The 56,585-nt window shown below is 59.6% G+C and carries 54 protein-coding genes and 1 pseudogene (2 of these 55 running past the window's edge); 29 read left to right on the forward strand and 26 right to left on the reverse strand.

The window, feature by feature from the left end; all coding sequences use genetic code 11:
• The 5 genes from JNB85_RS08460 to JNB85_RS08480 all read left to right on the forward strand — a co-directional run.
• A protein-coding gene (locus tag JNB85_RS08460; protein WP_220333888.1) for an FGGY-family carbohydrate kinase crosses the window boundary here: on the forward strand, positions 1-494 show its 3' portion. It extends 910 nt beyond the left edge of the window; 494 of the gene's 1,404 nt are visible here — the last part of the coding sequence; its start codon lies off the left edge, out of view; it ends in the stop codon at positions 492-494.
• On the forward strand, positions 491-2,035 hold the full coding sequence (locus tag JNB85_RS08465) for a sugar ABC transporter ATP-binding protein (RefSeq protein ID WP_220333889.1): 1,545 nt from the start codon (positions 491-493) through the stop codon (positions 2,033-2,035). Before JNB85_RS08460 ends, JNB85_RS08465 begins: the two co-directional genes overlap by 4 nt.
• Before the next feature lie 30 nt (positions 2,036-2,065).
• A complete protein-coding gene (locus JNB85_RS08470; protein ID WP_183749984.1) occupies positions 2,066-3,049 on the forward strand; it encodes an ABC transporter permease subunit in 984 nt (327 codons plus the stop codon).
• A 65-nt stretch (positions 3,050-3,114) separates the two neighbouring features.
• Entirely contained in the window at positions 3,115-4,053 is a 939-nt protein-coding gene (locus JNB85_RS08475; protein ID WP_132655060.1) for an ABC transporter substrate-binding protein, read from the forward strand.
• Positions 4,054-4,131: 78 nt separating this feature from the next.
• Entirely contained in the window at positions 4,132-5,031 is a 900-nt protein-coding gene (locus tag JNB85_RS08480) for a sugar phosphate isomerase/epimerase family protein (RefSeq protein ID WP_220333890.1), read from the forward strand.
• Positions 5,032-5,381: 350 nt separating this feature from the next.
• On the opposite strand, the gene JNB85_RS08485 is transcribed toward JNB85_RS08480, so the two are convergent.
• Positions 5,382-8,999 carry an autotransporter domain-containing protein gene (locus JNB85_RS08485; protein WP_220333891.1) on the reverse strand — a complete coding sequence of 1,206 codons (3,618 nt, stop codon included), beginning with the start codon at positions 8,997-8,999 and terminating at the stop codon, positions 5,382-5,384.
• Positions 9,000-9,096: 97 nt separating this feature from the next.
• On the opposite strand from JNB85_RS08485, the gene JNB85_RS08490 reads away from it, so the two are divergent.
• Positions 9,097-10,035, forward strand: a complete 939-nt coding sequence (locus JNB85_RS08490) for a MarR family transcriptional regulator (protein ID WP_220333892.1) — start codon at positions 9,097-9,099, stop codon at positions 10,033-10,035.
• Positions 10,036-10,061: 26 nt separating this feature from the next.
• Here the strand turns inward: JNB85_RS08490 and JNB85_RS08495 are convergent, their stop codons facing one another.
• The 4 genes from JNB85_RS08495 to JNB85_RS08510 form a co-directional block, all read right to left on the reverse strand.
• Positions 10,062-10,259 (reverse strand): hypothetical protein, encoded by a 198-nt coding sequence (locus tag JNB85_RS08495; RefSeq protein ID WP_220333893.1) that lies wholly within the window; start codon positions 10,257-10,259, stop codon positions 10,062-10,064.
• Positions 10,260-10,265: 6 nt separating this feature from the next.
• Complete coding sequence (locus tag JNB85_RS08500) at positions 10,266-10,601, reverse strand: DUF982 domain-containing protein (RefSeq protein WP_338050314.1); 336 nt, start codon at positions 10,599-10,601, stop codon at positions 10,266-10,268.
• Positions 10,602-10,964: 363 nt separating this feature from the next.
• Positions 10,965-11,573, reverse strand: coding sequence for a L,D-transpeptidase (locus JNB85_RS08505; protein WP_220333895.1), 609 nt, complete (start codon positions 11,571-11,573; stop codon positions 10,965-10,967).
• A gap of 235 nt (positions 11,574-11,808) precedes the next feature.
• Entirely contained in the window at positions 11,809-12,768 is a 960-nt protein-coding gene (locus JNB85_RS08510; RefSeq protein WP_220333896.1) for an EamA family transporter, read from the reverse strand.
• On the opposite strand from JNB85_RS08510, the gene JNB85_RS08515 reads away from it, so the two are divergent.
• Entirely contained in the window at positions 12,756-13,460 is a 705-nt protein-coding gene (locus JNB85_RS08515; RefSeq protein ID WP_223216462.1) for a CGNR zinc finger domain-containing protein, read from the forward strand. The two genes, JNB85_RS08510 and JNB85_RS08515, sit on opposite strands and share 13 nt — an antisense overlap.
• A 420-nt stretch (positions 13,461-13,880) precedes the next feature.
• Here JNB85_RS08515 and treZ (JNB85_RS08520) read toward each other — a convergent pair whose 3' ends face one another.
• Together treZ (JNB85_RS08520) and JNB85_RS08525 are read right to left on the reverse strand one after the other, a co-directional pair.
• A complete protein-coding gene (treZ, locus tag JNB85_RS08520; RefSeq protein ID WP_220333897.1) occupies positions 13,881-15,788 on the reverse strand; it encodes a malto-oligosyltrehalose trehalohydrolase in 1,908 nt (635 codons plus the stop codon).
• A 142-nt stretch (positions 15,789-15,930) separates the two neighbouring features.
• Positions 15,931-16,422 (reverse strand): hypothetical protein, encoded by a 492-nt coding sequence (locus JNB85_RS08525; protein ID WP_220333898.1) that lies wholly within the window; start codon positions 16,420-16,422, stop codon positions 15,931-15,933.
• 429 nt (positions 16,423-16,851) lie between these two features.
• On the opposite strand from JNB85_RS08525, the gene JNB85_RS08530 reads away from it, so the two are divergent.
• Positions 16,852-17,823, forward strand: a complete 972-nt coding sequence (locus tag JNB85_RS08530; RefSeq protein WP_220333899.1) for a 3'-5' exonuclease — start codon at positions 16,852-16,854, stop codon at positions 17,821-17,823.
• 146 nt (positions 17,824-17,969) lie between these two features.
• Here JNB85_RS08530 and JNB85_RS08535 read toward each other — a convergent pair whose 3' ends face one another.
• Together JNB85_RS08535 and JNB85_RS08540 are read right to left on the reverse strand one after the other, a co-directional pair.
• Positions 17,970-18,224: a hypothetical protein gene (locus JNB85_RS08535; protein WP_220333900.1), complete on the reverse strand. Its 255-nt coding sequence runs from the start codon at positions 18,222-18,224 to the stop codon at positions 17,970-17,972.
• A gap of 326 nt (positions 18,225-18,550) precedes the next feature.
• On the reverse strand, positions 18,551-18,958 hold the full coding sequence (locus tag JNB85_RS08540) for a hypothetical protein (RefSeq protein ID WP_220333901.1): 408 nt from the start codon (positions 18,956-18,958) through the stop codon (positions 18,551-18,553).
• Positions 18,959-19,347: 389 nt separating this feature from the next.
• Between JNB85_RS08540 and JNB85_RS08545 the strand changes: the two genes are divergently transcribed.
• The 4 genes from JNB85_RS08545 (at position 19,348) to JNB85_RS08560 (ending at position 20,856) form a co-directional block, all read left to right on the forward strand.
• Complete coding sequence (locus tag JNB85_RS08545; RefSeq protein WP_220334377.1) at positions 19,348-19,548, forward strand: hypothetical protein; 201 nt, start codon at positions 19,348-19,350, stop codon at positions 19,546-19,548.
• On the forward strand, positions 19,545-20,027 hold the full coding sequence (locus JNB85_RS08550; RefSeq protein ID WP_338050315.1) for a DUF2243 domain-containing protein: 483 nt from the start codon (positions 19,545-19,547) through the stop codon (positions 20,025-20,027). Before JNB85_RS08545 ends, JNB85_RS08550 begins: the two co-directional genes overlap by 4 nt.
• The gene (locus tag JNB85_RS08555; RefSeq protein WP_220333902.1) at positions 20,020-20,205 is read left to right on the forward strand and encodes a hypothetical protein; all 186 of its coding nucleotides are present in this window, start codon (positions 20,020-20,022) and stop codon (positions 20,203-20,205) included. The genes JNB85_RS08550 and JNB85_RS08555 overlap by 8 nt, the downstream gene beginning before the upstream one ends.
• A gap of 474 nt (positions 20,206-20,679) precedes the next feature.
• Positions 20,680-20,856 (forward strand): DUF3606 domain-containing protein, encoded by a 177-nt coding sequence (locus tag JNB85_RS08560; protein WP_220333903.1) that lies wholly within the window; start codon positions 20,680-20,682, stop codon positions 20,854-20,856.
• Between the two features lie 313 nt (positions 20,857-21,169).
• On the opposite strand, the gene JNB85_RS08565 is transcribed toward JNB85_RS08560, so the two are convergent.
• Entirely contained in the window at positions 21,170-21,733 is a 564-nt protein-coding gene (locus tag JNB85_RS08565; protein WP_275957761.1) for a NuoB/complex I 20 kDa subunit family protein, read from the reverse strand.
• 131 nt (positions 21,734-21,864) lie between these two features.
• Between JNB85_RS08565 and JNB85_RS08570 the strand changes: the two genes are divergently transcribed.
• A complete protein-coding gene (locus JNB85_RS08570) occupies positions 21,865-22,215 on the forward strand; it encodes an SPW repeat domain-containing protein (RefSeq protein WP_220333904.1) in 351 nt (116 codons plus the stop codon).
• Between the two features lie 267 nt (positions 22,216-22,482).
• Here the strand turns inward: JNB85_RS08570 and JNB85_RS08575 are convergent, their stop codons facing one another.
• Complete coding sequence (locus JNB85_RS08575; protein ID WP_220333905.1) at positions 22,483-22,980, reverse strand: DUF4142 domain-containing protein; 498 nt, start codon at positions 22,978-22,980, stop codon at positions 22,483-22,485.
• Between the two features lie 290 nt (positions 22,981-23,270).
• Between JNB85_RS08575 and treZ (JNB85_RS08580) the strand changes: the two genes are divergently transcribed.
• Positions 23,271-25,067 carry a malto-oligosyltrehalose trehalohydrolase gene (treZ, locus tag JNB85_RS08580; protein WP_220333906.1) on the forward strand — a complete coding sequence of 599 codons (1,797 nt, stop codon included), beginning with the start codon at positions 23,271-23,273 and terminating at the stop codon, positions 25,065-25,067.
• Between the two features lie 117 nt (positions 25,068-25,184).
• Here the strand turns inward: treZ (JNB85_RS08580) and JNB85_RS08585 are convergent, their stop codons facing one another.
• Complete coding sequence (locus JNB85_RS08585) at positions 25,185-25,775, reverse strand: response regulator (RefSeq protein WP_220333907.1); 591 nt, start codon at positions 25,773-25,775, stop codon at positions 25,185-25,187.
• 156 nt (positions 25,776-25,931) lie between these two features.
• Entirely contained in the window at positions 25,932-26,519 is a 588-nt protein-coding gene (locus JNB85_RS08590) for an SOS response-associated peptidase (RefSeq protein WP_220333908.1), read from the reverse strand.
• 171 nt (positions 26,520-26,690) lie between these two features.
• Here JNB85_RS08590 and JNB85_RS08595 point away from each other — a divergent pair, with 171 nt between their 5' ends.
• Entirely contained in the window at positions 26,691-27,185 is a 495-nt protein-coding gene (locus JNB85_RS08595) for an SOS response-associated peptidase family protein (RefSeq protein WP_220334353.1), read from the forward strand.
• Here JNB85_RS08595 and dinB read toward each other — a convergent pair.
• Positions 27,182-28,270: a DNA polymerase IV gene (gene dinB / locus JNB85_RS08600; protein WP_220333909.1), complete on the reverse strand. Its 1,089-nt coding sequence runs from the start codon at positions 28,268-28,270 to the stop codon at positions 27,182-27,184. The genes JNB85_RS08595 and dinB overlap by 4 nt on opposite strands.
• A 269-nt stretch (positions 28,271-28,539) precedes the next feature.
• On the opposite strand from dinB, the gene JNB85_RS08605 reads away from it, so the two are divergent.
• Positions 28,540-28,716, forward strand: coding sequence for a hypothetical protein (locus JNB85_RS08605; protein WP_220333910.1), 177 nt, complete (start codon positions 28,540-28,542; stop codon positions 28,714-28,716).
• 176 nt (positions 28,717-28,892) lie between these two features.
• Here JNB85_RS08605 and JNB85_RS08610 read toward each other — a convergent pair whose 3' ends face one another.
• A complete protein-coding gene (locus JNB85_RS08610) occupies positions 28,893-29,150 on the reverse strand; it encodes a hypothetical protein (RefSeq protein ID WP_223216464.1) in 258 nt (85 codons plus the stop codon).
• Between the two features lie 405 nt (positions 29,151-29,555).
• On the opposite strand from JNB85_RS08610, the gene malQ reads away from it, so the two are divergent.
• The 4 genes from malQ to JNB85_RS08630 all read left to right on the forward strand — a co-directional run bounded on the left by malQ (position 29,556) and on the right by JNB85_RS08630 (position 35,683).
• Positions 29,556-31,397: a 4-alpha-glucanotransferase gene (malQ, locus tag JNB85_RS08615; RefSeq protein WP_220333911.1), complete on the forward strand. Its 1,842-nt coding sequence runs from the start codon at positions 29,556-29,558 to the stop codon at positions 31,395-31,397.
• Between the two features lie 393 nt (positions 31,398-31,790).
• Entirely contained in the window at positions 31,791-32,099 is a 309-nt protein-coding gene (locus tag JNB85_RS08620; protein ID WP_220333912.1) for a hypothetical protein, read from the forward strand.
• Positions 32,100-32,101: 2 nt separating this feature from the next.
• On the forward strand, positions 32,102-34,738 hold the full coding sequence (gene ligD, locus JNB85_RS08625) for a DNA ligase D (RefSeq protein ID WP_220333913.1): 2,637 nt from the start codon (positions 32,102-32,104) through the stop codon (positions 34,736-34,738).
• Positions 34,739-34,768: 30 nt separating this feature from the next.
• Positions 34,769-35,683, forward strand: coding sequence for a hypothetical protein (locus JNB85_RS08630; protein ID WP_220333914.1), 915 nt, complete (start codon positions 34,769-34,771; stop codon positions 35,681-35,683).
• 16 nt (positions 35,684-35,699) lie between these two features.
• On the opposite strand, the gene JNB85_RS08635 is transcribed toward JNB85_RS08630, so the two are convergent.
• From JNB85_RS08635 to JNB85_RS08660, 6 genes and pseudogenes are all read right to left on the reverse strand, one after another.
• On the reverse strand, positions 35,700-36,251 hold the full coding sequence (locus JNB85_RS08635) for a YidB family protein (protein WP_220333915.1): 552 nt from the start codon (positions 36,249-36,251) through the stop codon (positions 35,700-35,702).
• A gap of 47 nt (positions 36,252-36,298) precedes the next feature.
• The gene (gene ligD, locus JNB85_RS08640) at positions 36,299-37,348 is read right to left on the reverse strand and encodes a non-homologous end-joining DNA ligase (RefSeq protein WP_220333916.1); all 1,050 of its coding nucleotides are present in this window, start codon (positions 37,346-37,348) and stop codon (positions 36,299-36,301) included.
• Positions 37,345-38,154: a non-homologous end joining protein Ku gene (gene ku / locus JNB85_RS08645; RefSeq protein ID WP_220333917.1), complete on the reverse strand. Its 810-nt coding sequence runs from the start codon at positions 38,152-38,154 to the stop codon at positions 37,345-37,347. The genes ligD (JNB85_RS08640) and ku (JNB85_RS08645) overlap by 4 nt, the downstream gene beginning before the upstream one ends.
• Positions 38,155-38,165: 11 nt before the next feature.
• Positions 38,166-39,077 carry a non-homologous end joining protein Ku gene (ku, locus tag JNB85_RS08650; RefSeq protein WP_220333918.1) on the reverse strand — a complete coding sequence of 304 codons (912 nt, stop codon included), beginning with the start codon at positions 39,075-39,077 and terminating at the stop codon, positions 38,166-38,168.
• Between the two features lie 429 nt (positions 39,078-39,506).
• Positions 39,507-40,047: pseudogene (locus JNB85_RS08655) on the reverse strand (ABC transporter substrate-binding protein); the annotation flags it as partial.
• A complete protein-coding gene (locus tag JNB85_RS08660; RefSeq protein WP_220333919.1) occupies positions 40,023-41,081 on the reverse strand; it encodes a LacI family DNA-binding transcriptional regulator in 1,059 nt (352 codons plus the stop codon). The gene JNB85_RS08660 and the pseudogene JNB85_RS08655, both read right to left, overlap by 25 nt.
• Positions 41,082-41,245: 164 nt before the next feature.
• Between JNB85_RS08660 and JNB85_RS08665 the strand changes: the two genes are divergently transcribed.
• A complete protein-coding gene (locus JNB85_RS08665; RefSeq protein WP_220333920.1) occupies positions 41,246-42,193 on the forward strand; it encodes a dihydrodipicolinate synthase family protein in 948 nt (315 codons plus the stop codon).
• Between the two features lie 237 nt (positions 42,194-42,430).
• Positions 42,431-43,813 (forward strand): MFS transporter, encoded by a 1,383-nt coding sequence (locus JNB85_RS08670; protein WP_220333921.1) that lies wholly within the window; start codon positions 42,431-42,433, stop codon positions 43,811-43,813.
• A 244-nt stretch (positions 43,814-44,057) separates the two neighbouring features.
• Here JNB85_RS08670 and JNB85_RS08675 read toward each other — a convergent pair whose 3' ends face one another.
• A complete protein-coding gene (locus tag JNB85_RS08675) occupies positions 44,058-45,041 on the reverse strand; it encodes a zinc-dependent alcohol dehydrogenase family protein (RefSeq protein WP_220333922.1) in 984 nt (327 codons plus the stop codon).
• A gap of 188 nt (positions 45,042-45,229) precedes the next feature.
• Between JNB85_RS08675 and JNB85_RS08680 the strand changes: the two genes are divergently transcribed.
• The 5 genes from JNB85_RS08680 to JNB85_RS08700 all read left to right on the forward strand — a co-directional run bounded on the left by JNB85_RS08680 (position 45,230) and on the right by JNB85_RS08700 (position 49,917).
• The gene (locus JNB85_RS08680) at positions 45,230-45,562 is read left to right on the forward strand and encodes an SPW repeat protein (RefSeq protein ID WP_220333923.1); all 333 of its coding nucleotides are present in this window, start codon (positions 45,230-45,232) and stop codon (positions 45,560-45,562) included.
• 16 nt (positions 45,563-45,578) lie between these two features.
• Positions 45,579-46,841, forward strand: a complete 1,263-nt coding sequence (locus JNB85_RS08685; RefSeq protein WP_220333924.1) for an MgtC/SapB family protein — start codon at positions 45,579-45,581, stop codon at positions 46,839-46,841.
• A 166-nt stretch (positions 46,842-47,007) separates the two neighbouring features.
• Entirely contained in the window at positions 47,008-47,412 is a 405-nt protein-coding gene (locus tag JNB85_RS08690; RefSeq protein ID WP_220333925.1) for a baeRF12 domain-containing protein, read from the forward strand.
• Positions 47,413-47,570: 158 nt separating this feature from the next.
• A complete protein-coding gene (locus JNB85_RS08695; RefSeq protein ID WP_220333926.1) occupies positions 47,571-48,395 on the forward strand; it encodes a universal stress protein in 825 nt (274 codons plus the stop codon).
• 13 nt (positions 48,396-48,408) lie between these two features.
• Positions 48,409-49,917 (forward strand): acetyl-CoA hydrolase/transferase family protein, encoded by a 1,509-nt coding sequence (locus tag JNB85_RS08700; RefSeq protein ID WP_220333927.1) that lies wholly within the window; start codon positions 48,409-48,411, stop codon positions 49,915-49,917.
• A 33-nt stretch (positions 49,918-49,950) separates the two neighbouring features.
• Here JNB85_RS08700 and JNB85_RS08705 read toward each other — a convergent pair whose 3' ends face one another.
• The 4 genes from JNB85_RS08705 to adhP all read right to left on the reverse strand — a co-directional run bounded on the left by JNB85_RS08705 (position 49,951) and on the right by adhP (position 53,863).
• Positions 49,951-50,922, reverse strand: coding sequence for an ABC transporter ATP-binding protein (locus JNB85_RS08705; RefSeq protein WP_220333928.1), 972 nt, complete (start codon positions 50,920-50,922; stop codon positions 49,951-49,953).
• A 355-nt stretch (positions 50,923-51,277) separates the two neighbouring features.
• Complete coding sequence (locus JNB85_RS08710) at positions 51,278-51,607, reverse strand: chaperone modulator CbpM (protein ID WP_220333929.1); 330 nt, start codon at positions 51,605-51,607, stop codon at positions 51,278-51,280.
• Positions 51,608-51,609: 2 nt separating this feature from the next.
• Complete coding sequence (locus tag JNB85_RS08715; RefSeq protein ID WP_220333930.1) at positions 51,610-52,536, reverse strand: DnaJ C-terminal domain-containing protein; 927 nt, start codon at positions 52,534-52,536, stop codon at positions 51,610-51,612.
• Between the two features lie 280 nt (positions 52,537-52,816).
• Entirely contained in the window at positions 52,817-53,863 is a 1,047-nt protein-coding gene (gene adhP, locus JNB85_RS08720) for an alcohol dehydrogenase AdhP (RefSeq protein ID WP_220333931.1), read from the reverse strand.
• 310 nt (positions 53,864-54,173) lie between these two features.
• Here adhP and JNB85_RS08725 point away from each other — a divergent pair, with 310 nt between their 5' ends.
• Together JNB85_RS08725 and rbbA are read left to right on the forward strand one after the other, a co-directional pair.
• The gene (locus tag JNB85_RS08725) at positions 54,174-55,202 is read left to right on the forward strand and encodes an HlyD family secretion protein (RefSeq protein WP_220333932.1); all 1,029 of its coding nucleotides are present in this window, start codon (positions 54,174-54,176) and stop codon (positions 55,200-55,202) included.
• Positions 55,199-56,585, forward strand: partial view of a ribosome-associated ATPase/putative transporter RbbA gene (rbbA, locus tag JNB85_RS08730; protein WP_220333933.1) — the 5' portion only. It continues 1,334 nt past the right edge of the window; the window shows 1,387 of its 2,721 coding nt (coding positions 1-1,387); its start codon is at positions 55,199-55,201; its stop codon lies off the right edge, out of view. Before JNB85_RS08725 ends, rbbA begins: the two co-directional genes overlap by 4 nt.

The raw sequence follows: 56,585 nt of genomic DNA on the forward strand, positions 1-56,585 counted from the left end.
GGAACAAGCCGATCAGCCATGGAGCGCTGTCACGCGTGATTGCAAAAGGCGTATTCGCATTGCCATCGTTTGCGCCCGGCGGACCAATGCAGGGCTTCGAAGGCCGTTTCGTAGGCCCCGAGGTCGAAGGCGAAGAGAGGGCGGCAGCAGCGCTTCTCTACGTGGTTCTCATGACCAGTCTGTCTCTCGATCTCATCCGATCGGCGAACCCGGTCGTCATTGACGGTGGCCTGGTCAAGACGGGTTTGTTCGCCGAGATACTCGCACAGCTGCGTCCTGCGCAGCCGATATTTACCAGCCCGACCGCTGAAGGAAGCGCGTCTGGGGCTGCGGCACTTGTTTTCGACACGTTAGGTCTGAAGCCGTTTGCAAATGAGACACGTCAGGTAGAACCGGCGCAGCTTTTCGGTCTCGAAGCCTACCGGGATACGTGGAAAGCACTGGCTGAGATCGACGAACCGGAGGCGGCGCAAAGGAAGGAGTTCCACGCATGAGCGCGGCAACCATGGAATCACGCGCGCCCGTCCTGGAGATGCGCAATATCAGCAAGACGTTCGCCAGCACCAAGGCGCTGACCAATGTCTCGCTGACAGTCTATCCGGGTGAAGTCCATGCTTTGATGGGTGAGAACGGGGCTGGCAAGTCTACGCTGATGAAGGTCTTGTCCGGCGCCTATGTCGCGGACCCTGGCGGCGCTGTCCTCGTCGAGGGAAAACCGATCGTGGCGGGCGATCCGATCAAGGCCAAGGCAAACGGCATATCGGTCATATACCAGGAACTGTCGCTCGCACCTAACCTGACGGTTGCCCAAAACATGTTCCTGGGTGCCGAGCCGTCGCATTATGGCATCGTCGACAAGGCCGCAGCACGTGCCCGCGCCGAGCCTATCCTCAAGCAACTGGGCATCACATTCGCACCGTCACAGCTTGTGGCAACGCTGTCTTTGGGTGAACGCCAGATGGTGGAAATCGCCCGGGCTCTGACCACGAATGCGAAGATCATCGTCATGGACGAGCCGACCACCTCGCTAACTTCCAGGGAGACGGAACGGCTGTTCGACGTCATTGCGGGCCTCAAGAGACGTGGCATCGCGGTCATCTACATCAGTCACAGGATGGAAGAGATCTACGCACTCGCGGATCGTGTCAGCGTCCTGCGCGACAGCGCTTACGTCGGCACGCTCGAGCGCGAAGACCTGTCGGCCGAAAGATTGGTTTCGATGATGGTCGGTCGCGATCTCTCGACCTTCTACAAGAAAGAGCACCGCCCACCCATCCAGGCGTCCGGAACGGTTCTGTCCGTAAAAGACGTCGGTGATGGCCGCCGGGTTCTCGGATGTTCGTTCGACGCAAGGGCAGGTGAGGTTCTCGGTATCGCCGGCTTGGTGGGATCTGGCCGGACGGAACTGGCGCGCCTTATTTTCGGTGCGGACCCGAAAACGACTGGCACGGTGTCTCTGGAAGGCAGAGAGCTGGCTATTGCCGGACCTCGCGATGCAATGGATGCAGGGATCGCCTATCTTACCGAGGACAGGAAGGGTCTCGGACTTTTCCTCGATATGACGATCAACGAGAACATCAATATCGGCGTTATCAGCAGAGACGCCGGCCCCGGTGGCATCCTGAATTTTGCCGCCGCAAAGGAGCGTGCGGCCCGCGCCATCAAATCACTCTCCATTCGGACGCTGAGCGCAAGCGTCAATGTCGGCGCTCTATCAGGCGGCAACCAGCAGAAGGCACTGATCGCCCGTCTCCTCGAAACGAAGCCCAAAGTCATCATTTTCGACGAGCCGACACGCGGCGTCGATGTAGGTGCCAAATCCGAGATTTACCGGATTATCGACGAGCTCGCTCAGGCGGGTATCGCGATCGTCGTGATTTCAAGTGATTTGCCGGAGATCATCGGCATTGCCGATCGCGTCCTCGTCATCCGCGAAGGCCGCATTGCCGGCGAAGTTCTGGCGACGCCGGATCAGCCAATCAGCCAGGAAGCCATCATGGCGTTTTCCACCGGATCGGCATCGAAAGTCGCCTGAGCCGGACAACAAAGACGACGGGATAAAGATATGACCTCGACATCAACCGACCAGCCGAACGCCGGCAAGGCAAAATTCAGATCGACGCTGACCGCGCTCGGTATGTTGCCGGTGCTCGTCATACTGGCCATCGGATTCCATTTGTTGAGCGGTCGCTTTCTAAGCGTCAACAACCTGTCGATCGTCATGCAGCAGGCATCGATCAATACCGTTCTGGCGGCCGGAATGACGTTCGTCATCCTGACGGGCGGCATCGATCTCTCGGTAGGCTCCATCCTTGCTGCCTCGGCAATGGTCGGCGTGATCGTCTCTCTCTGGCCGGACGTCGGCATGCTGGGCATCCCGGCGGCGATCGGCGTCGGTCTCGCTTGCGGTGTTGTCAACGGAACCATCATCTCGGCGCTCAAGCTTCCGCCCTTCATCGTCACGCTCGGCTCGCTGACCGCCATGCGCGGCATCGCCCGACTGCTTGGCAATGACACCACGGTTTTCAATCCCGACCTGCCGTTCGACTTCATCGGAAACGGCAGTTTCTTCGGCGTGCCATGGCTCGCGATCATCGCACTGGCGACAATCCTGATCTCGTGGTTCATCCTGAAGCGCACAGTATTGGGGACTTGGATCTATGCCGTCGGCGGAAACGTGGAGGCAGCGCGCCTCACCGGGATCAAGGTGCCGCTGGTGCTGCTCTTTGTCTACTCGATGTCGGGCCTGCTTTCGGGACTGGGCGGGGTGATGTCTGCGGCTCGTCTATATGCCGCAAACGGCCTGCAGCTTGGCCAATCGTACGAGCTCGACGCGATCGCAGCCGTCATTCTCGGCGGAACCAGCTTCGTCGGCGGTGTCGGTTCGATTTGGGGTACGCTGATCGGAGCCCTCATCATCGCGGTGCTGTCCAACGGCCTCATCCTCGTCGGCGTTTCCGACATCTGGCAGTACATCATCAAGGGGCTTGTCATCATCGTTGCCGTAGCGCTCGACCGTTACAGGCTGAAAGGACTTAGCCGCACCTGACGTGTGGCTGGAGGAACCGGGGTTACCGGATAACGGGGCGCAGGAAGCGCCATAAGGAGGAAAATATGCGCATGATTTCGAAACTGCTCGCAGCGACCGCTTTGGCCGCAGCCATCGCAATGCCGGCAGCCGCCAAAGACCTTCAGAAGATCGGCATTTCCGTCGGCCTGCTTGGCAACCCGTTCTTCGTTGCGACCATCAAGGGCATCGAGGACCGTGCCAAGGAAATCAATCCGAACGTTCAGGTGACATCGGTTTCAGCCGACTACGACCTCAATAAGCAGGTTTCGCAAATCGACAGCTTCATCGCCGCTGGCGTTGATATCATCATGTTGAACGCCGTCGATGCCAAGGCAATCGCCCCTGCCGTCAAGAAGGCCCAGGCTGCCGGAGTGATCGTCGCCGCCTTCGACGTTTCGGCCCCGGGCGCTGACGTCACCGTGATGACGAATAACATCAAGGCTGGTGAAGAGGCGTGCCAGTACATCGTCGATCAGCTCAAGGGTAAGGGGAACGTCGTCATCATCAACGGCCCCGCGTCCTCTTCGATTCTCGATCGCGTCCAAGGTTGCAAGAACGTGCTGGCCAAGAGCCCCGACATCAAGATCCTGTCCGACGACCAGAACGGCCAGGGTTCACGTGATGGCGGTCTTGCCGTCATGCAGGGCCTGCTGACGCGTTTCGACAAGATCGACGCGGTCTTCGCCATTAACGACCCGACGGGCATTGGTGCGGAACTTGCCGCCAAGCAGCTGAACCGCAACGAGTTCTTCATCACCGCCGTCGACGGTGCCCCGGATATCGAAAAGTCGCTCGCAAGCGGCAATTCCATGATCAAGGCATCCGCTTCCCAGGATCCCTATGTCATGGCCGGCGACGCGCTCAAGATGGCGGTCGACGTTCTGAACGGCAAGAAGCCGGCGGAAAACACCGTCCTTCTCGATCCCAAGCTGATCACCGCTGACAACGTCAAGGACTACAAGGGCTGGACCGCCGCTCGCTAAGGTCTCCTCCCAGGAGCTCGCCGGTGCCGAAAGGCCCGGCGAGTTCTCTCCTTCAATGAAATTCAGGAATTCGGTGTCATGTCCAAAATCGGCGTCCACTCTTTTGTCTGGAGCGCTGGCTCGTCTCGTGATGAGCTTGAGCGCACGCTTACGAGATCGCACGAACTCGGCTACAAGCTCGTGGAATTTTCCTATCTCGATCCAAAGCTGGTGGACGTGAAATGGCTCGCGTCCCGCATCCGGGACCTGGGCCTGGACGTCGCCGTGAGCATGGGTCTCCCGAGCGAAGGCGACATCTCCAGCGATGATCAATCGGTTGTCGCTAACGGTGAGGCAATATTGGACAGAGCCGTCGCGCTCGTTCGCGATCTCGGTGGTACGAAGCTCGCCGGCATCCTGAGTTCCTCGCATGGAAAGCAGGAGCATGCGTTGTCTCGCAAGGGTTGGGATACCAGTGTCAGCACGCTGTCACGCGTCGCCGATCGCGCAAAGGAAGCCGGCGTCACACTCAATCTCGAAATCGTCAATCGGTTCGAGAGCAATATGCTCAATACGGCTGCTCAAGGCTTGGCCTACATCAAGGACACGGGTGCCTCGAACGTCTTCCTGCATCTCGACACCTTCCACATGAATATCGAAGAAGCTGACGTTGGACTGGCAATACGGAATGCTGCCGACAAGATCGGCTACGTCCACATTGGCGAAAGCCACCGTGGATACCTTGGAACCGGCAACATCGATTTTGCCGGCATCTTCGACGCGTTGGTCGCTATTGGATGGGATGACTATGTGACCTTCGAATCCTTCTCAACCGCTATCGTGGATAAGGATCTGTCGTTGAAGACAGCGATCTGGAGAAATCTCTGGGATGACAATGTTGCGCTCGCGCGCCACGCCCGCCAATTCATTGAGCTCGGTTTGGAGACCGCGCGCCTCAAAGCCCAACTTGTAAAGAATGCTCACGCACCATCGGCTTAGAGTTTCCGAATATCTAAGTCAGGGGCAAAGATGGCGGAGCCTATGCCCGCATCAAATACGGCGCGCAGCTTCTTAGGCACATCGAGAACGAAAAAAGAGCAAGGACTGGCGCGGCAAAATTGAAAGGGCTCCGAAAAGATTGGCGAATGCGTCTCGGGCTGTACGCGCGTAATCGGAGCCGAACCTGAACAGGACCGGCAACCGCCTCGGCGCGGATCTCGCGGTTGCGCAGGTCTTCTGGTAGTCGATCAGAGTCGGGCGTGGTGGAATAACCAAGCGCGATTGTCAGCACTGGTCAGGAAAGCGGCCCTCCGTTCCGATCGTCCTTGCGGTCGAGCATGTTGGACAGTTTAGAATTGCAGCTTCAGCGCCGCGCTGGCGCTGTGGCGGTTGAGACCATCGCCGAATTCTCCACGGTAGGACACAGACAGGGTTGCCTGATCTGCGAGTTGAAGCGCCACTGACCCGCCGGCCAAGACCGTGTTTTCAATGTCAGGCAGTCCTTTTACCGTAAAGGTGCCGCCGTTTTCGAACGTCAGATCGGAGCGCGGCATGTCCTGGTCGATGATCGTTCTCCAGGCGACGCCAAGACCGGCGGTCAGAGGCTTGCCAGCGATCATTGCCTGTCGCTCAGCCCTTAGGCCGATTGTGGCTGCAAAGATATCTTCCAGTGCGTCGTCACCGTAAAGCGACGCCGCCCCGCCTGTTTCCCGGAAGCTGTCGCGTCGGCCGATCGCGAGATCGAGTCTCCCAAAAGGCGAAAGCGTCAGATCGTGGGGGACTGCGAAATCATAGGATGCCTCCGAGAAGACCTGCGCCGTATTGCCGCGGTAGCTCGCCTCCTGCGTATCGGAAAAGCCGTCAAAGGCAATATCCCGGCGCGTTTCGATATCATGCCAGCTGTTGGATGCACCAAGCTTCACCTGGAGATTGCCCATTTTATGGACGGCGTAGACGCCAAGGTGGACGCTATCGATGTTCGCGGTCGAGCCGAGGTCGGATATGCGGAAAGAGGATTGTCCGAAACCGGCAAAGATTCCTGCCGACATATCGTCGATCATCCAATCTGCGCCATAAAGCATCCCGCCCCGCGCGCTCGTTGTGCTGGAGGCGTTTCCATCCGATCCCATCTCGGAAAAATTGCCATAGGCCGTTGTCCACACTCTGGTACTGCTTCCAAACACCTCGTCCAGCCGATCGTAAACGGCATTGCGAACGTCGTCCGCCTCACCAAAAAGGCTGCTTTGAAGCGAGGCGTGGATTTCACCCGAAAGCTGGTCGAAAGCGTATCGTGCTTCGGCCCTGTCAGTGTAGAGAATGGCGTTATAGAGCGCGAGGCTGCTTGAGCCGCTCGTCTGATCGAGAAAGTCGAGACCTAAAGCGGATTGCTGCTGATTTTCGGTCAGCGCCGCACTCGGAAACAGGGAGCCAGGGCTAAGAGCAGTGCGAAGGGTCAATGTGACGTCAGTGAGCGAATAGCTGAGGAAAGACTTCAGAAATGCCGAATCGATCTCCAAATTCCCGAACGCGCCTGAGACGGTACCGGCCGACAGAATCTTGTAGGACTGGCCATTGACGTAGCTGACTGCCGGATCCCACAGGATCGTCTGCACGCTGGCACCGTTCAGGAACGCGGTGCCGCTGACGACGACGCTGTCGCTGAGACCGGTGTTACCGATTTCGATTTCGAAGAGGCTACTCGGATCGAAGGTCAGATCGCCTGCGACGGTCAAAGTTCCGATCGAATTCCCGGGAGCAAGAACGCTGTCTGCAGCAAGCGACGTAGTCCCGACAGTTCCCGTCCCTTGAAGCCTTGCGCCGGACGCGATGTTGACGGCGCCACTCAGGCTGCCGTTAACGGAAAGCGTTCCGCCGAGCACGTCGGTGTCCCCGGCGTAGCTGCTGCTGCCGTTCAGCCGAAATAGGCCCGTCCCCGTCTTGACGAGACCACCGTCTCCGGTGATAGAGCCGCCAAAAATGGAAGAGCTGTCGTCGCCGCCGACGGTCAAGATCGCGCCATTGGAAAAGTTGACGTTTCCTCCGGAAGAGCCTGCGCCGGAAAGAGAGCCGATTGTTTCTGAGGCGGCGACATCGAGCCCGGTGCCGGCACGATCTGCAAGGTTCACGTTGGCGTCGTCAGCCAAGGCATTGCCATTTTGCACCGCCAGCCGCCCCTGCGCGATTTCGATGTCGCCGGAACGCGTGTTGTTGCCCGAAAGCGTCAGCGTGCCTACCCCGGTCTTCGTCAGACGGCCTGTCCCGGAGACTGTCCCGGCAAATGTCACCGTATTACCGCTCGTATCAATCGTTGCACCGGCGCTTCCGATGACAACGCCTCTGGCTGCGGGAGAGGCCACGGCACCGAACGTTTGCAGAGTCGCGCCATCGAGGGTCAGGATGTTGGTGGCGCTCCCGTCGCCGAGGGAGGCGGAGGACCAGATGGAAAGCGTTCCTCCGAGCACGTTCATTGCGCCCGAGAAACTGTTGTTGCCAAAAAGCCCGAGAGTGCCCGTACCCAGTTTGGTGATCGACCCGCTCCCGGACAGGACGCCGCTGAATGATCCGCTTGCGCCGGAACTGCCAACCGATAGGTTCGCGCTGCCGAGCAGAACGTTGCCGCTACCCGAGAGGCTGGCGAAAGCCTGGTTGAAACCGGCCATGTTCAATTGCGCGCCGGTGCGTATCTCAAGCTGAGACGAGGTGGAAAGCGCGTTGGCGGCCATCAATTGCAATTCACCTGCCGCTACGGTCGTCGCGCCGGTGTAGGACTGGCGGTTGGTGAGAGTGAAGGTGCCGGTGCCGGCTTTGGTCAGACCGCCACCACCCGATATTTCGCCGTTAAAGGCCGTGGTACTGTCACCGGCGCCGACTGACAGAACAGCATTGCTGGCGACCTCGACGGTGCCGCTGCCGGTCAACGCGTCCACAGCTTCGCTGGCATTGATGCCGAGCGCGCCGTCGAGGCGGATGTCGGCCGAACCCGCGAACACGTTACCGCCGTCGGCAGTCAGGGTCGCGCCCGAGAGGATGTCGATTGACAAAGTCCCCTGTGACCGTCCCGACCACCGAAAATCGCCGGCGATGGTCAGCCCGCCACTCGCAACGATCGCGCCGGAATAGGTGCCCGATCCGATCGAAAGGGCTCCCGCAGTGCCGATCAATCCGGCGCCGTAGAGGCTGTTGAGCGACGCGTCATAGGTAGTCAGGTCGAGGACCGAGCCAGATAGGAGCTGAATCGAATCCAGCGCGGAGAGATTTGCAGCGGTACCTGCGTCGAGAATGCTGAGCCTCCGATTGGCCGAGAGCACGACGCCGCCGACATCGATAAACCTTCCCTGCCAATCTCCGCCCCGGCTGAAGGTTACGCGGTTTGCGCCGTCGATCGTGCCATTGAAAGTGAAGTCCCGAATCTCCAGGTCAGCGTTGCTGAGACGGATGGTGCCATTGCCCGCAAGGGAGGCGATCCAATCGCTGTGTGTTCCGAGATCGATTGTTGCGCCGGATGCGACGGTTGTCGTGCTGGACCGTAAAATCGCGCCTTGGCCCTGGCCTGGAACCACCAGTGTACCGGAATCGACAAAAACGTCTTTGTGCCCGTCGGAAAAGAAGGTATCTGCAAGCGTGACGGTGCCGCTGTCGGCGCCGCCGCCGAAATGAACTTCCGCGTCCCCGCGGAGCCAAAACAGGTCTAGATTGAGGTTGCTTCCGGGGATGGCGGAGAAACGCACCGTGGCGCCGGTCAGGATATCGATTTCTGGGACGAGATCGACGGTTCCGACCGCCACGGATCTAATCCATCCCCCCGTCGACATGTGGACCTGATCCGTTCCCAGCTCGGAGCCATCGCTGATCTCGACGTAAGAATTGAGCGAGGAATCGGCCCGGGCAGCAACCACTGAGAGAAAGAAGGTCATAACGGCCGTACCGGCAGTGACGGAATGGAATGAAAAACGGCCCTGTGTTTTCATCAGAATCAGCTTTACGGAAAATTTGATCGCGGAAGCTGTATAAAGGGTCTCGTCGTATGGCAGAGTCAAAACATTGCATTGGTTATTGAGCAGACGAATGAACTTGAACGAGACGAGCCTTTTTGCCGGAGTGGACGAGTTCGCAGGCGATAGTCTCTGGGTCCAGGCGGCCGCCTTGATGCAGCAGCCATCCTATCCGGGCGCGCTCGTGTCCTATTGCGAGGCAGTGACGGCGCGAGTGCCGAGACTATTGCCAGCCAACAAGCTGTTTGCTCAAAAGCAACGCTATCTCGTCTGCTTCATACTTATCTGCCTTTATGTCCAATGGCTGCACGGACGCGGCCCGGCACCAGCGCTTGCCCTTCTCCAGCGGTCAGCTCCGGGCAGCCCGCGCCAGATTTCCGACTTCATTAGCGGGTTGCGTGACCGCGGCCTTATTACTACGACGTCGCTAGAAACGGACCGTCGCACCCAGATCCTCAAGCCCAGCCTGATATTGATGCGCGAAATCGCCCACTCACCGCTTTCCATTCTGACGGCTTCCGAATTATGCGCGCCCCAGGTTCCGATCCGGCCGCAAGACCTCGGCATGGATGAAAATCTGCTTGCGTCCTGGCTAGCTCTCTCTGCCGAACGTTATGCGCGAAAGGACGATCTGTTTGGCCCTTTTCCGATCATCGTGCGACATAGCGAGAGAGATGCCGGGCATCTCGTCTTTTGTGCCGTCATGGCGGAGGCCTTGCGCGAGCCGACCGTTGCTGGGAAGGTCTCCGCAGGCCTATCCTATCGGGGGCTTGCCGCGCGCTTCGACGTATCGCGCCAGCATATCAGCAACATCCTCGACGAGGCGGCTGAGAAAGGCTGGTACTACGTTTCTGCGGGTGGCGAACTGGCGCTCATGCCCGACGATACCCTCCTTCAGTTCGCGACCTGGGTGGCCGGGCAGATGGCGCACTATCGTCGCCTCACCTTGCAAATTGCCGCCAAGAAAACCGAAGCTCTCATGTCGGCCGACGCGATCGGCTCAGAGGTCTGAGCGTCCATATCTGGTTTTCCTAAACATTATGCGCCACCACCATCTTTGACGGCATCGCTGGCGATCACGGCCGCGACCCTGACGAGTTCAATGCGCTTTGCGATCGAGTCATGCCACACGCGCGCCGGGCTGACGTTTTCGCTCGCGAAAACGAGCCGGCTGGCACTCGGCAATGGGGCGACGAAGTTCGACGACGTGGCAGCATGGTGTTTATCGATGCTCAACCTCAATCAAGGTCTCAGGATTCCAGCTTCCATGGCCGCGCGAATGAACGCCCGCTTTGCTGTCGCGCTGTCAACCTTCCCGTCGATTGCGCCGAGACAGGCTCGTCGAGCAGCGGAAAAGGACTTACCTCCTTTTGTGGGCCACGAGCTCATAAGGTAGGCTATAGCATCGCGCGAGTTGGCGACGCTTCGGAAATGATCGGAATCAATCATCAACTCGATTGGCTTGTCCCATAGATCGCTACTCATTTTGTCTCCTCCGGCGTGCTGACCGCAGAAGAAATACGCAGCAGAGCCACTCGTTCCGCAGATTTCAGCTATCGGACTAAGATCGACCTTCATATTCGAGCCGGCGGCGGAAGCCCGTTCAAACGCCCGAGTTGGCTAGGGTGGAAGCGGCCCAACATTAAGTCTGTCGAAGTGATCGCCAACGCACCTCATGCGCCAGTTCGGCGATATCGCCCGACAGGAGTGTCACGCCGTCGGCATCCCAGGAGGCGTAGTCTCGAGGTCGACTTGCAGGTGATCCTCGCTGGCCGCGCATCAACGGCACCTTCGGCGAGATACGCAACTTTCCAAATCCGTGACAGAAGCCTATGTCGCCGGTTTTCAGGTCGGTGAGCGGTATCAACAAGGAAGGCTGACCAGACGGTAGCCTTGACCGGCCTTGGAGCAACCCGTGCTGCCGAGAGTTCAGCTATCTAATTACCACTGGACGATCACCCGTGTCCCCGGCTGGACCATATCGTAAAGTTCCTCGACATCCTCGCGGTACATCCGAAAGCATCCGCTCGACGCATTGGTGCCGATGGAGGAGGGGTCGTTGGTCCCGTGGATGCGGAGCAATCCGTCGGCTAGGTAGATTGCGCGGGTTCCCAGCGGATTTGCGGGGCCAGGTTTCACGACTTCCGGAAGCCTTGGGTTCTTCTGGCGCATGCTTGCCGTCGGCCGCCATTCGGGGTGCATCCGTTTGGATACGACCCGGGTTGTTCCGTACCACTGTTTGCCTTCACGGCCGACGGCAATCGGGTAAGCGAACTGCTCTCCGCTTGCGGTCGTGTAAACAAGTGTGTGCTCGCGCGTGGCGATTACGATCGTTCCCCGTGCGCCTCGTGTTGAGGGTTGCCTGCGGTCATACAGCGGCTCCCGATATCGTGGCGCAGGCTCGTAATAAGGCGGAGGTGGATACGGGCTGTACGGGTCTTCGTAATAGTAGCCACCATATCCGTCGTATTCTTCATACGGGGCGTAAACTTGCGCTTGGGCCTCGACGGTCAGCAAAAGGGCTGTAGCAAGGAGAACCAACAATCTCATTCAATGCACCCGCTTGTTATACAAGCGGTATTGGTCCGAACTCTGTGGCGGGACTATGACAGATGATTGATCCGCGCATTGCGTCTGTCAGAATTGAATCTCCGATGATCTCGGGAGGCTCCTTGTTGTAATCGGAATATCGATCCCACCGCGGCGTTGCTTCGAACACCACAGCTCCTCTCTCGATGAACTTCCTTTCGGCCGGAACGCTGTTGAGATGGGCGCGGGACCGCTCTCAGGAACGCTGTCGCAGTAGTTGAGGCTCGCAAGAACAGGGTGTTTTGTCCCTGCCGACTGATTTGTATTGGGTCAGCAACAGCCCAGCAACCGAGACAATGATCATGGCTGCGCCGATGAGGATGGGCGCCGCTATGCGTTCCCCGAGAAATATCGAGCCTAGGGCCACTGCAATGATCGGGTTTACGAAGGTGTAGGTGGCGACCAACGAAGGGGATATTCGCTTCAGAAGCCAGGTATATGCGGCGAAGGCGATCACTGTGCCGAAGAGAATCAAGTAGGCCAAGCCACCGAGTGAAACGGCAGAGATCTTGGTCGGCTGTAGTGCGTCCAGTTCGCCCGATAGCCCGCTAATAACGACCAGCGCGACTCCGCCAGCGAGCAGTTCGATACCGGCAAGTCCGGTTGATGCAAACTTGGCGGAATGGCGCTCCGATATGACTGTTCCGATCGCCCAAGATAAGGAGGCGCCCAGCAGTGAAATCAAATCCATGAGGGGCATCGCGCCCGCGTGCGAGGATATTTCCCGCCAGGCGATCAAAGCGACACCTGCGATGCCGGGAACGAGGAGCGCCGCTCTCATTGCGGTCGGTCGCTCACCTCCGGGAATGAAAGCCTGCACGAGGACGATCCAGAACGGGGTCGTTGCCAGCAGCAAAGCGGCCACGCCGGATGGAACGCGTTGCTGCGCATATGCCAGAACGCCGTGGCACCCGACGAAGAAGAGTAGGCCACAGACTGCCGCGATTGCCCACATCGTGATGGAAGGAGCTGCGGCACCCCTTAGTCTCGCGAAGCCATAGAGAATGGTGCCTCCCACCAAACAGCGTATCCCCATCAGAAGAAACGGTGGCAGCGTTTGAAGACCCAACGCTAAGGCAAGATAGGTCGATCCCCAAATGACATAGATCGCGGCAAAGGCTGCGACAATCGTGATTTGCGTCCTTGAAAGCATCATGGCTGATCCTAACCTTTTATAGGGTTAGGAACCAAACGAAGATCAAGATCATGAGTTCCAAAGAATACCGACATTCAAGCGCCGTCGGCGACCCTAAAGAGGAATTGGCGATCCGGTTTGTGAACACTGCGGCTTGGCGGTTGCGCTCAGCCCGCGAGGAGCGGCTTCCCGATGCGCCGGCATTTTTGCACTGGCTGACGGCCAACCTGCCTGGGAGTGAACAGCAGTTGGCACCGATCAACGTGCGCTGGCGCGCGCATCAACTTGACGGGGCCAAACTCTACGAGGCGGCGATTGCGCTGCGCGAGGCGATCTATGAGCTCCTCGTCGCTCGCATCGCAGATGCCGCCCCGCCGATTGCGGCTCTCGAGCATTTCAACGCTCATTTGGTTCGGCCCCGGAGTGGAATAAGGCTTGGGGCGATGGCGAGCGAACTTGTCTGGGACCTCGGAGAAGCCAGCGATCTGGATCTGCTCAAACCCATCGTCATGTCTGCGGCAAGCCTCGTGACCGGTCCGAAAGCCCATCGTATCCGCCAGTGCCAGGATGATCGAGGCTGCGGGTGGCTGTTCGTCGACGAGAGCAGGGCGATGAACAGGCGCTGGTGTTCGATGGGAGATTGCGGGAACCGTGCAAAGGCTAAGCGGCATTACCAACGTTCGCGCGGTCAAAGCGACAGCTCCTCGGGCTAGCACCGTACTCTTCGACTTGACAGGGAGCGAAAGCGCACGCGGCTTGTCCGCTCATCGACTGCAAAATGTCTCTGCGGGTTGCCCCGGCCTGCAGAACGATTGCACGTGATTGGACGCCTCGACGAAGACACGCCGTTCGCTCGGTACAACGCCAGCACCCTGTCTGGGCTTCGGCCCGCTCGAATGGAAACATTCCGCCCCACCGGTCGTCGAGCTTCGCTATCGACTACATCCCGAGAAAAAGGCGAAGGCGTCACGAATTAAGAATAGATACGATGTGGCCTTTTCAGAAGGCGCCGGGCGGTGATCGATGGGACCTGTTGCCTTTGCATTTGGCTATCGGCTGACACAGCAACTGGAGTTTCAGACGTTCGATATCGCTTTCTGCCATTGCGGAAGGAATTTACCATCATGGGCTTGTTATCGGTGAGCACGCCGCGGGGCAAAGACAAGCGCGGAATTGGCATCGAGCACCCACCGCCGCTGAACGTCGATGGATCGTTTGCCGCATCCTCCGTAGGCAAAATCTTCACTCGACCATTCGACGTTCCATTGGCAGTCCTCAGGAGGTGCGAAGAGCGGGTCTGCCAGGCTGGAGACCGGAAGATGCTCGCCGAAATTGACGATCAGCAAACGTTCGTCTGTCGCGTTTGCTGCGAAATAGCGCAGCAGGAAGGCCGAACGGCTGAGCACGTTCCCATCTATCGATGCCCTGAGTTCGTCTCTCCCTGGCGCGAACACTTCGCTCTCGCGTCGTACGCGCAGCAGATCGCGGTGCAACGCAACAATATGGCTGTTGCCGTCGAACGCGCTCCAGTCCAGCTTTGAGCGATCGAATGTGGAACGGTCGTCTGGCTTCGGCATGACGAAGCTGAAAGCTTCATCTTCGAGGTTCGGAAATTGCCTGAGGAAGTCGAGCCGCCCGTTTCGGACGATCGCTTCGAACTCGCCAATTTGATCCGCGAAATAAAAGAAGGGACTCGAGGCACCAAATTCCTGCCCTTGGAACAGCATCGGCGTCTGCGGTCCGAGCAGGAGGAGCGCAGTCATTGCCCGCATGCGCGCAGGCGACGCGAGCTTTGCGATCCGCTCGCCTGTGCCCGAATTGGCAATCTGATCGTGGTTCTGCAGGAAATGAACGAAATTTGCCGCCTTCAAATCCAGGCCCGGTCGTCCACGGCTCGTGTTTTGCCAGTCATACCTTTGCCCCTGAAAAAGGTAGCCATACTTTGCTGCCGAGACGAACTCCTGTGCCGTTCCGCGGTGGTCGTGGTAATAGGCGTCATTCCTTCCTGTCAGGGCAACGACGGCGGAATGGTGGAAATCGTCGTTCCATACTGTATCAAGCCCAAACCCACCGCGGCTTGGCGGTCTGAGCAGGCGCGTGTCCTGAGGCTCATTCTCGCCGACGAGGTAGATGGGTTTGCCTTTGGCTGCCGCGCGCGCCTCGTGTGCTATGACCGCAAGGATGTGCTCGTCGCTGCTGTCGAAGAGCGCCTGCGTGGCATCGATCCTCAACCCATCGAAGTGAAACTCGTCGATCCAGTAGGCCGCGTTCCCGGCAATGAAGGTGCGCACACCGTGGCAGTTCTTGCCATCATAGTTGATCGACCTGCCCCACTCATTGGTGTAGCGATCGGTAAAATAGTCGGGCGTGAAGTCGGCATATCGCTCGCCTGCGCCGAAATGATTGTAGACGACGTCGAGTATCACGCCCAGTCCCACAGTGTGGGCCTCGTCTACGAAAGATCTCAGATCATCGGGCGTACCATAAAGGTGGGTCGGCGCGTAAGGCAGCACGCCGTCGTAGCCCCAGCCGAAGTTCCCGCAAAACTCGTTGACAGGCATCATCTCCAAGCAGGTGATGCCGATCTCCTTCAGCAGCGGAAGTTTCTTGGCCGCAGCGGCATATGTGCCCTCCTCCGTGAAGGTGCCGATATGCATCTCGTAGAGAACCTGCCTGTCCGCCTCGACGCCTCGCCAGTCCCGGTCGCTCCAGTCATAGCGCGAATGATCGACCACCATCGAGAAACCGGAAGGGCCCTCCGGTTGGAAACGCGATGCCGGGTCTGCATATAGCTCTCTCCCGTCGCCCAGACGAAGGCGATAGAGCAGTCCAGGCTGTCCATCTGCAAGGTCGAACCGGAAATAGCCGTCCCCCTCGGCTTGCATCGGGTACTCGGCGCTATCATCAAGCACGAGGTAAACCTGATCATGCGACGGTGCCCAGGTACGGAATGAAACTGTGCCCGAAATGATTTCGGCTCCGACCTGGTAGCGTCGTATGCCAGATTTTATTGGAGAACCGGTCGGGGCTTTGCCTGTCATCGTCACTGAACCTCGGCACACGGGACGGCAAAGCGTGCGTGGCTTCTGTCAGAACCTCAGCCTCGAATTTTGGTTCCAAATCCTAAGACAGCATCTGCTGAAATCGCGATCGTTTCATAGGGGCGTTTGGATACGGCTCCTCCTATTTCCACTCCCAGAGCCTCTTGGAATGGTGCGGTCGCACAGTGACGATGGCAGCCGGTTCTCCCGTCATTTGAACGTAGCGGCGGGCATCGTCGGGATCATTCACGCCAACGAAGATCATCTTCATCGAGCTCTTGAGCGGCGCGCCCCTGGCGCGATGTTCGAAGCTGATCACAGCATGCGGATATTCCTGATTGAGGCCGATCATTGGCTCGCCGGTTAAAGCGATATGGCCCTGCATCGTCAGGAAAGACGAGATCCGCTGTTGAGCGAGCTCGGGCGACACCTGAACGTTGCCTTTCGGCGTCCGGGCGTAGGCGATCCTGTCCGTTTGCCCTTTTTGCCTCTTTGTTTCGTGGACGAGGAGAGCCGCACCCATCGCAAGCTCAACGTGGAGGTCGAAGGTTTGATAGCGAGCAGGCCGTTCGAACAGATCGTCCAGCCTTGCCTTCAGGTCTTGAACATAATCCGCATAAAGAGAGGCAATCATAGTCGGTCCATAACAGGGGCACGAGCCCACGCGCTTTCGTCGCTGCAACGGCTGTCTCTCAGCTTGGGCATGAGAAGACTGCTTTCGAGCCATCGATGTGTGACTGGTACTGCCATAACGGGGCAGGGCAACGCAATCTGTGAGATCGCGGCAATGAAGCTCGGAGCGGCTCCGCAGTCGTATCATGGCCGATTTCTCTTAAAGCCAGCTCAGCACAAGTTCGCTCGACTAACAGAGCTACATACTGCCTCCCAAGATTTGATCACGCATGCCTCGCCCATCGGGCGAGGCTTTTTCACGGCGGCTACCTGATTGCCCTCGTCTTAACAGCCTGCGCGGCGAATGCGACGACCCCTCGACATTGGCTTGCTGATTTCATCGGACAAGGGGTTTATAGGGATGTGTTTGAAAGCGCATCCGAGAGACAGCATGGGCCAGCAGTTCGATTTTTTTCCGCCGGATGAGAACAAGCCCCACAAGGCGTCCGCGTCAATTATTCCGAAGGCGGACGGGCCAAACGTTGCAAATGAAGAAGCGATGATCCGGCATCTGCAGGCGACCGGCCGCTATCGCATCCTGACGAGGATCGAGCCCCGGCCAATTGTGCTTAATCCGCGCCCTGGGTTTCTGATGCGCGGCGTCATCGTCGACGTCGAGACCACCGGTCTTAATCATCGCACCGACGAAATCATCGAGATCGGTGCAATTGCCTTTACCTTTGATCCGTCCGGGAGGATCGGTGATGTCACCGGGATTTATGCTGGACTGCAGCAGCCGATGAAACCGATACCGGCCGACATTACCAGGCTGACCGGCATTACCGAGGAGATGGTCGCCGGTCAGCTGATCGATACAGGATCTCTTCGCGCGCTGGTCGATCCGGCCGATCTCGTCATTGCTCACAAGGCCAGCTTCGATCGGCCCTTCTGCGAAGCCTTCTCGCCGATTCTTTCCAGAAAGGCCTGGGCCTGTTCGGCCTCCGAGATCGATTGGTCGGCGCGCGGCATCGAGGGGACGAAACTTCCCTACCTCTTGGCCCAGCACGGTTTGTTCCATGAAGGTCATCGCGCGCTGGATGATTGTTTTGCGCTGCTTGAAGTTCTCGCGACGGATAACCCAGGGACGCAAGCATCGGCATTTTCCGAACTCTATGCGGCGAGCCAGCGTTCGCTCATGCGCGTCTTTGCCGAACATAGTCCGTTCGACATGAAGGATCACCTCAGGGCGCGCGGCTACCGCTGGACGGACGGAAGCGACGGAGAGCCGAAATCCTGGTGGATCGACGTTTCGGAAGAGATGCTGGAGGATGAGCTCAAATATCTTCGCGCCGAGGTCTATTGCTGGGAGGAGGCCGAGCCACTCGTGCGCAGACTGACGGCATTCGAGCGGTTCCGATCCTGACGGCCGCCTCGGGCGAGTTTCCGATAGGGAGGAGTGGACAAAGCTCCACCGAGAGGCCGGTGCTCGCAGCAGCGATCCTGTGTGCCCCTGTTCCTTCGAGAGCCGCTGAGATCGCCGATCGAAGAAATCGAAACCGGCAACGCTCGTTAATGAGATGTAATGTCCGAGGAGGTAATCCACACCCGCCCGTCAAAGGCCAGTTCGCCGTCTGAGAATTTGCGATCGGCGATACCCTCATAAACCGGAAGACACTGAAGAAGACCTTGCATAACATCACCTTCACCGGCAGGCATCGCATCATCGGTGATGCAGACCGCCTGATGAAGGTTTCCCTCCGTCATGATCAGGATGGCATGGCCGCCATAGAGGCGAATTTTACCGGGCACGGTTACGAGCGACATGGCGTCCTCCTCGAAATTGCCGGAGCGTTGCTTCTCTTTTCGCAAGCTAAGAGCCGATGGTTAATTAAAGGTTAATACTTAACCATCCCGCAATCAGGGGAGGCTGCCACGGTAAAAGGTCGTATCTCAAATTCGCCCACTCGCTTTTTAGCTCAGGGTTGACGGACGCTTGAATGCGGCGGCCGTGGCCAGCTGCTTAGCCTTTGGGCGAGGAGTCGCGACTTCCACGCATCCTCCAGGGACCAGCTCGCGAGCTTCTTCTTTGGATTCATTTCGGGCTGGCAAGGTCGCCGATCTGCATTCTCAGGCAACGCTGTCCCCCGCCATCAAGACACGTAGCCTTCATCTCTGGCGAGACAATAGAAGTCCGCAAAAGCGAGATCGATGTCACCCCTGAAGGCGAACTTCGTCGGTGTAGTCAGTCCGAGTTCCCCGTCACAATAGCAGACACCGCAAGCGCGGTTGTTCTCGTTGTCAATTGCGATAGTGAAGCCTCCGACGGGGATGCAAGACGCCATGTCGACGGTTCCCGCGGCATAAAATTCGATTTTATCATATCCTTCTTTTGTCACCAGCAATGCGGAACCGCGTCGTCCCAAAGCCTCCATCAGCACCGCGCGAATGTCGGGATGGATCCGGTCGATGTGCAAAGCTTCCGGTGGTGTCCAATACGTACCAGTCAGATCATCATATGGCTCGTCTTCGCACGATTTGTCGTTCGGCAAGTTGCTCATCGCCGTTATCCTCAGTTTTGGTTGATGATGCTCTCAGGAGAGGAGTCGAGGGCCGCGCGGCATTCTTTGGCGTAAAGGAAGGAGGTTTCCACGCGGCCCGTTCATCCCGGGGAATGTTCTCATTATGTTCTCATTCTTAATCGAGTCAAGGATGAAGATTCGGAACTGCTACAGTAGGCGGGCGCATCGAGCACTGCGATGGCTGGTCTAGCCGTCGGATTGGGAAGTCGCTGGCGCGGCCGACAGTGCAGATATCATTGATGGTCATTGCCTTTCATCGGTTGCACGCCAGCATCTGCCAATCGATTTGTAGGCTTGCGGACTCTACCCAATCGTCGGGAACCATATTCGGCACTGCTGGTTCAGTGGTCGCAGAGAGGAAAGCGACGATGGATGCAGTGAATTGGCGGACGGTCCTTTCCGCCGTCGCATTGGCAAGTTGGATGGTTGCCGGGACGATTGCGATCTTCGACATCCATCAACAGTTGAGACACCCGACCGCTTCGCATGTTGCGGAATGGCTGACGGGGGGCTTCATCCTTGTCGGCACCTCAATCACCTTTATCATCCTTGCATCGGCATTGACGTGACAGTCGTGGGCCCGTCCATAAGTCGGCATTTTCCCTTTTCCGCCGGCTTCTGCCTTGGCGTCGGCCTCGGTGGATACTTGGACGGTGTGGTTTTCCATCAGCTCTTGCAGTGGCACCACCTCTTCAGTTCGTGGTATCCGATCATCTCCGTCGAGAACCTGCAGTTCAACACGTTCTGGGACGGCGTCTTTCATTCTGCCGCCTACCTGTTCATAATCGCCGGCATTTTCATCCTTTGGCGCGCAGCACGTCTCATTCACTTCAAATGGTCCACGCGGTGTCTTGCCGCGTCCATGTTGACTGGCTTCGGAGTCTTCAACCTGATCGAAGGACTGGTCGACCATCAGTTGCTCGGCATCCATCATGTCAACGAGACCGTCAATCGATCGCAGTGGCTCTATTGGGATTTGGCATTCCTTGCCTCGGGGCTCGCCATGTTGGTGATCGGTTTATTGTTGTGGAGACGCGCGCATGCGTGAGACGAAAGCGGCTTTCACGAGGGAGTTGCTGACGGCGTCGATCTGGGCGGCGTTTGGTCTTGGCATTTTTGTCGCGACGCAGCCGGTCTGGTCACATCTTCTTCCCAACACTTTGTTGTCGATCGACGATCAGCTTTCCATCCGTTGTTTAGGATCGTCCCGACGCGGTCCCGTCTGAGAGTCGCTGAGTATCCTGGATGAGGCACTACACCCGGCACCCAGGGATGACAAAGCAGGCATACGCCGCACCACGACAGCCGATTCTCGACTATTTTCGTGATGCCCTCGGTCCGGATCGCGTGTCAGAGGCGTGGCGGCCCGACTGGAACTATCTGCGGATCGCCTTCCCTCGTTCCTAGGGTTGGCGGCGATTGTCTACTTAAGGCATCACCATCTTCAAATCCGCCGCGACCGTTGAGCCTCGAGATGAAAAATGAGCTGGCCGTAATGAGAGCGCCAAATCGAAATCGTTCCGCCGGTATATGATGCCGGTTTCGCGGACGGCAGCGTGTGCCTCGATTGCGCGAAGCCGCGCCATTATGGGGTGTGAACGGCTGCGGCACATACAAGGAATGCCTAGGTCCGTTGTTTCCTGGAACTTGTGGAATCGACGTACGTTTCCCCTTGATTGAAATCATCAGGAGGAACGCAAGTGGCAAGCGGGTCGCGAGGTAGAGCACAGGATCGAGCCAAGGTCGCCGCCGGACAGGATCACGAAGTCCGTTACGAGGCGAAGAAGGAAGGCGTGCCGAAGGACAAGGTCAGGAAAGCGGTGAAGACTGCCGGGAATTCCCGCAAGAAGGTCGAGGCGGAAATCGGCCGACACTAGGTCGTGAAGCTCGACTACAACGTCAACGCGTCGACGGTCGGCTCGAAGTCTTGAGGAGGTCCAGCCATGGAACATGGCCGCGATACTCGGGGAAGGGGTCGGTTGATCTGCCAAAAAAGGCTTCCAGTCGAACCGGATGGGAGCGTACCGCTCCATTGAGGCCATCGTTGATAGGATCCTCAGCGGAGGCCTCTACCTCTCGAGCGGCAACCATCGTCGACTGAAATCTGGCTACAAGCTCCGTTGTCAGTACCCGACAAAAGTTTCGAACAAAAGATTGCGAGGCGCCGACCGTTGTGTCACGCCCTCAATATTATCTTTCGATCGTGCCGTTGCGCCGGATTTTTCTCTGCAGGAGGAGAATACCGTAAAGCAACGCCTCGGCGGTCGGTGGACAGCCGGGGACATAGATGTCGACGGGGACCACCCGGTCGCAGCCCCGCACCACCGAATAGGAATAGTGGTAGTAGCCGCCGCCATTGGCGCATGAGCCCATGGAAATGACATAGCGCGGCTCCGGCATCTGGTCGTAGACTTTGCGCAGCGCCGGCGCCATCTTGTTGCAAAGCGTGCCGGCGACGATCATTAGGTCGGATTGCCTGGGGCTGCCACGCGGTGCCACGCCGAACCGCTCGACGTCGTAGCGTGGCATGGACATCTGCATCATCTCGATGGCGCAGCAGGCGAGCCCGAAGGTCATCCACATCAAAGAGCCGGTGCGCGCCCAGGTGATGAGTTCGTCTGTGCTTGAGACGAGAAAACCTTTGTCGGCGAGTTCGGCATTGATCATCCCCATCGTCGGATCATCCCGGCGGCTCTCGCCAGGGAATTGGTATTGCGCAGGCGCTGCTCGGGATTGCTTTCCTTCATCTGGCATGGCGGCCTCCTTGATCAACGGACCAGACAAGCCTGGCGGGCAACGGTTCCCAAGTTAGGCAGAAATCAGCATGCCTCCGGGGAACACCGGGGACCATCTCCGGTTGGATCGGACCAACCTCAGAGGTTCCGATGCGTTTTGTTCCCTCGTTCGTTCATGGTCTTGCCGATTATGTTTGTGGCGCATTTTTATTGGCAGGGCCTATTCTGCTCCAGGAGCCGGAGCCAGCGCGGCACCTGATGATGATCATAGGTTCCCTTGTCCTTCTCAACTCTGTCCTGACAGATCACGAGGCCGGTATTCATCGGTTGCTGCCGCTTCGCATCCATCTTTGCTTCGACGCCATGCTAGGCGCAGCCGTCCTCGCTTTGCCCCTTATCCTCACGCTGTCTCCCGTGATGGCTGCCATCGCCTGGCTCTTTGGTCTCCTTACCGTGGCGCTGGCGACCACCACGATATTCCCACACCGACGCTTCGACTAGGCTGGACGTGCTGCCCCTCGGCGCTGTGCGACTGTGACGCACCGGTGATTTCGAATGCAAGAGTGGCAATTGCCTGCTGTCCTGGATTCTAACTTGGAAGAGGCGCGGCGGAGGCCGCGCCTGGGAGAGGCGATTACCTGATGATTTGAACGATCTTCCGGGACGACGGATCGATGGCAGTGCCAACGATTGCCGCCACAACCCGCCACGGCAGACGTCGTTCTCCGTCCTCTCCTGTTCGAGTCGGCCTAGTTGGGACCGATCGTTCTATTTGCCGGCGATGGCTTGGACGCGTGTCAGATGCATGTGCAGATCAGGCAGGATCTTAGCCGCAGTCTTCTTGAGCTGGCCGTCCGGACCTTCTTTCACGAATTGATCAAAAAGCGCAACCGCCTCTTGATGGGCCGTCACCTGCGTCGAAAGGTAGGCCTGGTCCAGATTTTCAGGATCGGCGGTCTGCAAGGCTTCGACCTTCCGACGGCGTTGGGAATCAAGTTCGGCGGGCGTCGGAATTCCGTCCTGTTTTGCGGCCTCAGCAAGCAGCGGACCGGCTCTCTCATGATCTCTCAGCATGTCGCGTGCGAACTCTTTGGCATCCACCGCTTTGCCTTTGGAAAGCTCGATCTTGGCCACCTCGATCTCAAACATGTTCGAGAGAGCCGCCTTCGTGGCGAAATCGGTGGCATGCTGCGTCGCCGCGTCATCGGCAGCAATGGCAGGCATGCAGGTCATCAGGAACAGGGCGGAAGCGAGGAAGATCTTCATGGAACTCTCAGTCGTTGCAAACTCGCGCCTAACCTTCTTTCGGGCCAGAAGTTCCCTGTCTTGTTGGGTTGCGGCGAATGTGCCGCGCTGTCCCGATGCGCGCTGGCCGAGAGCTTCGGGTCATGGATCGGGGAGACGCTAGTCGTTCGTTAAAGGAGGCAAGGCGTCCGCTCTCTTGCTCTCTGATTGTGCCGCTGTCAGGGAGGAAACGCGACATCGCGGGAACTATTGCGCCGAACCGAGATTAAGAGCGCGCATCACTACAAGGCGTACGACAAGGCGAGCCGCTCATGACTGAATACGATTTCGGCCCCCGTATTTCCGCAAGTGCCACGCAATTCCGCTTGTGGGCGCCCCTTCAAGACGAGATCGCCTTGGCATTCGAGGAAGGCGAAACACTCAAGATGGAGCGATCTGATGATGGCTGGCACCGATGCGAAGTCGGTAGTGCGCGAGCAGGGACCACCTATTCCTTCATCCTCGCGGATGGCCTTCCAGTTCCCGATCCGGCCTCCCGATACCAGCCGCGCGATGTTCATGGACCAAGTGAAGTCGTCGACCCGCATGCCTACCGCTGGAGAACAAATGACTGGGGCGGCCACAGCTTCGATGATCTTGTTCTTTACGAACTGCATGTCGGAGCATTTACGCAGGAGGGGACATTTGCGGCGGCCATCGACCGTCTCGACCACTTGAAGTCGCTTGGAGTGACGGGAATCCAGATCATGCCCGTGGCCGATTTTCCTGGCCGTCGCGGCTGGGGCTACGACGGCGTGCTTCCCTATGCGCCCGACAGCAGCTACGGCCGCCCTGAAGAGTTGAAGCGGCTTGTCGACGAAGCGCATGCGCGTGGTATCTGTGCGTTCCTGGATGTGGTCTATAACCATTTCGGTCCCGATGGGAATTATCTCCCACTCTACGCGCCGCTCTTCACCGATCGTCATAAAACGCCATGGGGAAACGCGATCAACTATGATGGGAACGGATCTCGACCGATCCGGGAATTCGTTATTCAAAACGCCATCTACTGGATCACCGACTTCAGGTTTGACGGTCTGCGCCTGGATGCGGTGCATGCTATCAAAGACCGCTCACAGGAGCACCTCCTGCACGAGCTCGCGCGGCGCGTAAGGGAGGCAGCCGGCGAGCGACATATCCATCTCATCATCGAGAATGAAGACAATGATGGCAGCCTTCTCGAGCGTGATGAGGGCGGGCGGCCTCAGTTCTTCTCTGCACAGTGGAACGACGATATTCACCATGTCCTGCATGTTGCGGCGACCGGCGAAACCTTCGGCTACTACGCCGACTACGGTGACGAGATCGCAAAGCTCGGGCGGGCGCTGGCGGAAGGTTTCGTGTTCCAGGGTGAGCATATGCCCTACCGTGGTCAAAAGCGGGGTACGAGAAGCGGTCATCTGCCCCCGTCGGCATTCGTTTCCTTCATCCAGAACCATGACCAGATCGGCAATCGAGCTCTCGGCGACCGCATGACCGCCAGCCGGCCGGGTGCGGTGCTTCGAGCCCTTGCCGGCGTCTACCTGCTGAGCCCGCAGGTGCCGATGATCTTCATGGGAGAAGAATGGGGCGCTGAGGAGCCTTTTCCCTATTTCTGTGATTTCGATGAAGAGCTGAACGAGAAAGTCAAGTTGGGTCGGCGCAACGAACTGTCCCGACTTCCCGGATTTGATGCCGACGATCTACCGGATCCGACGGCGGAGGCAACCTTCCTCTCCGCAAAGCTCGATTGGACGAAGCTTGAATCGGATAATTGCGGGCAATGGCTGGATTTCTATCGGGAGCTTCTTGCCCTAAGGCGTCAGCGGATCACCCCTTTGGTGACCGGCATCATCCGCGAGGGTGGGCGCTATCATGTATCGGCCGGCGGCGGCCTGAGCGTTGAATGGACCCTTTCGGGCGGCGGCAGGCTGCGGCTTATGGCAAACCTCAGCGATCGGACTGTCGAGTTTGATGAAGAGGTCGTCGACGAAAACCCGATTCTCCTGGTCGGCGCCTTTGCGGCGGGGCGGATGGCGCCTTGGTCGGTGCTGTGGTCGATCGTAGCTTTTAGGCCAAGCTCGCGCTAACGGCGCCACAAGCTTGGATTTCATGCCATCGTTCCGTGTCAGGGAACGATATTATCGAGAGACTGGCGGCACCATTCGGCCTGCATAGAGGTTTGCGATGCGTCGTTCTTTAGACGTTCACGCTGCCAGAAGCGGCGAGCGACGCGCGACATGTTTCGCCGCGATGGCCCAGTCGGCGGGCTTCGTAAAGACTTGGTCGTTGCGGTAGAATGGCGGCAGCAGCCTATCATCGTATCCGGTGACGAAGGCGAAAGGGATCTGGCGCATCTTTAAGACCGCTGCGACTGGATAGACCATTTCACCTGACAGATTGACATCGAGCAGTGCGCCATCGAGCCCATGTTCGTGTTCGGCGATGTCGAGTGCTGCAGGAACGGAGGATACTGACAGAACTTCCGCTCCGAGCGAATTGAGTCGCTGTCTGGCATCCGCCGCAATGTAATAATCATCTTCCACGAGCAGCAGCCGATAGCCTTCAAGACCCGAGCGGAGCGAGAACTTCTCGCGTGCAGCGGCGCGACAAAGCGCTTCCAGACGCTCCGGGCATACCAGCCCTCGCCGATACATCCGAATGACATAGCGGGCAAGTCCGGCCTTATTCGCCGAACCGGGCGAGAACCAAGGTTCCGAGCTGACCCTGGTGAAGACAAGCCGCATAACATGCAAGTCATGGGGAGAATAAATGCCATGTGTCAGATTATGCGTCATGGCGACCCTCGTCTCGTTTCGGAACGCGACCGGATGTTTTCATCTTGAAAGCCGCGAATCAAGCTCGATTCCGCAAGAGCGTACGTTTGGACTCTTACCGTACCAAACTATCCCCGAGAGAGATCGAGGGGGCGGGTTATGATCCCGCCGCGCAAACTACCCGACCTGCTCCACCGACAGCGTCCCTGCTTGAAGCGGCTTGATCAACGATTTCGCTGACACAGTCGGATCGAGCCAGTCTGCCCAGAGATTTCGCTCGAGGATGACGATCTGGCGATCGTGGTAGGGCAAGATGTCCGGTCCGGGCTCCATCGTCAGCATTGTGAAGGCCTGACCCACATCCGGCGTGTCGCGCCAGATGCCGGCGATGCAGAAGATCGGCTCGTCCTTCTTCGTGAACAGCCATTTGTCCTTGCGTTTCTTTTTCGGATCGTTCGGGCCCGTGAATTCGTAGAAGCCGTCAGCGACGATCAGGCAGCGATTGGACGTGAACTCGCGCCCCTCGGAGCGGAAATTATAGACAGGCCGCTTGTTGGGCCCCGGCCAACTCCATCGTCGCTGCACGAGCTCTGCCTCATCGCCTTCGTTGATCGTGCGGACGATTGGGCCGACGTCCGTGATCTTGATATCCTCGCGGGCCTGCAGGTTCGGTATGCCTTCATCGAACCGGATCTTGATCTTGAGATCGGCGAAGTCTTTTGCGATCGATGCAGCATCCACCATCAATCGGTAATCATTGCACATTGCTCGTCCTTCAAGTTTCTCGATCGCTCACGGCTGTCGCTAGAGGTTCAATATAGATCACGCGCGCTCCAGCAGAACGAGGGGATCTTGGTCATCGGTGGTCGGTGGCTGGAGAGCATACGTGAGCGTTCGATCTTGTCCAATGCGTTCGTTCCTGATATGTTCTCAGTCATGAAAGCGACGATCTTTCGATCCGAGGCCCCCGTCGATGAGCGCCGGATCATCGTCAGGCGCCATGACGGCGAGGTGGAGATGGTGGAACTGCCTTGGGGGCTGCTTGCCCGAGATGGCAGTGCGCGCGCCGTCAATGTCGTCCGATCGGAAGGCCGAAGATTTCCAACCCACCGCTGTCTGGTGCCGGCTTCTGAGTTTCGCCACAAGAACTTCAGCTTTTGGCTCGCCGATAGGGACTGGTTCTATTTCGCGGGGATCTGGCGGCCGGCGACCGATAATTGGCCGGAGGCCTTTGCAATCCTAACCATCGAGGCGAATGCGGATATTGCGTCCCACCACGATCGGCAGATGGCGGTACTCACACGCGATCAACGCATGGCCTGGCTCGATGGCCTTGTCCCGGAAGATGAAATCCTGCGGCCGCTGCCGGCCGGGACCTTTCGGGTCAAGCGCCCCGCAGGCTCTTCCGCCCAGCCGATGCTGGCAGTCTAAAGCGCCAACCGCAACTGCGGCTCCGTCCCGCAAGATTGTCGTTCCAGAGAGGACAAGGTGACGCCAACCAGGCGGATGCCCTTGCGCGGCGGAAAGATCGGCGCGAGCAGCAGGCCGACGATTTCTTCAAGATCGGCGATCGTCGGTAGGGGTGCACAAACCGTCTTGCTACGGGTGATCTGGTTGAAGTCCGCATATTTGACCTTCAGCGTCACCGTCTTGGCGCCGATCCCGTTTGCTTCGCAGTAACCCCACACTTTTTCGATCAGCGGCCGGAGCCCTTCGCGGGCCGCTTCATAGGCATGGAGGTCTTTTGAAAACGTATCCTCTGCGCCGATGGATTTGCGCACCCGGTTCGGCTTGACCTGGCGCTCGTCGATGCCGCGGGCAATGCCGTAGAAATATGGTCCCGATTTGCCGAAATGCTCTATCAGGAATTCGAGCGTCTGTTGCTTGAGGTCAGCGCCGGTCTCAATGCCGAGCCGATGCATCTTCTCGGCCGTCGCCGGGCCGACACCATGGAATTTCTTGATGGAGAGGGCTTCGACGAAAACCGGCCCGTTTTTCGGCGTGATCACCGCCTGGCCGTTTGGTTTGTTGAGGTCGCTTGCCATTTTGGCGAGGAACTTGTTGTAGGATATTCCGGCTGAGGCATTGAGGCCGGTCACCTGCTTGATCCTGGCGCGGATTTCCGACGCGATCTCGGTGGCGACCTCCATGCCTTTGAGATTTTCGGTGACGTCAAGATAGGCCTCATCGAGCGACAGCGGCTCGATAAGAGGGGTGTATTCGGCAAAGATCTCACGGATCTGCTGGGACACGGCCTTGTAGACGTCGAAGCGCGGCGGCACGAAAATCAGCTCCGGACATCTCCGCTTCGCGGTAACCGATGGCATCGCCGAGTGGACACCGAACTTGCGCGCCTCATAACTCGCTGCCGCCACCACGCCGCGGGCTGCCGATCCGCCGACGGCGATCGGCTTGGCGCGCAGTTCCGGATGATCGCGCTGCTCGACCGATGCATAAAATGCATCCATGTCGACATGGACGATTTTTCGGATGGGGAAGGAGCCTAAGTCTTTCATTCCAGCTTTAAGGAGCCCAGTGGTTCGGCTGCAAAAATCGCGTCGAAACAAAGAGAGAACATAACAGCGTTCGGGCCGATATCAACCTTTCAATGAGTGCGTCGTCTGAGGGAGCGAACCTCAAGCATCCGAGGTGCGATCGCGCCCTAGAGCACATGATCAAGGAGCCGTTGGTGACGAGGAAAATCCACGTTAGCGGCCGAGCGTCCGCTAACGTACTGCATCTATTCGACGGCAAGGTCGTTATCCTCTCTTGAGGAGATGACACCATGACATACGATATCGAGCGGAAAAGAGTGAGCGCCACAGCCAAAGAAAAGATCGAACGCTTGGAGAAAACGAACGAAGCGGCGCGCGAGGCCGTCGAACTGGAGCGGCGGTTGCGCGAGGCTAAAACCACAAGGCTGCGCCTTGCTCGCTTGCAAGCTGAAGAACAAGGCCGGTAGCGCGAGGTGCAATCTGACACGGCAGCCCCGCCGCGAGCCGAGGATAAGATGAACACATAATATAGTTCGTGCTGTTCGGCAGGCGCGCTGGCGCCAGTGCGAGGTATGGTAGTCTTCCGACGCTGCTCACGGCCGGGAGCATCAAGATGGCGGGTGCCTGGCGGCCTAGCAGGAGCTCAGTCCCACAAAAAATCTGGCCCCGTTGCCTGATAGGTCAGCCGCAACGTTCCGTCCGGCTGAACGACGTACCGCTCGAAGACACGGTACCCGAACTGACCAAGAAAGGTGTTTTTGACGATCGTCCCAGGCCTGTAGCGCGAGTGAACGACTTTGCCGCCGTAAGTCAGGCTACCTGGCAAGGGAGTAGGACCCACTCGCGTTGTAGCCTCCTGCGTGCTGCAGCCTATGACGAATGTCGCGACAATGAGGATCATCGGACTTATTGTTGAATGCTTCACCGTCGAGGTCCTTAAGGTATCAGAGATGGGGCTGGTGATCAGGAAACATCAGACCATTCCTGCTCCTCGCATGGTCACACGCGTGTCCCTCAAGAAACTGCGGGTATGGTCGCTGCGGGGTACCATCGCCAAACGCCCTTCCGTCCGAGGATCGGCTCTTCAATCGATCGTTCCACCAACTTCGCCAGATGATGAAAGTTCCCGAGCGGACATAAGGGAGGGGGATCTCCGCTCGCTGGGAACGATCGGCTTCCTTTGGAGTTCGGCCTGCACGGAAAAACCCACCAAAGAGGCTGACGTGACACCTTCACCACCTTCGGCTCGGGCTCTCGAAGGGTCTGGCATCAAATCAGAAGCGCCCGCTCCGACTGGAGGTCAAGAATGAAGGAAGCGTTCCGGTCGCTCCGGCGCCTGGCAAGGCAGAAGGGGATTGAATTGGTTCGTCCATCCCCCGAGGGTCGCCTGGTTCGTGTCTCCGACCGTAATCTCGCCAGGATGCTCACTGCGCTGGGTGAAGATGTTGCCGGCATATCATCAGATGGTGAGCCTCGCTGTCATGTACCAGCCGACCTCATAGGTCGGCCGGCCTGGGGCTTAAGTCTGCAACTCTATGAATTGCGGTCCGACCGCAATTGGGGAATCGGTGACTTCAAAGACCTTTGGGGGATCTGCTCTCTGGCCGGCGCTCTCGGAGCCGATTTCATCGGCCTCAATCCGCTCCACGCCGGTTTCCTCTACGAGCCGAACCGGTGCAGCCCGTATGAACCTTCCAACCGCAAATTTTTAAACCCTCTCTACATCGCTGTCGACGAGGTGGAGGGTTTTGTCACCTCGCCTGACATCGAGGCGGAGCTTTCGAGGTTGCGAGAGCTTTCCCTGGTCGACTACGAGGCTGTTGCAGCAATCAAGCTCCGCGTTCTACGCACAATATGGAAGTCGGTTGAACAGGTACAAAATCCAGCATTGGAGGAGTTCATCCGCACTGGCGGGCCGGATCTGCGTCTTCATGCTCTGTTCGAGACGCTATCCTGTGCGCAGTCGACCGGGGGTACAGGTGCCGGTTGGCTGAGCTGGCCGCGAGAATTTCAGTCGCCGCAGAACACGGTTGTACATGAGTTCGCGCGAGCACATGACGATGAGATCGAATTCCATCAATGGCTGCAATGGATTGCGCATATTCAGCTTTCAAAGGCAAAGTCGTGCTGCCGCAGGGCCAAGATGCGTGTCGGGCTTTATCTCGATCTTGCCGTCGGTGAAGCGCTCGACGGATCCGCCACCTGGAGCGACAGAACTTCGTACGTTCGCGCTGCTGCCATCGGCAATCCGCCCGAACCCTTCGCGGCCGAGGGCCAGGACTGGAGGCTGGCGGCGCTGCGGCCTGAGAGGATCACCCACGGTGATCCGTCGCCGTTTGCCCGTTTGATGACCGCCTCCATGCAATATGCCGGCGCAGTCAGGATCGATCATGCCGCCGCTTTCGCCAGATTATTTCTTGTACCGACGGATGCCACCCCGGCCGACGGGGCCTATGTCCGTTATCCGATCGACGACATGCTGGAGGAGCTGGCCAACATGTCCGTCAGACACCAATCTATCGTCATTGGCGAAGACCTTGGCGACGTCGCGGCGGGGCTGCGCGAAGATCTGGCCACTGTCGGTGCGCTGTCTTATCGCATCCTGTCCTATGAACAGTCAGAAGAAGGTTTCGTGCGACCCCAGGACTATCCGAAGCTCGCGCTTGCCTGTGTCTCAACGCACGACCATCAGACCTTTTCCGGATGGTGGAAAGGCTCTGATATCGATCTTCGTCTGAAACATGGGCTCGTTTCGAGGGCAATGACGTTGCAGCATCGGAAGACACGCAAGAGCGAACGCAAAAACCTTCTTGCAGCTTTTGCCGCCGCCGGAGTGATTGGGTCAGACGAGCAGTCAGGTGCGGAAAACCTGGAACAGCTTGTCGCAGCGGCGCACGAATACATTGCTTCAACCCCGTGCATGCTCGTCAGCGTTCGCCTTGCAGACCTGACGGACGAAGAGGCGCCGACCAACATCCCCGGCACCGACAAAACCTATTCAAACTGGAGGCCCAAGCTGTCAGTCGATTTGGCCGCGCTCGAACATCTTCCGATGGTGCGGCGCATTGCAAATGTCATGAACCGTTATCGCGGCAATCCGGCCGCTCACGGCAAAGTCGACAGCATCTTATCCGCCAGAGGCCTCTGATGTAGGAGCTCCAGCAATCAATTTGGGAACACAGGGCGCTTTTGCACTCAGAGCCTTAAGCACTCGCTGGTGTATCGACTAGCGCGAGCTCTTTTTACCGCTCCCATTGCCACCCTCTTCCTGCCTTGCGGGCCGTTGAAATCGCGCCGGATCCTTTGGAGTGGGAGCGGTACGTACCGTCCAAAAAAGTTGGCCCCGGAAGCTTGTGCCGATGAGGACGCTGCTTATTGGCCCTGACCACCCTTTAGAGGGCCGGAAAAATGATCAAACAGAGGGGAAAGTTACGGGCTTTTAGCCGCATCAGCGATTTCCAGGGAATTGGGGCTAAAAAGCGAAACCACCAGGCGCCCGGAGGCGTTGTCGTAATTTAGAGAGCTTTATCAGGAGAGAGCTATGGGCGACGACAGCACCACCACGATCCGGGCCACATTCGAGACACGGGAAGCAGCCGATATCGCGGTCGAGCATCTGGTTCAGCAGCATGGCGTCTCGCGGCCAGACATCTTCATCCAGTCGGCGGGTGATCGCAACACCGCCGGCGCAGTTGCGTCCGGCGGGGATGCCTCGCACGAGGAGGGTGCTCGCCGCGATGCGCCGCTCGGCGGCGAGATTGAGGTCTCGGCCGACGTCACACTCAGCCAGGTCGGCGCCGTCCGGCGCTGTCTCGGCGAGGCTGGTGCGTTGCGAGTATCGAGCCGCTGAGCATGGCCGACACTCTCTCGAAATACCGCGCAAAGCGCGATTTTAAAAAGACCAGCGAACCGAGCGGCGAGACGCAGGTCAAGCCTTCGAACCGTTTGCGGTTCGTGATCCAGAAGCATGATGCCACCCGCCTGCACTATGACCTGAGGCTCGAGCTCGACGGGGCATTCAAATCCTGGGCGGTGACCAAAGGACCTTCGCTCGATCCGCATGACAAGCGGCTCGCCGTCGAGGTCGAGGATCACCCCCTCGACTATGGTGACTTCGAAGGCACGATCCCCAAGGGCCAGTATGGCGGTGGCACGGTCATGCTCTGGGATCGCGGCTATTGGGAGCCAGAAGGCCGAAAGTCCCCGGAAGAGGCGTTGAGAAAGGGCGACTTCAAGTTCACGCTGGAAGGGAAGCGGCTGCATGGAAGCTTCGTCCTCGTCCGCATGCGCAACGACCGCGATGGCGGCAAGCGGACCAACTGGCTGCTGATCAAACACCACGACGAACATTCAGTGGAGGAAAACGGCGAGGCGATCTTAAAGGAGAATTTGACCTCGGTCGCCTCCGGCCGCAGCATGGAGCAAATCGCCGCGGGCAAAGGCCGCAAACCGCGGCCCTTCATGACGGCGAATGGGGAGATCGAGGCCGACGCGGTCTGGGACAGCAAGCATGGGTTGGCGGCTGACGAGCGTAAGAAGAAGTCTCGCAAGGAGATCGCGACCTCTACCGCTGCAGATCTGCCGGATTTCATAGAGCCACAGCTTTGCGAAAGGCTTGATCGCCCGCCGGCCGGCGACGATTGGCTGCACGAGATCAAGTTCGACGGTTACCGCATCCAGATGCGGGTCGCCGATGGAGCTGCGACGCTCAAGACGCGCAAGGGGCTCGACTGGACCGGAAAATATCCTGAAATTGCCGATGCGGCTGCCGATCTTCCCGACTGCATCATCGATGGCGAGATCTGCGCGCTCGACGAAAACGGCGCACCGGATTTCGCAGCACTCCAGGCGGCTCTGTCTGAAGGCAAAACCGCCGATCTTGTCTATTTCGCCTTCGACCTGCTGTTCGACGGCGGCGAGGACTTGCGGTTTATGCGGCTGATCGAAAGGAAGGAGCGGCTGCAAAACCTTCTCGCCAGTGCGGACGGCGATCCGCGCATCCGATATGTCGAACATTTCGAATCCGGCGGCGATGCCGTCCTCCGCTCGGCCTGCAAGCTGCATCTTGAGGGTGTCATCTCCAAGCAGATGGATGCGCCCTATCAATCCGGCCGCGCCGACACTTGGGCAAAATCCAAATGCCGGGCCGGCCATGAGGTGGTGATCGGCGGTTACGCCAAGACCAATGGAAAGTTTCGGTCTCTGCTTGTCGGCGTTCATCGCGGCGATCACTTCGTCTATGTCGGCCGCGTTGGGACTGGCTATGGCGCCAAAAAGGTCGAGACGCTGCTTCCGAAGCTGAAGGCGCGGGAGACGGCGAGATCGCCGTTCACCGGGATCGGAGCGCCAAAGAAGCAGGCCGAAGTCGTCTGGTTGAAACCAGAGCTGGTCGCCGAGATCGAATTTGAAGGCTGGACCGCAGACGGGCTCGTGCGTCAGGCTGCCTTCAAGGGCCTGCGCGAGGATAAGCCGGCGAAAGAGGTCGAGGCCGAAAAGCCTGCATCGCCTGCCGAGACCGATACGGCTGAACCTGCGGCAACGTCCAAGATCAAGTCTGCCCGCCGTAAAGGCGCAAAAGCTGAAGTCATGGGCGTTCTCATCTCCAATCCCGACAAGCCGCTCTGGCCGGACGCCGGCGATGGTGAGCCGGTCACCAAGGAGGACCTTGCCCGCTATCATGAGGCCGTCGGCGCTTGGCTGATCGAGCACATCAAGGGCCGGCCGTGTTCGATCATTCGGGCGCCCGATGGCATCGGTGGAGAGCAGTTCTTTCAACGCCATGCGATGCTTGGCACCTCCAACCTTCTGGAATTGGTGAAGGTCTTCGGCGACAAGAAGCCTTACCTGCAGATCGATCGGATCGAAGGACTTGCAGCCATCGCCCAGATAGGCGGGATCGAACTGCATCCTTGGAATTGCGAGCCGGGCAAGCCGGAAGTGCCCGGCAGGCTGGTATTCGACCTCGATCCTGGACCTGATGTTGCGTTTTCGACCGTGGTAGCGGCCGCTCGCGAAATGCGCGATCGGCTCGACGAGTTGGGCCTCGTCAGCTTCTGCAAGACGACGGGCGGCAAGGGACTGCATGTTGTAACTCCGCTCGCAGTCAACAAGCGCAAACCCTTGTCATGGGCGGAAGCCAAGGGCTTTGCACATGACGTCTGCCAGGAGATGGCGCGTGATAATCCCGAGCTCTATTTGATCAAGATGACCAAGAGCCTTCGAGGCGGCAGGATCTTCCTCGATTATCTCCGCAACGATCGTATGGCGACCGCCGTCGCGCCGCTTTCGCCGCGCGCTCGTCCAGGGGCCACCGTTTCGATGCCGCTCACCTGGACGCAGGTGAAGGCCGATCTCGACCCGAAGCGATTTACCCTGCGTACAGTGCCGGCGCTGCTTGCGAAAACGTCGGCCTGGCAGGACTATCGTGACGGCGAGCGGCCGCTGGAGCAGGCGATCAAGCGGCTTGGAAAATCAGGACGGGCAGCATGATCTTTCGAGGGCAGCTGCAGGCGATGTCATATGGACGACGCAACAAAAAAGACATCCGAACCACAGCCGCCCGAGGGGGCGACCACCGACCTGCCGCATGATCGGATAACGGTGGCCCGTTTTCGAGAAGCATTTCCGCGAGCCCGGTGGAGCGACCGCTTGAATGCCTGGTTCGTGCCCGGCCGCACCGCCGAAAAGCGCATCGGTCGGTGGCTCGCCGAAATGGAGGCCGAAGCAGACCGGTTCGCCGACGAGAAGGGCAGGGATGCCTTTGCCTTCGAGCCGATCGAAAGCCGCTACCTCGACGCTGCGCCTGCGAGCTTGCAGATCCGCACGCCCTACTCACGCACCGTTGTCGAAGAAATCCGCGAAATTCCGCAGGCACGCTGGGACGCTGCTCGCCGCCTCTGGATCGTACCCTACCGCTCGTTCGAGCAACTGCGCCTGCGCTGGCCGGCGATCGAGGCGGCCGCCGAACGGAACGAACCGGAGGCGCGGCGGGCGCGGCGCGAGGCGATGAGAGGGACCGAGAAGGAGGAGGCATCCAAGGCAAGGTTGAAGGAGCGCCGGCGGCATCGATATCCGGTCCCTGCCGACGATGCCCCGCCGCTCGATCGTGCAATCGGCACGCATGTCGGGATCGTCTTTTTCACCGGGACCGACGGTGAAATCGCGGATCGGGCGACAGTCAGCGCGTTCTACTTTGGGGCCGCCGACGGTGAGGAATATGTCTGGGCATCGTGGCGGCGCGGCACGCTGGAGGAATTGGTGACGACCTGGCCGGCGCGAATACCGCCGGAGCCTGCAGAGCTCGCGCGAGGCTGGTGGGTGCCGACGCTCGACGAGCTTCGGACCGCGCGACGCGAAGCCAAATCCAGGCGGCGGGCAAAAGAGCGCAGCCACGAAGCAGCGGGCAAACTCTTGCGATCAGATGCAGGCGGCTGACGCTCTATGACGGATGTCAGGCGAATGTGCCACCCGGCGTGGGCGTCGAGGAAGATTGCGCCGAAGTCCAGGCATCGGCCTGCGCTTTCGTTGGCACGCTTCCGTCAGGGGTCAATTCGTTCACGGCCGTCGGCAGATCGCGAGACAGACGGCTCAAGATTTCTTCCTTCGAGAGACCGGTTTTGGCAGCAAGCTCGTTTAGCGTCTCGTCCCCAAGCGCCTGGCCCAATTCCTGATCATTTATAGGCTTGTTTTCGCCCGTTCCGACCCAGGATTCAGCCTTATCGCCCAGTCCATTGCGTTGGAACTGCTCGATGAGGCTTCCAAGACCGCCGCTCAGAATGCCCCCGGCTGAATTGCCCCCGAAAATATCGCCGAAACCGCCCCCGCGCGTGAGGTTGCCGAGAAGGTCGCCAATGCCGCCTGCGCTTGGAGCGCTGCCGGCACCGGTCTGGCCGCTTTGGGCGCGCTGGCCAATTCCCTTCAAGACTTCCGCGATCTTATCGCGGTTCTGGTAGCCGGCGACTGCCAGCACGGCCAGCAGTGCAGTCAATGGTCCACGGGACATAGTCGATCCTCCGTTGAAAGTTTGTCCTTCAGGAAACTGGCCGACGATTACATTGTTCCGGCCGGTTTCTCGTTGATATCGAAGACGGCGGCGTTGTCCTGGACCTCGCGCAGACCCTTGAAAGATGCGTGTCGTAAGTTGCCGTCATCGGTCCAGCCCCGGAACTCGATCTCGGCGATCAAGGTCGGCTCCGCAAAGACGAGATTCTTGCCCTTGAGCGCGACTGCCGGCCGGCCGGTCTTGAGCTTGTCGAGCAGCGCGCGCAGCTCCGCCGCATCCTTGGCATCGAACCCGGTTCCGACGGAGCCGACATAGACCCAGTCGTGGCCGCTGCGGGCGGCAAGAAGCAGGCTGCCGATGCCGCCGCGCGCGACTTTTGACTGTTCGTAGCCGACGATCATGAAGCTTTCGCTCTGGACACATTTGATCTTTATCCAATCGCCGGTTCTGCCGGAGCGATAGGGCCGATCCCGGTGCTTGGCGATGATTCCCTCGAGCCCCATCGAGCAGGCGTTCGCCAGAAGTTCGGCGCCGTCGCCGTCGACTTCCTCTGACAACTGGATCGCGCCGGTGGCGTCGTCCAGAAAGTCCTCGAGCAGGTGGCGTCGGACGGTAAGCTCCGTTTTCGTCAGATCGTGACCGTCGAAATAAAGAAGATCAAAGGCGAAGAATACCGATTCCGTCGATGCACGCCTGCCGCCACGTCCGCCGAGCGAGCGCTGCAGCGCCCCGAAATTCGAGTGCCCCTTTTTGTCGAGTACGACGGCCTCGCCGTCCAGGATCGCGGTTGCGACGCCAAGCTTCCGCGCTGCCTCGGCGATTGTTGGAAACCGGTGCGTCCAATCATGTCCGCCGCGGGTGATGATCCGCACACCCTTCGGCTCGACATGGATCGCGAGGCGGTAACCATCCCACTTCAACTCGAACGCCCAATCAGGTCCTTGCGGGGGGATTTGCTTCAAAAGCGCCAGACATGGCTCGATGCGCTCCGGCATCGGGTCGAAGGGAAGATTGGGCTGCGTGGGGTCGCGGGGACGGGCCGGTTTCGACTTGAGAACCTGGTCGTCCTGAAGAAGCGGTTTGGCGCGGCGGCTCATCTGCCGGCCCGCTTCTCGGCTGCGACCGACTTTTTAAGGGCGTCCATGATGTTGACGACGTTGGAGGCGGGGGCGGCCTCGGGCTTGTTGCTCTTGCCGGCTTTCCTCGGCCTCAGCGTCTTCTTCTTCTTCTTCTCGATGAGCGCCAGCAGCGCCTGCTGGATCGGATCGGTAACCATGGCCGGCGACCAATGTTTCGTGCGCTGCTTGATCAGCTTCTCGACCAGGGGAAGGGCATCTTTCTCGCAATCGGGGTCGATCCCTTCGAAGTAGGCACCTTCCGGCCGGACTTCGTCGCCGAAACGAAGGGTCCAGAGCACGATGCCTTCATCGCGGGGTTCGAGGATGACGGCGCGTTCACGCCGACCGACCACGAGTTTGGATACGCCAACGACCTTCGAGGCTTTCATGGCGTCGCGGATCACGGAAAAGGCCTCCAGACCGACCGGGTCGTCGGGTGTCAGGTAGTGAGGCTTTTCCAGATAGGTCCAGCCAATGGAATCGGCGGGAACGAATTTCTGGATGTCGATCGTTCGGACGGTGTCGAGCGCCACCGAATTCAGGTCTTCGTCCGTCAGGATCACATAGTCGTTCTCGCCGCGCGCGTAGCCCTTGGCCTCGTTCTCGTCTTTCACAGGCTTTCCGGTAACCGAGTCGACATATTGCGAGACGACGCGGTTGCCGGTGGCGCGATTGAGCGTATGAAAGCGCACCTTCTCCGTTTCTGACGTCGCCGGAGACATTGCCACAGGGCAGGTGACCAGCGACAGCTTCAGATAACCTTTCCAATAGGAGCGTGGTGCCATCGTCGTATCTCCTATCCGGCCTTACGCCGCGTTGCGGCTGGTGCGGCGGTTCTAGCCGCCCCGCGGGCGGCACGTTGCCTGCCAGTGCCCTTGTTAGCATTGGCGGCGGTGCGTTTGGTTTGTCCGGTAGATTTGCCTGCGAGGCCTGCGCTTTCACGAAGGGCTGCCAAGAGATCGTTGGGTTTGGAGACCTGTACCTTCTTCGGTTTCGGCAGGGACCTGCCTTCGAGTTTGGCGCGGACCAGTTCGGCGACCGCCTGCTCATAGCGGTCATCGAAGGTCGCCGGGTCGAACTCGCCGATCTTCGTCGAAATGATATGCTTGGCAAGATCGAGCATCTCGCCCTCGATCTTCAGCTTGGGTATCTCTTCGAACGCGGCCTTCGAAGATCGTATCTCGTAATCGTATTGGAGGGTGGTTGCGATCATCCCGGCGCCGTGCGGGCGGATGAGAACGGTGCGCATGCGACGGAAGAGGACCGTCTTTGCGATCGCCGCGACATTTGCCCTCTTCATTCCGTCCCGCAGTAGCGTAAACGCATCCGATCCTACCCGGTCGCTGGGCGTCAGGTAGTAAGGCTTGTCGAAATAGATGTCGTCGATCTCGGAGCAGGGGACAAAGGCCTCGACTTCCAGGGTCTTGTTGCTCTCGGGAACAGTCGCGGCGATCTCCTCCGGATCGATCATGATGTAGCGACCGTCGTCTATCTCGAAACCCTTCGTCTGTTCCTCTTTCGGTACCGGCTCCTCGGTGTCGCTGTCGACGAAGATGCGGTTCACCCGGTTGCCCGTCGCCTTGTTGACGGTGTTGAAGGTGATGCGCTCAGCAGTGGACGCGGCGGTATAGAGCGCAACGCCGCAGCTCACCTCTCCAACTTTGAGAAAGCCTTTCCACTGGGCGCGATGTCCATGTCCTGACGCCATGACCGGCACTCCTGCTCGACGATTGTCGACTCAAGTCCGGCGCAGGTGATTCGTTCCGACGCGAAACGAATTAATTTCAATGACTTACCACTTGATGTTGAGAAAGAGATTCCAACACGCCTGCGTCGAAAATTGCGCGGCCACCGGCAACTACAGGCGCATGGCAAAGCGCAGCCTCATTCAACGTCGTCCCCGTTGCCCGTCTCCAGCGACATTCGAGCGGCGATCACACCTGGAAACTGGTCTAGCATCGGTCGATCCCGTCGTCGGAAACCATTCTCGGACAACCCATGGAGATGCGTCTTCGAAGCTGCTCGAAGCTGAGGCTCGCTCCGTATTGCTTGACCAATGCTTTACGGTCGAGATCGACGCGGCGATCGTATGCGAGGCATTCGACGGAAATGGTCGGATTGCGGTATTGGTAAGGTCAGCCGGTTCACTGTTTAAGAATTTGATCTTGGCTTCCGACTTGTCGAGTTCCCACGGTTGCGGTCGAGACTGGCCGCGACGATGACATCAGGATTGGCAGCGATGGTGCTTTCGGCCATTCGGCATCCGCGGTAATGGCATTCTTGCCGCCGAGGAGATCGGCGATGAAGCCGGATGCGCCGTTCTTGCCGCCGAGATAGGCGTCTGCGGAAGGCGACTGGCTGGAGAACCAAAAGACGTAGGAAAGCTGCTTGCCATCCGTGGATACGTTGGCGCGCAATGCCGCCTCGCGCTTCTTGAAGTCGGCGATAAGCGTCTGGCCACGCTCGGCGACGTCAAAAATCTGCGAAAGCTCGTCGATCTCCTGGTACAGTAGATCCACGTTCCAGAGCCGGTCGCGGCTACCATACTGGTCCTTGACCTTTTCGGTGCTGAGGCAGGTGCTAGGCGAAATGTAGCTTGGTACGCCGACCTTCTCGAAGTCCTCACGCTTGGCGACTTTGCTCGTCGGCCCGATCAGGCTTGGCGAGGCCGCGTTACAATCGAAGCCGGGGGCTTGGCGGACGACTTTCGGGGGATCAGGGTGGGAGCCGAAACGCGGATTCGGTCCTCCGCCGAAACAGCGCCAGTCGTCAACAGATCTAAAGCATTCGATGCGATCTGCTCAAAAGGGACGCGCAACGTCGTCAGCGGGGTCGCAAGATGACTGACGATCGGGATATCGTTATATCCGACGACCGAAACATCGTTGGGTACGGAAATCCCAAGGCGTGAGAGACCGGAAAGAGCGCCGATCGCCGTGTTGTCGTTCACGGCGAAAATCGCCGTAGGACGATCCTCCAGGCGCATGAGCTGCTCGGCCGCATCTGCGCCAGTATCGATTCCGAATGTCGACGAAACGATGCACTCCGGACGGAGCGGAACCCCTGCCTCTTCCAGTGCCTGCCTGTAGCCTTCGACGCGTCCGAGCGCGCTGGAGGCGTACGAAGGACCGGCGATCACGCCGATGCGACGGTGACCCAGGTCCAGGAGGTGGCGCGTTGCCAGATAACCACCCAGCCGGTCGTCGCCAATCGAGGAAAGGCTTCGACCGTCGGTCCGCAGAGCCAGGACAAGAGGCACGCGGCGGGCCACCAGCTCATCTGGGAAGTCATCGTCTTGGCGTGCGGTCGAGAGGATCAATCCATCGACGCCACGCTTTAGAAGTGACTCGGCGGCAAGTCGATCGGCTTTGGGCTTGTCATCGGTTGTCGCGACAATGGCAAAGCGACCGCTTTTGCTGCATGCCTTCGCCAAAGCTTCGTAGAGCATCGCCATAACGGTATCGGTCAGCCGGGGCACGATCACGCCGACTGTCATCGTGTTGCCGCGTCGCAGGCTCGCAGCTGAGACATCCCGGACATAACCCAGGTCTTCCGCAATCCTGCGAACACGGCGCGACGTTTCGTTGTCGGACCGCGGAAGCCGTTCATCGAGGATGCGTGATACTGTGGATTTGGAAACACCGGCAGCCGACGCGACGTCCAGGATGGTCACCCGCGTCTGGCGGTTGCCGTCTTCGGCCTCTGAATCCATTTCACTTTCCCCATCTGCAGCGCTCTCGCGGTTGAGGCCCCAAGCATTGCATTAAAAAAAAGTTGACTCCAGCAAAATCGGCAACGATAGTGGGAACGTTCCCATTAACGATCCCATCGCTGATCGCATGAGCGGACAGCGGCTATCCAGGAGGAGATACCCCGATGCAAGCCATGGATTTGAGAGGCCTGAGCCCGGCGCCCGTTACCGCATTCACCCGCGACGGAGAGGTCGATTACGCGGCCAATGCCCGTATCGCCAAGTGGCTTGCCGGCATGGACGGCGTGAAGAGCCTCGTCATTCTTGGCCATGCCGGCGAAGGTACGTTCCTGACGGAGGAAGAGCGCCTGAAGCTCATCCGCACTTATGTTGAAGCTGTCAATGGTCAACTTCCCATCATCGCAGGGATCACCGGTGAGGGCACCAAGGTCGCGGCGGAAGAAGCCAGGAAGTGCAAGGCTGCCGGCGCGACCGGCGCGCTTGTTTACCCGAACCACGGCTGGCTGCGTTTCGGGTTTCAAAAAGGCGCACCGCAGGATCGCTACAAGGCGATTTGGCAGGAATCAGGCCTGCAATGTATCCTGTTCCAGTATCCGGATGCCACAAAGGCTTCCTACGATATCGATACGCAGCTTGCGATTGCGACCCAGGACGGGGTCGTTGCTACCAAGAACGGCGTCCGCAATATGAAGCGCTGGTACGTCGAGATTCCGGAACTCAAGAAGGCCAACCCGAACCTGCAGATCCTGAGCTGCCATGACGAGTGGCTGCTGCCGACCATGTTCGACGTTGACGGCCTGCTTGTCGGCTACGGCAATATTGCACCGGAGCTTTTGATCGACTTGATCAAGGCAGGAAAGGCGCAAAGCTATCCGCAAGCTCGCCAGATCTTTGAACGCCTCCTTCCGGTCACCCGTGCCGTCTATCACCGTGGTTCCCATATGGAAGGAACCGTGGCCCTGAAGCTCGGCCTCGTCCATCGTGGTGTGCTTGACCACGCCACCATCCGTGAACCGCTGAAGAATCTGGGCGAAAAGGCGGAGGCTGAAATCTTCGCTGCTTTCGAGGCTGCCGGCATCGGTCGGGTCGACCAGTTAATCGCCGCGGAGTGACTGAGAACGCCCCCGTCGTTCAACACGGGGGCGTCTTCTTACGGGAGGAAAATTGCGGTCGCATCCGGGAGTGACGCGCCGCCGCAGTCGCACGGTCTGTTAGGCCGTGGATACCTCGCCGACGAGAGAGCCGTTCCTTCTGGATCCATGGCCGTTCCCACAAGGATCCCGAAGTGAGCCATCCAACGTGTAGGTTCGAAGCCAGGTCGGGAGAGGGCCGGGCACAGGGAGGAAAACATGAATATGGAGCAGCGAATAGCCGGACCGTCACCGGTTGTGGATCCGCAGGCTGAAATCAGCGCCAGACTTGAACGGTTGCCTGTTATCCGAGAGGTCTTCTGGGCCAGAAACATCGTCGGCGCCGCGACATTCTTCGACGGTTACACCGTGATCGCCATCGCCTATGCCATGCCGGTTCTTGTCCGCGAATGGGGATTGAGCCCAGGACAGACGGGAATGATCCTGTCGATGGGTTACCTCGGGCAATTGATCGGGGCTGTCTGCTTTGGCTGGCTTGCTGAGCGGATCGGCCGTCTGAAAGTGCTGCTACTCACGATCCTGCTATTCGTCAGTATGGACGTCGCCTGCCTCTTTGCAGCCGGTGCCGGCACGATGATGGCATTCCGCTTCGCGCAAGGCATCGGGACCGGCGGCGAAGTTCCGGTCGCGAGTGCCTATATCAACGAACTGATCGGCTCGAAGGGGCGCGGTCGCTTTTTCCTCTTGTATGAGGTCATGTTCCTGCTCGGGCTCGTCGGCGCAGGCCTGATCGGCTACGTCATGGTGCCGCTCTATGGCTGGAAGGCGATGTTTGTTGTTGGCCTGATCCCTGCGATCCTCATGATCCCGCTCCGCTGGTTCCTCCATGAATCACCCCGCTGGCTGGCCGCCAACGGCCGCTATGAGGAAGCCGATCGTATTGTCACCGGGCTGGAGAACAGCGCTCGTGCTGGCGGCAAGGAATTGCCGGAGCCGAAAGCCGTGGCCGCTCCTGCTCGGCGCAAATCCGACTGGCGCGAACTTTTCCAGGGCATTTACCTGAAGCGTACGCTGTCGATCTGGGCCATGTGGTTCTGCGCCTATATGGTCGCCAACGGCACGATCACCTGGCTTCCGACCCTCTATCGCCAGACGTTCAACCTGCCACTTGAAACCAGTATTTTTTACGGTTTTGCCACCTCGGTCGGTGGCGTGATTGCAGCCGTCATCTGTGCACTGCTCATCGACAAGGTCGGCCGCAAACGCTGGTATACAGGCGCCCTTTTGATCGCACCGATCCCGCTCGTCATCCTCGCCTGGTTGGGTGCAACGTCGGCGACCCAGGTTCTTATCCTCGCCGGTCTCGCCTACGCCATCGTCCAGACCGTAACCTTCTCGCTCTACCTCTATTCGGCGGAGATCTATCCGACCCGCCTTCGTGCCATTGGCACGGGTACGGGCAGCGCCTGGCTGCGTCTCGGGTCCTCCGCCGGCCCTATCGCGGTAGGCTGGGTCATGTCATCGATGGGCATCCAGTATGTCTTCGGCGCCTTTGCAGCAATCCTGCTGGTCGGCGCCCTGGTGACGGCGCTCTTTGCGATCGAAACCAAGGGGCGCGTTCTGGAGGAATTGTCGCCCTAATATCCTCGGTACGCGTTCGAAGGACCATAGAAGGCTTGGCGGGTAACCACCAGGCCTTCTCGTATCTGTGGACCTGGAGAATCTCCGGCATCTGTTTGGTGAATCCGATTGATCTGGGGCTCGATGGCGTTCAAGCGATCGGCCGAGCTAGACACGGCGCGACTTCTCTTCGGTGCAATTCCTTGCCAGTCTCAGGTCTGAACGCATCGAGCGAATTCGGATTATGCAGCGATCGAGGTGCCCTTCAGGGTATCAGGACAGCCGCTCCGCTCAGGCGCCCGGCCCGCAGATCGTCGAGTGCTGCATTGGCGTCTGCAAGCCGATAGATTTTCGTGTGGGTATGGACGCCTGCCTGGAGGGCGACGGGGAAGAATTCCTCAGCATCTTTCCGCGTCAGGTTGGCAACCGAGGCCACGCTTCGCTCGCCCCAGATCAGGGCGTAGGGCATTGCGGGCAGATCGCTCATATGAATACCGCCACAGATGACCCGGCCTCCCTTTCGTACGACCTTCAACGCCGAAGGCACGAGTTCGCCGATCGGTGCGAAGATGATTGCCGCATCGAGTGCAACGGGCGGCTGCTCGTCTGAGCCTCCCGCCCAGACGACGCCGAGGTCGAGTGCGAAGCGCTGTGCCGCCTCATCGCCGGGCCGAGAAAACGCGTAGACGTCGCGGCCCTGCCAGCGGCAGATCTGCGCGATGATATGCGCGGCAGCGCCGAACCCGTAGAGCCCGATCTTTTTGCCGTCGCCAGCCTTCTTCAAAGAACGCCAGCCAATCAGGCCGGCGCAGAGGAGCGGGGCTAGCGCGACGGGATCGGCCGCACTGTCGAGCACAAAGGCATAGTCGGCATCCGCAACTACATGGGTGGCAAAGCCTCCGTCGCGGGTATAGCCGGTAAATTGCGGCTCATCGCAAAGATTTTCGTCTCCGCTCCTGCAAAACGAACAACGGCCGCATGTATGGCCGAGCCAGGGCACGCCGACCCTTTGCCCCAGGCGCGAGACAGCTATTCCTTCCCCGACAGCCTCGACGACGCCGACGATCTCATGGCCGGGAACGAGCGGCAGCTTCAGGTTGGCGAGATCGCCGTCGCAGACATGAAGATCGGTCCTGCAGACCGCGCAGGCCTCAACCCGCAGCATCAATTGTCCTTTTCCGGGCACGGGATCCGGCCGGTCGACCGGCCGCAGGGGCATCCCGACTGCCTCCAGGATCATAGCCTTCATGAACTGCTCCTCATGTTCATAATGCCATGATCCCGAAATCGCGGCAAACCGGCATTGACTGGTGTCAAGGACGGCTCACCCCCGGTCCTTCGCTCTTACGGAATTCCCGCTCAGGAGAAATTTTGATCGAACGCAATGCGTGAAGACATGTGTGGTGATTGGCTTTGCAGCAGCAGGGAGACCGAGAGATGGACCGTCGTCGCTGGCAAGACATATCGCTTTATCTTGGACGATCGCCATTGCCGCGTCCTGGGCACTTGGGCGTTGCGGCCCGCACTCCATTCCTCTCGGAGCGGCGGCCGCCGACTGTCCCTGTCTGTGAGGTTGGCGTCGTCATCCGCAGCGCGGCCGCGCTCGCATCCTACCGCCTATCCCAGGAATGGTCTAACCTTCTGACCGGTATCTGGCTTATCGCTTCGCCATGGATCGTCCATGACGCTGAAACATTGATCTGCGGCGTCCTCTTCGTCGTCCTCGGCATATCGGTGCTTTGCGGCACCAGGCCGTGCGAGGGCCGCTGAGGGACGGGACCAACCAATGATGACAGCACTGATGACAACGGAAGCATTTCAGCGCCTCAGTCTGGCGCTTGCGATTGGCGTCCTTGTTGGCATCGAACGCGGCTGGCAGGAGCGCGAGGCGGCACCCGGTGAAAGGGTCGCAGGCATTCGCACCTACGGCCTTTCGAGCTTCCTTGGCGGCCTATGCGGTTTCCTGCAGCCTGCGACCGGACCGATCCTGCCGACGGCTGTCTTTGTGTTCTTTTGCATCACAATTCTGGTTTTCAGCTCCATGCAGGCAGCGCGCGAGGAGCATTACAGCGCGACCGCCGCCATTGCCGCGATTTCGGTTTTTGTGCTTGGTTTCAGCGCCGTCGTTGCCGACATGACGGTAACTGCAGCGGGTGCCGTTGCAATAACGGCCCTCCTTGCGGCGCGCGAACCGTTGCATGGGTTTCTGCGGCGGCTGACCTGGCTCGAACTCCGGGCCGCCTTGATCCTGCTGACGATGACGGTCGTCATCCTGCCCATCCTGCCCGACGAACCGATCGATCCCTGGCAGGCGATCAATCCCTTCGACCTCTGGATCATGACGATCCTTGTGGGCGCCGTCTCTTTTTTTGGTTATATCCTGATCAGGATCGGCGGCGCCCGCGCCGGGATCCTGATGACCGGCGCAAGCGGCGGCATCGTGTCCTCGACGGCGTTGACGCTTTCCTTTGCCCGCCAGTCGATCCAGATGCCTGCCCTCTCGCCGCTCCTTGCAGCCGGGGCGATGCTGGCGGGAGCGGTGTCCCTTACAAGAGCGCTCCTGATCTGCGGTGTCGTTGCGCCGGCGGTTCTATGGGACCTTGCGCCATTGCTCGCCCCAGCGGCTGCAGCCTTTGTTATCGCTGGCGGCTTTGCCGGAGCGCTCCGCCGTCCGGACGAGAGTCCCGACTTCTCGCCGCGAAACCCGCTCGAGGTCAGGGTCGCTCTGCGCTTTGCCCTTGTCCTTGCCGTGGTGACGATCCTGACGCGGGTGACCCTGACCGTCTTCGGAACAAACTCGCTGCCCGTCCTTGCCTTCGTGACGGGTCTGGGCGATCTCGACGCGATAACGCTTTCGGTTGCAAATCTCACGTCAACGCAGCTTCCTGCGGATGCGGGCGCCCGTGCCATAGCGGTTGCGGCTTTCGCCAATCTTCTCGCGAAAGTCATTCTTGCGGCAGTCATGGGAAACCTTGCCTACGCGGTTCGCCTGGCGGTCGCAACCCTTGCCGCGGCTCTTGCCGGACTTGCCGGCTTTCTGTTGACATGAGGGCTCACGATGGCGTCCGGTAACATCCAATCTACACGAGATTGATGCACATCAAGGCCAATCCGGCGGGCAGGCGCATTTTCAAATCGGCCTGAATTCAGCAGCCATCGAGCCCATGCCGGTCGCGGTGGCTCGAGCCTCATAGAATATGGAAGCGGAGAAAGACATGATCGTGCCGAACGGTGCCGTTATTGCTGTCGTTGACGGCAAAAGGCTGCAGCTTTTTCAAAACAAGGGGCATGAGCCGCATATCGATCTGGCCCCGCTGGCAGAGCCCGTGCTCGAGCCTGTCAATGCAGGCTCTGGTACGCGTCATCGCAGTAGCCTGGCCAACCCGGACAGCCGGCGGATGGAGGAGGACGATTTCGTGGCCGCCGCCGCGAGCTATCTCAACAAAGAAGCTCTCCAAGGTCGCGTCCGGCAGCTGATGGTGATTGCCGATCCACGTTCGCTCGGCGAACTGCGCCGCCATTTCCATCCTGCCCTGACGGAGCGGTTGATTGCGGAACTCGCCAAAGACATGACGGGACTCGCGCCCGGCGAAATCGAGGCGGCGCTCATGCGCGCCTGACGGTGAGGAGGTCACAAGGGTCTCAGGTTGAGTCTCCGAAACGCCCAAGCCCAAGATGGCCCCGCCCCTTCAGAATTGAGACATGTCAATGCGGGACTCCGAACAAATGCGAGAGTGATCAGGATCTGGTCTCGCCTACGTTCAGTTCGGAGTCCCCAATGAAACAACACTTCTTTCTTCCACTCCTTACCTATCCGGATATGACGTCCGAATTCATGATCGCCAATGCGGTCGCACTTGCACACCATATGCAAGCGACGCTCACCGTCTGCGCGGTGGAAATTACGATTCCCGATGTTTCCAATGCGCTGTCGTCTTTGATCATCGATGCCGCGAAGATGGCGCGGGACGCCGAGGCTCTGAGCCGCAAGCGTGCCTCGCTGCTGGTTCAAAGGGTACTCGATCAGGCGAAAGCCGCTTCCGTCGATCTGCGCGTGCGCGAGATCAAGACGGGTGAGCCTTTCGTCGCCGAAACTCTTGCTGAAGCATCGCGTGCCTATGATCTCGTGCTTCTGGAATCTGCCGGTATTTCCCGTCCGATCGTCGAGGCGGTTCTGTTTGCCTCCGGCCGGCCTCTCGTTCTCTATCCGGCCGCACCGTTCGGCGGGCGGATAGATCACGTCGCCATCGCCTGGGACGGGAGCAGGGCCGCCGCGCGCGCCGCCCATGACGCCTCGCCCTTCCTGGAGCGGGCTAGCAAGCTCTGCCTGCTGTCGGTCACCGACGATAAACCGTTCGGGCACGATACGGGCGACCATCTCGTTGAAAACTTGCTCAAGAACGGGGTGACGGCGGAGACGGTGCGGGCGCGTGCAGGCAGTACGCCGATCGGTGAAACGCTGCAATCCAAGGCTTTCGAGCTGCGGGCCGATCTGCTCGTCATGGGCGGCTTCGGCCACTCGCGCTTGCGTGAATTCGTGCTTGGCGGCGCGACCGAGGCTGTGCTGGCCAATACCACGCTGCCCGTTCTGTTGTCGCATTGAGGATCAATCCGCCATGTTCAAGAATCGTCTCCGGAGCAAGCAGCTCTGGGATCGCATCGTCAGTGCCGACGAGGCCGCCAGGCTGATCACAGACGGCATGACCGTCGGCATGAGCGGCTTTACGCGCGCCGGGGAGGCCAAGGCCGTGCCGTTGGCTCTGGCGGAAAAGGCAAAGCGTGATCCGCTGAAGATTACGCTGATGACCGGCGCATCGCTCGGCAACAATCTCGACAGGACGCTTGTCGAAGCCCATGCCATTGCCCGCCGTATGCCTTTTCAATCCGATCCCGGCATGCGCAAGGCGATCAATGACGGTGAGGTGATGTTTATCGACCAGCACCTGTCGGAAACGGTCGAATTCCTGCGAAGCGGCCAGTTGGCGCCCGTCGACATCGCCGTCATCGAGGCGACCGCGATCACCGAGGAGGGCGCCATCGTGCCGACCACCTCCGTCGGCAATTCGGCGAGTTTTGCCATCCTGGCGCCGAAGATCATCGTCGAGATCAACCTGTCGCAGCCCGAAGCGCTGGAAGGCCTGCACGACATCTATATCCCGACGAAACGGCCAAGCCGCGAGGCGATCCCGGTCGTAGCGCCCGACAGCCGCATCGGCGTCCCTTTCATCCCGATCCCGCCGGAAAAGATCGCCGCAATCGTCCTTACTGAGAGCAGCGACAGCGCCTCCACGGTGGAACCGCCGGACGCAGAGACGAACGCGATTGCCGGCCATCTCACCGACTTCCTGCTCAACGAAGTGCGGCGTGGACGGCTGACGGAGCGCCTGTTGCCGCTTCAGGCCGGCATTGGCACGATCGCCAATGCGGTCCTTCAGGGGTTTTCTGAAACGCCCTTCCACGATCTCACCATGTATTCCGAAGTGCTGCAGGATTCGACCTTCGATCTGATGGATGCCGGCAAGCTCAATTTCGCCTCCGGGTCCTCGATGACGCTCTCGACGGAGAAGCATATGCGGGTGCTTTCGGCAATCGAGCGCTATAAGCGGCGACTGGTTTTGCGCCCGCAGGAGATCAGCAACCATCCCGAAGTTATCCGCCGCCTCGGCATCATCGCCATCAATACGGCGCTGGAACTCGACATCTATGGCAACGTCAACTCGACCCATGTCGGCGGCACGCATATGATGAACGGTATCGGCGGTTCCGGCGATTTCGCTCGCAACGCCTATATGTCGATCTTCGTGACGAAGTCGCTCGCCAAGAACGGCGCGATTTCACGCGTCGTGCCGATGGTCAGCCATGTCGATCATACCGAACACGACGTCGATATTCTCGTGACGGAGATCGGTCTTGCCGATCTGCGCGGCCTGGCGCCGCGGGAACGGGCGAAAGTCATCATCGCCAACTGCGCACATCCGAAATATCGCGAGGCACTGGCGGATTATTACAAACGGGCGTTGCTGCGCGGCGGGCACACGCCGCATCTGATCGAGGAAGCGCTTGGCTGGCACGACAATCTGCGCCGCACAGGGAAGATGCTTGCGTCGTCACCCGTTGCGACCTGACGACTCCGCGGAGGCAGGAAGCGGCGCTAGCCCTCAGGGCACCAGTGCGGGCTCTTGCCTGTGCAGGGGGCCGGCATCCTGCACGGCCGCGGCATCGATGCTCGCATCGCGGATCATGGCGTATTTGACCTGCGTAACCTTCAGGTCACGGTACCAGTCGACCAGTGCGCCCCACGGATCGGTTATCTTGGAAAGGCCGGAGATGAAGGCGACGACGGTGCCGATCTCAGTCTTGCCGGTGACGACATAGTATCCGCCAAGCGCAAAGATGCCGGCATATCCGAGCTGCGTCATCAGGTTCATCAGGAAGTTCATCGTGAACTTGATCCTGTAGATGCTCATATTGGTCGAAAAGAGCGTTTGGACGCGGTCGCTCTGAGCGTTCAAAGCCTCGCTGGTGACCACCTGCTCGATCATGCCTTCGCTGACATGACGCATGACGGTGATCTTGCTCGCCACCCGGCGGTTGATGGCCGACTGCATCAGAGGAACGAAGCCCACCTGCGGGAAAAAAACGACGGCGACGGCAAACGCCATCAGCGGCTGGAGGAAAATCATATAGCCGCCGACAGCAACAAGAATGCCGGCTTGCAGCAGCGGCTCGGAGATGCTGGTGCCGACGAAGCCGCCGACGGGTTCGGCTTCGGCGAGCACGATCGAGAGCTGTACGCCTTCGGCAAGCGCATCGATCGGCGCCTCCCCTGAGTGTTCCGATACGGAGAGCACCGACAAGCGCAGCCAGCGGATCGCGACTTCGCCGATCCAGCCGCGATAAAGGTTCAGCATCAGCTTGGTCGCGCCCTCCAGCAGGACGAGGCCGAGATAGGCGAGGACGAGGAGGAGGATGGCGGGATAGGGCGTCCCGCCTGTCACCGCATTGATGATGCGTCTCTGGACTTCCAGGGGCGCTGTGCCGGCAAGAAAGAGGATGATGGAAAGAGCAGCGATCGCGATCTGATGACGGCGACCCATGAGGAGTACGAAACCGAACAGATTTTTCGGCATCTTTCTTCGTCCTCTGCTGCGGGGGTAGAATAGAGCATAGCCACTGATGTTGGTTGCGCGCTTTTGAAGTCTTGCGCCTTGATCGGCGTCAAACTCGAGGAATAGCCGCTATTGGATCACCGAGTTCTGATGGAGGACAGGGTGTGCGCTATCAGCCCGCGGTTTGATCCAGAGGATGCTGAATATGCTGGCGATCATGAGAATGAGGATAATCAACAGAAGTCTGCGCAACGACGTTTCCCGGCAGGAGGGAGAACCTGCTCCCCAGAACAGACGGGCTGGCTTGCCCGTCCCGTCATTCTCCATGCCGCGTAAAGTCCGGCCTTGATCGCCGTCAAAGTTCGAAGTGAAGTTATCAGCGGCTGCTGTCGTCGAGCTCGTCGAGCGCGGCGAGTAGGCGTTGCTGGATCTCGGCCTCCTGCCGGTTGATGGCGACGACAAGCCCGCGCATCGCGCCGCGCATGCCGTGGAGTTGATCGATGAGCTCCATGACGACGTCCACACCTGCTTCGTTGACGCCCATCTGGCGGGTGAGGTCGAGGATCAGGCGGGCGCGAGCGAGATCGGCATCCCGGAACCGGCGCCGGCCCTCGGAAATATCGGGGGCCAGCCAGCCCTGCTCGACCCACAGATCGAGTTCGGTGACGTCGATTTTGAGGTAGAGACGGAATTCGCGATCGTCCATGGTCAGGCCTCCATGTTCTTTCTCGGATCCTGCGTGTCGGCTGCTGTCCACGCCCTGGCGAAGGCGGTCAGCTGTTCGTCCGGCTGCTCGGGCAGCATGATCTTCAGCGTCACATAGACGTCGCCGGCTTCGCCCCCACGCTTGGCAACGCCTTTGCCCTTGAGGCGCAGGACCTTGCCGCTGCTGGAATTTGCCGGCAGCGTCAGGTTGACCGGTCCAGAGGGCGTCGGTACGCGCACCTTTCCGCCGAGGACCGCTTCCCTCAAGGTCACGGGCAGATCTAGGCGGATGTCGTCGCCGTCCCGGGTGAAGAAACGGTGCGGGCGCACACGGACCTCGATCAGCGCATCGCCGGCCGGCCCGCCGCCAAAGCCTGGTTCTCCCTTGCCACGCAGGCGTAGCGTCTGGCCATCGCGCGTGCCGGGCGGGATCTTGACGTCGAGTGCCGGCCCGTCCGGCAGCTTCACCTGGGTCTGAGTGCCGTTCACGGCGTCGAGGAAATCCACTTCCATCGAAAAACGCCGGTCCTCGCCCTTCGCGCGGAACTGGCCGCCGGCGCGATCGCCGCCAGCGCGGCGGGAGAAGAAGCTTGCGAACAGATCGTCGGCGTCTCCAAAATCGGCAAAGCCGGCGCCATTGTGATAGGCGCTACCCGGGCCGCTCGCAGAGGCATAGTCGCGATAATAGCTGCGGGGCGCCTGTTCGGCTCCGGTAATGTCGATCTCGCCGCGATCGAAGCGGCCGCGCTTGTCTTCGTCGCTTAGGATTTCATAGGCGGCAGAAATCTCCTTGAACTTTGCCTCGGCCTTTTTGTCACCGGGGTTCAGGTCGGGGTGGAGCTTCTTGGCAAGCTTGCGGAATGCCCCCTGAATGTCTTTCTGGGTGGCATCCCGTTTCACGCCCAGAAGCTCGTATGGATCTTGGCTCATACATGTCTCCGTGTAAGGGCAGCGAATACTGCGAACTGGAATCCGCCTTGATATAGGTTGTGGATCCGATATCGGGGAGGGGCGGGGGGAAAAGCCCGATCATACGCATTTCAGAGGCGCCAGCACCATTGCATTCGATGGGCAGGTGCTCCGGCCCTCGCCGTTTCCCCTTCGTCCTTTCGTCGGATAGGCAGCCCCGTGCGGCCAACTGGGCAGCGTTAACGACCGGGATGCCCGATACTTGGATCACCGCCAAAATTGGCGTGGCTGCAGTTGTTGCTCATGCCGACGCCTCTTCGGCGATGTCCAGCACCATCCGGCCCTCGACCGTTCCCGCTTTCAGGCCGGCAAAGATATCGTTGATATCGTCAAGCGGCGCCTTGGTGATCTCGGCCCGGACGCGGCCGTCGGCGGCGAAGGCAAGCGCCTCGTCGAGGTCGCGACGCGTACCGACGATCGAGCCGCGCACGGTTATGCGCTTCAGCACGACGTCGAAGATCGGAGTCGCGAAGTTGCCCGGCGGCAGCCCGACAAGGCTGATGGTGCCCTTCCGGCGCACCATGGAGAGCGCCTGCGAGAAAGCCGGCGGGGAGACGGCTGTGACGAGCACGCCGTGCGCACCGCCGCTCGTCGCCTTCAATACCTTTTCGATCACGTCTTCAGAAAGCGCGTTGAGCGCAAGGTCCGCACCGACTTCGCGGGCGAGGTCGAGCTTGGCGGCGGCGACATCGAGGGCGACGACCTTGAAGCCCATCGCCTTGGCGTATTGGACCGCAACATGTCCAAGGCCCCCAATACCCGAGATCGCCACCCATTCGCCGGGCCGGGCTTCGGTTTCCCTCAGGCCCTTGTAGGTCGTCACGCCGGCGCACAGGATCGGCGCGATCTGCGCGAAATCGACGTCATCAGGAAGGCGTGCGGCAAAGGCTGCCGAAGCGATGACATATTCGGCAAAGCCGCCATCGCAGCTGTAGCCGGAATTGTGCTGGTGCTCGCAAAGCGTTTCCCAGCCGGTCTCGCAATATTCGCAGCGCAGGCAGGCGTCGTGCAACCAGGCGACGCCGACGGCATCGCCTTCCTTGAATTCGGTGACGCCGGAGCCGAGGGCGGCAACGATACCGGCCGCTTCGTGACCAGGAATGAAGGGTGGTGTCGGCTTGACGGGCCAGTCGCCGTCGGCTGCGTGCAAGTCGGTGTGGCAGACGCCGCAGGCGACCACCTTCACCAGGATCTCACCCGGCCCGGGAACAGGCACCGGCACGCATTCGATCGCAAGCGGCCTGCCGAATTCACGCACCACTGCCGCCTTCATCATCTTGCCCGTCATGATCTTCATCCTTTCGCAATGATTGTCCGGCGCGATGATGAAGGCGACATCCGCCGCCGCATTGATCCATCGCAAAAGCGCAGCGCGCGGCACCCGCGTCGATGTCGGTCAAGCCGCCGCACAGGAGATTTCAGAGATGAAGTCAGGCCACCTACCGCTTGTGGTGTTGCCGGCGGCGTTCCTCGATGGGCACGATCGTTACGCACACTGGCCATACCCGCAGATGACATATGTCAAGGATGGCGGGGGCGATCGCCAATAAAAGACCGTATCGGCAACGTCCGCACGGGTTCGATTGGAGGCTCCGCAATTGAGAAGGCAACAGCTCTGTGTCCTGATTTCCGTCGCTTTTCTCCTTGGCATCGGTAAGCCCGGCCTTGCGCAAGATCGCTCGCAGGTCTTTTCGGCTCGATTCGAGGCCCTCTGGGACAAGATGATCGGCCCTCGGCTGCCGGAAAATGTCTTCATGTCCAACGGTCGCATCGAAGCCCAGCAGGTGCTGATTTCGACGAAATTCGCCGGTCGGCTTGCGGCGGTGCTTGTCGAGGAAGGCGAGATCGTCGATGCCGGCGCGCCGATCGCCCGGATCGATACGGCAGATCTCGACGCCCAACTTGCCGGCGCCAAAGCCCAGGTTCGCCGCAGCGAGACGAGCCAGATCGAAGCAGAGGCCTCGATTGCCCAGCGTCAAAGCGAGCTGACACTTGCCAGGCAGGAGTTCGAGCGCGCGCAATCGATGAGCAACACGGGCAGTGGCACGATGCAGCAACTCGAATTGCGCCGCAGCCAGCTGAGCGTCGCCGAAGCCGCACAAAGGGCAGCGCTCGCAAGCCGCGACGAGGCGGAGGCGGCAACCGAAGCGGCGCGGGCGGAAGTGGTGCGGATTCAAACTCTGCTCGACGACGCGGTGCTGAAGGCGCCGCGCCGCGGCCGCATCGAGTATAAGCTCGCTCAGACCGGCGAGGTCGTTGCCGCGGGTGCACCGGTTGCCACCCTGCTCGATCTCTCCGACGTGTCAATGACGATCTTTCTGCCGGCTCGTGCTGCCGGCACCTTGGCGATCGGCGACGAGGCGCGCATCATTCTCGATCCGGCGCCGCAATATGTCGTGCCGGCGACGGTCTCCTTCGTTTCTTCGCAGGCACAGTTCACACCGAAGACCGTCGAGACGCAGGACGAGCGGGAGAAGCTGGTCTTTCGCGTGAAGCTGAAGATCGCACCCGATCTGCTCAAGGATTATGAATCGCGCGTCAAGACGGGTGTGAGGGGGATCGGCTATGTCCGCACCGATCCCAAGTCGGCCTGGCCAGCCAAGTTGCAAGTGAAGCTGCCGCAATGAGCGAGCCGGCCGTTCGCTTCACGGGCGTGACGCACCGTTACGGCCGGATTGCCGCACTTGATGGTGTCGAGCTCGCTGTCCCCGCCGGCTGCATGGCCGGACTGATCGGCCCCGACGGCGTCGGCAAATCGACGTTGCTTGCCCTTGCGGCGGGTATCACTCGCATCCAGCAGGGGCATATCGAAGTGCTTGGCGGCGACATGGCCGATTGGCGCTATCGCCGTGGCGCCCGTGCCCGCCTTGCCTTCATGCCGCAAGGCCTCGGACGCAATCTCTACCCGACGCTGAGTGTCGCGGAAAACCTCGATTTCTTTGGCCGTCTCTTCGGCCAGAACGATCTGCAGCGCCGTGGTCGCATGGACGCGCTATTGCGAATGACGGGCTTGCTGCCCTTTCGCGATCGGCCGGCGGGTAAGCTTTCGGGTGGCATGAGGCAGAAGCTCGGCATCTGCGCCTCGCTCCTCCATGATCCCGATCTGCTGATCCTCGACGAGCCGACGACCGGCATCGATCCGCTCTCGCGGCGACAGTTCTGGGAGCTCGTCGATCACATTCGTGAGCGCCGGCCTCAGATGAGCGTGATCGTCGCGACCGCCTATATGGAGGAGGCCGAACGCTTCGACTGGCTTGCCGCATTGCACGCCGGCAAGCTGATCGCGACTGGCAGCCCCGGCGATATCATGCGGCAAGCGCGCCAACAGTCCCTGGAGGCGGCCTTTACGGCGCTGATGCCGAAGACCGGCAAGCTGGATGGTCGTCCGCTGACCGTCACGCCGCGTGTGATCGTCGACGGAGCGCCGGCAATCGAGGCAGAGGACCTGACGTGCCGCTTCGGCGATTTCGTCGCGGTCGATCATGTCAGCTTCCGTATCGCTAAAGGCGAGATTTTCGGCTTCCTCGGCTCCAACGGCAGCGGCAAGAGCACGACGATGAAGATGCTGACGGGGCTGTTGCCGGCGAGCGAGGGCGCTGCGAAGCTCTTTGGCCAGCCGCTGAAGGCCGGCGACATTGAAACCCGCAAGCGCGTCGGTTACATGTCGCAGGCATTCTCCCTCTACGGCGAGTTGACCGTTCGCCAGAACCTCAGGCTGCATGCGCGTCTATTCGCCTTGCCGGCAGCAGATATCGACCAGCGCCTCAGCGAGATGCTCGCCGAATATGATCTCGGCGAATTCGCCGACCAGCGGCCGGAAGACCTGCCGCTCGGTATTCGTCAGCGTCTCCAGCTTGCGGCAGCCGTCATCCACAAGCCGGAAATGCTGATCCTCGACGAGCCGACATCCGGCGTCGATCCGGTGGCTCGAGATGCCTTTTGGCGATCGCTGATAACGCTGTCGCGGCGCGACGGCGTCACCATTTTCCTGTCGACGCACTTCATGAACG

It is taken from the genome of Rhizobium mesosinicum, assembly GCF_019511345.1.
Classification (GTDB): Bacteria; Pseudomonadota; Alphaproteobacteria; order Rhizobiales; family Rhizobiaceae; genus Rhizobium; species Rhizobium mesosinicum.

Bases quoted from the DNA above. Each gene is read 5' to 3' on its own strand.
- JNB85_RS08635 (WP_220333915.1), bottom strand. From the start codon at position 36,251: ATGTCCCGTGGACCATTGACTGCACTGCTGGCCGTGCTGGCAGTCGCC.
- JNB85_RS08695 (WP_220333926.1), top strand. From the start codon at position 47,571: ATGAAACAACACTTCTTTCTTCCACTCCTTACCTATCCGGATATGACG.
- JNB85_RS08485 (WP_220333891.1), bottom strand. From the start codon at position 8,999: ATGAAAACACAGGGCCGTTTTTCATTCCATTCCGTCACTGCCGGTACG.
- JNB85_RS08470 (WP_183749984.1), top strand. From the start codon at position 2,066: ATGACCTCGACATCAACCGACCAGCCGAACGCCGGCAAGGCAAAATTC.
- malQ (WP_220333911.1), top strand. From the start codon at position 29,556: ATGAAGGAAGCGTTCCGGTCGCTCCGGCGCCTGGCAAGGCAGAAGGGG.
- ku (WP_220333918.1), bottom strand. From the start codon at position 39,077: ATGGCGTCAGGACATGGACATCGCGCCCAGTGGAAAGGCTTTCTCAAA.
- JNB85_RS08540 (WP_220333901.1), bottom strand. From the start codon at position 18,958: ATGAGCAACTTGCCGAACGACAAATCGTGCGAAGACGAGCCATATGAT.
- JNB85_RS08545 (WP_220334377.1), top strand. From the start codon at position 19,348: ATGGATGCAGTGAATTGGCGGACGGTCCTTTCCGCCGTCGCATTGGCA.
- JNB85_RS08700 (WP_220333927.1), top strand. From the start codon at position 48,409: ATGTTCAAGAATCGTCTCCGGAGCAAGCAGCTCTGGGATCGCATCGTC.
- JNB85_RS08475 (WP_132655060.1), top strand. From the start codon at position 3,115: ATGCGCATGATTTCGAAACTGCTCGCAGCGACCGCTTTGGCCGCAGCC.
- JNB85_RS08565 (WP_275957761.1), bottom strand. From the start codon at position 21,733: ATGCCAGATGAAGGAAAGCAATCCCGAGCAGCGCCTGCGCAATACCAA.
- JNB85_RS08525 (WP_220333898.1), bottom strand. From the start codon at position 16,422: ATGATTGCCTCTCTTTATGCGGATTATGTTCAAGACCTGAAGGCAAGG.
- JNB85_RS08595 (WP_220334353.1), top strand. From the start codon at position 26,691: ATGAAAGCGACGATCTTTCGATCCGAGGCCCCCGTCGATGAGCGCCGG.
- JNB85_RS08685 (WP_220333924.1), top strand. From the start codon at position 45,579: ATGATGACAGCACTGATGACAACGGAAGCATTTCAGCGCCTCAGTCTG.
- JNB85_RS08530 (WP_220333899.1), top strand. From the start codon at position 16,852: ATGGGCCAGCAGTTCGATTTTTTTCCGCCGGATGAGAACAAGCCCCAC.
- ku (WP_220333917.1), bottom strand. From the start codon at position 38,154: ATGGCACCACGCTCCTATTGGAAAGGTTATCTGAAGCTGTCGCTGGTC.
- JNB85_RS08500 (WP_338050314.1), bottom strand. From the start codon at position 10,601: ATGAAGGTCGATCTTAGTCCGATAGCTGAAATCTGCGGAACGAGTGGC.
- JNB85_RS08610 (WP_223216464.1), bottom strand. From the start codon at position 29,150: ATGATCCTCATTGTCGCGACATTCGTCATAGGCTGCAGCACGCAGGAG.
- JNB85_RS08570 (WP_220333904.1), top strand. From the start codon at position 21,865: ATGCGTTTTGTTCCCTCGTTCGTTCATGGTCTTGCCGATTATGTTTGT.
- treZ (WP_220333897.1), bottom strand. From the start codon at position 15,788: ATGACAGGCAAAGCCCCGACCGGTTCTCCAATAAAATCTGGCATACGA.
- JNB85_RS08715 (WP_220333930.1), bottom strand. From the start codon at position 52,536: ATGAGCCAAGATCCATACGAGCTTCTGGGCGTGAAACGGGATGCCACC.
- JNB85_RS08660 (WP_220333919.1), bottom strand. From the start codon at position 41,081: ATGGATTCAGAGGCCGAAGACGGCAACCGCCAGACGCGGGTGACCATC.
- JNB85_RS08510 (WP_220333896.1), bottom strand. From the start codon at position 12,768: ATGATGCTTTCAAGGACGCAAATCACGATTGTCGCAGCCTTTGCCGCG.
- JNB85_RS08630 (WP_220333914.1), top strand. From the start codon at position 34,769: ATGGACGACGCAACAAAAAAGACATCCGAACCACAGCCGCCCGAGGGG.
- JNB85_RS08490 (WP_220333892.1), top strand. From the start codon at position 9,097: ATGAACTTGAACGAGACGAGCCTTTTTGCCGGAGTGGACGAGTTCGCA.
- JNB85_RS08535 (WP_220333900.1), bottom strand. From the start codon at position 18,224: ATGTCGCTCGTAACCGTGCCCGGTAAAATTCGCCTCTATGGCGGCCAT.
- JNB85_RS08690 (WP_220333925.1), top strand. From the start codon at position 47,008: ATGATCGTGCCGAACGGTGCCGTTATTGCTGTCGTTGACGGCAAAAGG.
- JNB85_RS08605 (WP_220333910.1), top strand. From the start codon at position 28,540: ATGACATACGATATCGAGCGGAAAAGAGTGAGCGCCACAGCCAAAGAA.
- JNB85_RS08620 (WP_220333912.1), top strand. From the start codon at position 31,791: ATGGGCGACGACAGCACCACCACGATCCGGGCCACATTCGAGACACGG.
- adhP (WP_220333931.1), bottom strand. From the start codon at position 53,863: ATGACGGGCAAGATGATGAAGGCGGCAGTGGTGCGTGAATTCGGCAGG.
- JNB85_RS08585 (WP_220333907.1), bottom strand. From the start codon at position 25,775: ATGACGCATAATCTGACACATGGCATTTATTCTCCCCATGACTTGCAT.
- JNB85_RS08680 (WP_220333923.1), top strand. From the start codon at position 45,230: ATGGACCGTCGTCGCTGGCAAGACATATCGCTTTATCTTGGACGATCG.
- JNB85_RS08505 (WP_220333895.1), bottom strand. From the start codon at position 11,573: ATGAGATTGTTGGTTCTCCTTGCTACAGCCCTTTTGCTGACCGTCGAG.
- ligD (WP_220333916.1), bottom strand. From the start codon at position 37,348: ATGAGCCGCCGCGCCAAACCGCTTCTTCAGGACGACCAGGTTCTCAAG.
- JNB85_RS08465 (WP_220333889.1), top strand. From the start codon at position 491: ATGAGCGCGGCAACCATGGAATCACGCGCGCCCGTCCTGGAGATGCGC.
- JNB85_RS08705 (WP_220333928.1), bottom strand. From the start codon at position 50,922: ATGCCGAAAAATCTGTTCGGTTTCGTACTCCTCATGGGTCGCCGTCAT.
- JNB85_RS08665 (WP_220333920.1), top strand. From the start codon at position 41,246: ATGCAAGCCATGGATTTGAGAGGCCTGAGCCCGGCGCCCGTTACCGCA.
- dinB (WP_220333909.1), bottom strand. From the start codon at position 28,270: ATGAAAGACTTAGGCTCCTTCCCCATCCGAAAAATCGTCCATGTCGAC.
- JNB85_RS08710 (WP_220333929.1), bottom strand. From the start codon at position 51,607: ATGGACGATCGCGAATTCCGTCTCTACCTCAAAATCGACGTCACCGAA.
- JNB85_RS08590 (WP_220333908.1), bottom strand. From the start codon at position 26,519: ATGTGCAATGATTACCGATTGATGGTGGATGCTGCATCGATCGCAAAA.
- JNB85_RS08675 (WP_220333922.1), bottom strand. From the start codon at position 45,041: ATGAAGGCTATGATCCTGGAGGCAGTCGGGATGCCCCTGCGGCCGGTC.
- JNB85_RS08480 (WP_220333890.1), top strand. From the start codon at position 4,132: ATGTCCAAAATCGGCGTCCACTCTTTTGTCTGGAGCGCTGGCTCGTCT.
- treZ (WP_220333906.1), top strand. From the start codon at position 23,271: ATGACTGAATACGATTTCGGCCCCCGTATTTCCGCAAGTGCCACGCAA.
- ligD (WP_220333913.1), top strand. From the start codon at position 32,102: ATGGCCGACACTCTCTCGAAATACCGCGCAAAGCGCGATTTTAAAAAG.
- JNB85_RS08575 (WP_220333905.1), bottom strand. From the start codon at position 22,980: ATGAAGATCTTCCTCGCTTCCGCCCTGTTCCTGATGACCTGCATGCCT.
- JNB85_RS08555 (WP_220333902.1), top strand. From the start codon at position 20,020: ATGCGTGAGACGAAAGCGGCTTTCACGAGGGAGTTGCTGACGGCGTCG.
- JNB85_RS08670 (WP_220333921.1), top strand. From the start codon at position 42,431: ATGAATATGGAGCAGCGAATAGCCGGACCGTCACCGGTTGTGGATCCG.